Here is a 57,671-nt window from a genome sequence, read left to right on the forward strand (position 1 = left end):
CAGGCTTGGTCATATAACAAAATGCGGGAACAGAAACTTACGCTCTCTCCTTATACTGGCGGCATGGTCACATGTAAGGTCAAAAGGAAGCGGAGCATTAAGGGAAAAATATCTATATATGACGCAGGTTCAAAGCAAAGGAAAAAAAATTGCAATTGTGGCTGTAGCAAGAAAACTTGCAGAGTTGATGTACACGTTGCTGAAGACAGGAACATCATATGAAAACAGACCTTCAACTTCAATATCACAACTTGCAGTTGAAGCTTTATCAAAAGCATCGTAAAATTATGGAATCAGGAGTTCCTTGCTATTGACAAATATCATAGGAGAATAATTCCTTTCATACAACCAGCAAGTTTTCCTTCTTCAATTGTGTCGTCTTCTATCCATTCTTCAAAATCGATTTTAAAATGTGCCTGATAGTAATTATCACCCTGCTGAGGTCTAATACGGCTTGTGTTTCCTCGAAGCCTCATTCCAATGTCTTCTGCCTGCCAGGTATACTCGCCTTTTGTCATTTTAAAATCTGCGTGAATACAGTCTTCATTCTTTGGATTTGTATCGTAATTTTCAAGAAGCGTATTCCATTCAGAACGGTCAATTGTAAGCGTAATTTCTGCAACTGCGTCAGTTCCAAAAATCAAGTCAAGGTTTTGTGTTCTTGTTGCAAACGGAACAGGCTCAATTACATCCATTAATTTGCTTGATTTTGTAATACCGTTGGTTTTATTTCCGCTTGTATCAACTGCTTTAATCGTAAATGAATATTCTTTTCCGGTTTCTACTTCAAATTCATATTTCTGAGTTCCAGGACTTACAAAAACAGTATTTTCCGCCATCGATGTAAATAAAGAACGGGAAGCATATTCAATTTTCTTACCGTCATAGGTAATTTCATAACCGAATACATCTTCAGAAACAGAATCCGTCCATGTAAGTTTTGCAATTCCGTCGGCAACTTTCAATTTTAAGTTTGTAACTTCTTCCGGCGGCGTTTTATCGCTTGAATCAACAGGAGAAACATTCTCTGATGAAACACCGGCAGAAACATTTGTTGATTTATCAATCGTTTTTAAAGTAAACGTGTATGACGTGCCGTTAGTAAGTCCGGTTACAGTAATAGTATTTCCCTTTACAACAACAGGTTCTTTTAGCGTTCCTTCAGCAGGTACTGCACTTACTTCAACGCCGTAAAAATCCTTGTCTGCCGGATTAGTCCACGTCAAAAAAACAGAACTGTCATTTGGTACTGCATTAAGACCGATTATCTCAGCAGGCGGAGTCCTGTCCGCATCATCAGAATCACTGTCTGAAGAACAGCCTGTAAACAACATTCCCCAAAGAAACAGAATGCCTGTAAATAATAATAAAAACTTCTTTTTCATACATTCTCCCATAAAAAGTCAAGAAAACTGTTTCAACATCCGATTTGACTTTTTATGCCGCTTTTTAAAGAAATTAAAAGCGTCGGTTTGATAAGGAAATTCGCAACGCGAACTTGTGAAAAAAACTTTGACGCCATTTCAGGCAAAGTTCTTCTTACACTCTCCATAAGAAAAAGTAACAAAAAGAAGTATACCCCCCCCCCTAAAAATTTGTCAAGTAATTTTTTGTTATAAAAACGCATTGAGGGAGTCCGCATAAAAAAGTATAATCCGATTATGGCGACTTCAAAAGAGTACATTGACTTTATCCTTGACCAGCTTTCTTCTCTTGAAGGAATTACGTTCCGCAAGATGATGGGCGAATACATTATTTATCTTAATGAAAAAATTGCGGCTTATGTCTGCGATCACAGGCTGCTTGTAAAAATTACTCCGACGGCACAGAAAATGCTTCCCGGTGCGCCGCCGGCTGAGCCGCCGTATGCCGGAGCAAAAGATATGATTCTTGTTGAAAACGTTGACGACCGGGAATTTCTTGCAAATCTGTTTACCGCACTTGAACCGGAAATGACACTTCCGAAAAAGAAAAAGCCACGCAAATAAAAACACGAGGCGGAATGTAAAAGCATGCCTCACTTGCGTTTTTTTTACGGCTGATATACATTTTTCTCTATGGATTTTATGAAAGAAGCGCTTTCCGAAGCGTATAACGGCATTGAAAACCGGCACGGCGGTCCGTTCGGCACTGTAATCGTAAAGGACGGAAAAATCGTTGGCAAAGGACACAACAAGGTACTTTTAAAGCGCGACCCGACCTGTCACGGAGAAATGGAAGCTATCCGCGATGCCTGTAAAAATCTTGATACGTTTGACCTTTCAGGCTGTGAACTTTACACAACGGCAGAACCGTGTCCGATGTGCCTTGGCGCAATTTTATGGGCGAACATTAAAAAAGTCTATTTCGGCTGTACGCAGAAAGATACGGCTGAAATCGGATTCAGGGACGAACAGTTTTACGACTATCTGCACGGAAAGGCGGACATTCTTACGCTCAGCGAATGTGAGCGCGCCGAATGCCTTAAGCTTTTTTCCGATTATTCTGAAAAAAACATTCAGCGTTACTGACGTATTATGCACACCGACTAGCTTTTTGAACTTGTCTATATTCTTCTTGAAAAAAAGAAAGTTACTGCCGGCGAAATGGCGCGTCATTTTGGTGTTTCCGCGCGAACTGTTTACCGCTGGGTGGAAGCGCTCAGTATGGCGGACGTTCCTGTTTACGCAGAAAAAGGAAAGGGCGGCGGAATAAGAATTTCGGAGAATTACGCGATTGACAAAGCCGTTCTTACGGAGCGGGAAAAACTTGACGTTCTTGCAGGAATAAGAACGCTGAGTACGATTTCTTTGGAAAATGCTTCCGGTTCAGGCGGAAAGAATGACGGAACGGAAAAAAAGCAGCATTCAGTCAGCAATCACAAAAATTCAGTCACTGTTCCGCACAAGCGCAGGAAAATGCGGAACGCGTACTGTCCAGCCGCAGAAACTTATCTTCCGCGGACAGGCGTGGTACTTGTACGGTATGTACAGTCAGAATGAACCGGAAAATCCTGCGGATAAAGAAAAGTCTTTGGCGGATAAAAAAAAACAGGATGCGTTTTTTCAAGCTGAACAGAATGAGAAACATTACTGTCCTGAACGTACCGGTTCTTCCTGACGCATTCGAAGGTCTTTCTGATGAAACTGCCGGAACTTACGATGAAACAGGGGAAATTCAGTTTGTCCGCCTTACGCTTGAAGTTTCAAAATCGGCAGTCTACAGGATTATGGACGAATACTGCGTTGAATCCATAGAAGATACGGAAGACGGCACAAAAATCATAACGCTTTCACTGCCCGAAATATACTGGCTTACATATTATCTTATAAATTTTGGCACGGAACTTGAAGTTCTTGCGCCGCAAAAAATACGCAATAATATCGCTGAAGAAATCAGGCGGATAAACGAACTGTATGAAAACAAAATATGACACTATGCAGTCAGTTTTTGTGTGATATAATTATTCCATGCATTTTACAGAAGTAAAATCTATCCTTTCTGCACAGAACGGAATGAACATTTACCGAGGGTGTACGCACGGCTGCATTTACTGCGATTCGCGTTCGGACTGCTACCACACACCCAAGCCTTTTGAAGATATTGAAGTAAAGCAGAATGCGCCTGCCCTTTTGGAAAAGGCGCTGCGCTCAAAACGCCGTAAATGTATGATTGGCACAGGTGCAATGTGCGACCCGTACATGCACTGCGAAAAAGACCTGCTTCTTACGCGGCAATGCCTTGAAATTATAGAACGGTACGGCTTTGGACTTGCAATTCAGACAAAGTCGGACAGAATTTTGCGAGACATTGATCTTTTAAAATCAATCAACAGAAAAGCAAAATGCGTTGTACAGATGACGCTTACAACTATGGACGACAGTTTGTGCCGCATAATAGAACCGAACGTTTGCGCAACAAGCCGGCGCATTGAAGTGCTGAACATTATGCGCGACTGTGGAATTCCGACGGTTGTGTGGCTTGACCCGTTTTTGCCGCATATAAACGACACGATGGAAAATTTTTCTTTCCTTATGAAAAGCTGCATTCAGGCAAACGTGCGCGGAATTATCTGCTTTGGAATCGGGCTTACGCTAAGGAACGGAAACCGCGAATATTTTTACGATGCACTGGATGCGCACTTTCCGGGACTTTCTGAAAAGTACAGGCAGGAGTTTAAAAACAATTACGTTGTTACAAGCAGGAACAACAGAAAAATAATGGATTTTTTCTATACTACCTGCCGTGCGCACAACATACTCTGCACCCCGGACGAATGTTTTTCATACTTGCACCATTTTCCAGAAGAAGAACCTTTGCAGCCGGAGTTGTTTTAAAAGAACATCAGGGCAATTGCTTGCCCTGCATGAATTTTCCTCTAAAACATCATTTTACGAAAATAAATTACGAAAAATTATTACTCCCACTTAAAGAATTTTACCGTAATGATGCTGCACACAAGCATAATCAAAATCATTATAATTACTGGAACGATGACATTGCCGGATGCAAGGCCAAGGCTTGCGTTTTTTAGGATTTTTATTCCCTGCGTTAAAGGCATGATGTCAGCGATTTTTTGAAGCGTTGAAGGCATTACTTCATACGGTAAAGTTGCGCCGGAAAAAATCAGCATCGGAAAATACAAAAGGCTTGCAATAATTCCTGCTGTCTTTGAATCTTTTGAAACGCCACCTGCCATCATTCCTATGCTGAACATAGTAAACATCACCAGAAAATATTCTGCAAAAAACACCGCAAAGTTTCCTTTCATTCTGAAACCGAAAAAGCAAAATGATACTGTAAACAGGCTGATTAAAGATGCAAGCGCATAAAAAGCATACATTGAAACTTCTGTCATAAGGACAAGGGCTGGTTTTACGGGCGTTACCTGATAGCGTTTTAAAATATGCTTTGCTCGGTAATCCGAAATTACAAGCGGAAGTCCCATAACACCGCCTGCGCAGATTGAAATAGTGCACAGCGCGCCGAACGACTGCTCAAGAAAAGTATACGGCGCACCTTCAAACGCAGGCTTTTGTCCAAAAACAAGTCCTAAAATTACAAGAACTACAAGCGGCATTATTACTGCAAAAATCAGCATGTCCATTCCGCGAAAGCTCATCTTCAATTCGTTTTTAAGTAAAGTTCTGAATGTTTTGAATGTGTTAAAAGTCATTTTTTCTCCCATAATAATCTGTTAAAAATCTGTTATTTCTCTGTGAACCAAAAGTATGCGTCTTCAAACTTTTCTTTTCCGCTTTCCTGTTTTGCCTGAGCGACTGTTCCTGAAAATACGGTTTTTCCTTTTTTCAAAATCAGGATTTCATCGCAGAGCGCTTCAACTTCGTCCATAAAATGAGAAGTCAGAAGAATTGAAAGCCCGCGTTTTTTCAAAGATTCCAGAATTTTCCAGACGTCACGCCTTGAGCGCGCATCAAGACCTGTAGTAAGTTCATCTAAAAACACGACTTCAGGATTTGGGAGCAGGGCAAGAACTATAAAAAGCCTTTGCCTTTCTCCGCCTGACAAATCTTTTACAAAGCTGTTTACCTTGTCTGCAATTCCAAAGTCAGAAAGCAGTTTTTTGTAATCATTCGGATTTTTGTAAACGCAGGAAGTGTTTTCGCACAGTTCAGAAACTTTTATAAGTTCCTGATATTTTGCTTCCTGAAACTGAACGCCTGTTTTTTCAAAAACACTCGTCCTGCTTTTTACGGGATTTTTACCAAGAATAAAAACTTCGCCAGAGTCCATTTTTTTTGTTCCCAAAATGCACTCAAGGCTCGTGCTTTTGCCCGCGCCGTTTGCGCCAAGCAGTCCGAACACGCTTCCCTTGAGAACAGTAAAACTCAAGCTGTCGACTGCAACGTGTTCGCCGTACGTTTTGCTAAGATTCTTTACAGTGATTGCATTCATTTTTTCACCTCGCTTTTATGCAGGAATCTTAGCGCATGCAAAAACTCTGGTGTGCAAGTGGAGGGTTTTAAAATTTGATTTTTTTTACGATTTTCCGTTTTCAGTCATCTGCTTTATTTTGTTCAGAATGTTGATTACTTCGCGGGCATTTTCTTCTGCCTTTTCAAGTGAAAAGACAAGTCTGTCACACACAGAAACAATGTCTTCGTTTTCTTCGGGTGTATTCAAGGCTTTAAGAATGTCTTTCTGGTTTTTGTTTATTCTGTATTCAAGGGCATTCAGCATGCGTAAAATTGCAGACAGCGAATAATTTGCGCACCTGAGCGAACGGATTATTTTAAGGCGGTTTATGTCATCTGCGTCATAAATCCTGTAGCCGTTTTTCTTTCGCTTTACTTTAAGAAGTCCGCTCATTTCCCAGTTTCGGATTGTATCTATCGTAAGGTTTAATTCAGCAGCTGTTTCGGAACGTTTTAAAAATGGTTTTTCAGTTTTTGATGTTCCGAAGTCTTTGCAAGTTCCGCCGGAATTTTCACCGCGCTTTTTTTGTTCGCATTATTTTGAAAATCGTTTTTGTAAAGTTCTTCGCAGATTTCTGCTGCTTCTTTTGCGTTCTGTTTTTCGCGCCCTGCAATCAAAATGTATTCCTGTGCAAGCTGAACTGCCTCGTCAAACCGGCATTGCGCGGAAAGTTTTACGACATTTACGATGCGGCTTCTTAACCCTGCCTGCATAACTTCTATTTGAAATGCTTTTCTGAGGAGCGCAATCTGCTTTAAATGAATGTCAGTAAAAATGCGGTAGCCGTTTGGTTTTCGCAAAGGCTTTTGAATAAGTCCCCATTCTTCGTATTTTCTTACTGTGTTTGGGTGGACTCCTGCGTTTTTTGCAATTTGGCTTGTGGTGTATGTTCCGGTCATTTTGTGTTATTTTTTAAGCACCATTCCAGAAGTTCTGAACAGAACAGTGTAAGAAACGCAAAAACAAGAAGCCAGAACGGATATAATGAAATTGAAACATTCTGGGCAACAAGTCCGAAAAGCGGAGGCATAAACGTACTTCCTGTGTAGGCACTTGCCATTTGAATTCCTACAACCGCCTGAGAATTTTCCTTTCCAAAACGGGCAGGCGTTGCGTGGATTATTGATGGATAGACAGGCGCACAGCCTATACCAGCTGTAATGAGTCCTGCAAGTGCCGGTACATCAGAAGAAAAAGGCAGAATAATCAGGATAATTCCAAGAATTGCAACAGTGCAGCCGATGCGAATAAGGGATGAGTCGCCAGCCTTTTCTGCAATAAAACCGTTCAAAAACCTTCCTGACATAATACCTATATAGAAAAACGATGCAAAGCGGGCAGCTGTTTCTGCGGCAATTCCGCGGAACTGAACAAGATAACTTGCCGCCCACAGTCCTGCCGTAGATTCAAGTGCGCAGTAGCCGAAGAACGAAACAAGCACAAGCGGAACGCCTTTTATTCTAAAGACTGAAAAAATTGTATGTTTTACTGTCTTTCTTCCATTGCTGATGACAGCCTGTTCCTTGTCAGAAACAGTTTTTTCCGAAACACTTTTCCACAGTGGAAGAGCTGCAAAAAGTACGGCAGAAAGCATAAGCTGAATGTACGAAACGGCGCGGTATCCTCCGTGCCAGCCAGACGGGCGCGTAAGAAATAAGCCCATTATGTACGGACTTACAGACACGCCTATTCCCCAGAAACAGTGAAGCCAGCTCATATGCCGCGCCTTAAAATGAAGCGCAACGTAATTGTTCAGGGCGGCATCAACCGCGCCGGCTCCAAGTCCATACGGAACAGCCCACAGACAGATTACAAAAAATGACGGTGCCGTAGAAAAACCGAAAAGCGCTGCTGCCGTCATAAAAACAGAAACTGCCGTAACAAAACCGGCACTTGTTTTCCGCGTCATCCTGTCGCTCAAAAGGCTTGAAAGAATAGTTCCGCCAGAAATAATCATACTTACAATTCCGGCATAGGAAAGCGGCACTCCCAGTTCCATTCTTATGACAGGCCAGGCCGAACCAAGAAGAGAATCCGGAAGTCCAAGACTGATAAAGGCGGCATAAATGACAGGCAATAAAAGAGAAATCATAATAACTTTCACCTGTGCATTACGTTATTACAAACTGCACTAAAATCATATAGCACACCGTTCCGCCTGCAATCGAAAGAAGCATCTGACGCCGCCACAAGTGAAGAAGAACAGTTACGGCAATCGAAACGAATTCCGCAAGTCCGTGCATTCCGTGAAAAACGTCAACGTTTTTGAGGCAATACACAACAAGCATACCGAAAACGGCGGAAGGAAGCGCTTTTCCCAGATACATAATGAAACGCGGAGTAGGACGCTTTTCCGAAAAAATAAAAAACGGGAGAAAGCGCGTAATCATCGTAGCAAGCGCGCACGCGGCAATAATTACAATCTGCTGAAAATGCGTCATTTTTCAGCCTCCACATCAAAATCTGCTTCCAGCGGTTTTCTAAAAATGCTTAAAAGCGCAAGAATTGCAATCATTGAAGGAATCATAAACCGTCCGCTTCCAAAGAAAAAAAGACACAGCGCAGAACAGCCAAGACCGATTAGCGCCGTCCAGTGAGATTTTTCCTTGAGCCACTGTTCCATAAAAATAACGACGAACATCGCCGTCATTACAAAATCAAGACCTTTTGTATTGAACGTAATCAGCGAACCTAAAATTCCGCCGAGCGTTGCGCCGGAAACCCAGTACAGATAGTCCAGAAGCGTAACGAAAAAGTAGAACCAGCCCCTGTCAATTCCGTCCGGGATTTTTGCAGTATAATTGATTGAAAAAGTTTCGTCGCACATACCGAAAATCAAAAAAGTCTTTTTTATGCCCATAGACTTGTATTTATCGAGCATTGAAATTCCGTAGAAAAGATGGCGCGCCTGAATAAGAAGCGCCATAATGAATGACTGAACAGGCGCAAACGGCGAAAGCAGCATAGAAACCGCGACAAATTCAAGCGAACCGCCGAAAATAATTGCACTCATACACATCGGGTAGACAAAACTGAATCCCGAAACGTTCATATAAATACCGTAGGCAAAACTCAAAAACCAAAATCCGGCAAAAATCGGAATAGTAAACGGAAACGCCGCCTTAAGCGCAGCAAGCAGAACAGATTTCTTTTTCATAGTTATGATTTTAGAGCGTATACCAAAACAGCGTTTTATGCAAACATTGCGTAAAAACAGGCGTTTTTTGTGCAGACTGACAATGTCTTTTTCAAAAAATTCTGTTAGTATTGGCGTATGTTCAGACAGATGAGAAGATTTAAACAGCAGCTTGCAGACGAAGACTGTAAGAAACTGCTCAGGGAAGAGCCGCGCGGTATTCTTTCGCTTCTTGGCGACGATGATTATCCATACGGAATTCCGATGAATTTCTATTACGATGAGGAAGAAAGCGTAATCTACTTCCACGGCGCAAAAGAAGGACACAAAGTTGACGCGATTAAAAAGCACGACAAAGTATCGTTCTGCGTATATGACAAAGGATTTAAAAAGCCGGGCGAATGGGCGCTGAACATCAAGAGCGTCATCGTGTTCGGTAGGATGAGTTTTATTCAGGACGAGGCGCTTTCCGTGGAAAAATGCCGCATTCTGGGACAAAAATACAATCCTAGCGCAGAAGCCGTAGAAGAAGAACTGAAAAATGCACTTCCGCGCCTTCAGATGTTTGCGCTTCACATCGAACACATCTCTGGAAAAATCGTAAACGAATCGTAAGATTTTTCTCAGGCTCGGCAGATTTACCTTGCACAAAGCGGATTATCTTTGTATATTGAATTCAGCGATAATCCGTGAGGGATTAGCAAGCATATTTGGAAAAAATGCCTTTTATGTAACAAGTCAACAGCACGGTCTTTCTGACCTGGCTTGTTTTAAATTGCGAGACTCATGCGTAACCGTATGGCTATGCGTGCGTCTTTTTGTTTTTTAAACTGAACGACCCGGTACGTCATATTCATACGGCGCACCGGGTTATTTATTTTAACCGTTTTTATGGAGCGTAAGGTAAAAACTGCCGGAACAGCCAGGTTTTTACCTGCCCCAAAAAGTTTGCGTTGCAGACTTGATAATCTATTGCTGTTTCCGCAGAAATTTGCGCATCAGTTTATTCATTGCGGAACAGCGTAAAAAGTCAGCCGATTGCAAAAAAATCTTCCCGGCTTTTTACAGGAGTTCTGACTTTATGGAACAAATGAAATGGATTGTGCTTTCCGTTGCCGTCATTATGTATGTACTTGTCATCGTCTTTCAAAAAAAGAAAGTTTGGTTCACCACAGGAGCAGCCGTGCTCATCGTGATTACGGGCTGTATCTTTCCGGGAGCGATATTCTCCCTGCCGGAAACGTCATCTTCATCAAAATTATTTTTGCACACCTACGCGCTCACCCATACGGCGCTTGAAATCATCAACTGGAACGTCATTCTCATTTATCTTGGAAGTATGATTATCGCCGCGCTTTTTATCTATTCAAAAGTACCGGCGCGCATTGCGGACGCGATTGTTGCCTCGTTCAAAAATACAGGTCTTGCAATGACAGCAATTCTGGTTATGACGGGAATAATCTCTATGTTCGTAGAAAACGTGGCGACAGTTCTTGTTATGGCACCGGTTGCGCTTGCGATGTGCAGAAAACTCGAAATCAATCCTGCAACTTTTATGATTGGTCTTGCCGTTATGTCAAACCTTGAGGGAACTGCGACTCTTGTAGGCGATCCGCCGTCAATGATTTTTGCAAGTTACGCCGGCTACACTTTCATAGATTTCTTCTTTCATCAGGGAAAATTCTCTATTTTCTGGATTGTGCAGGCAGGACTTTTAACAGGGTGCATTTATTTTTTCATCCGTTTTTCCAGCTGTGGAAAAAACAGTCTACGCCCGGAAAAAATGCAGGTCGTTTCATACGTTCCGCTCTGGCTGCTGCTTGCAATGATTTTCGGACTGGCAGCCCTTTCGTTCATACCGAACTGCCCGCCGTTTTCAGGAGGAATATTTGTTCTTGCAACAGGACTTTTCGGTCTTGTTTGGTACTGTTTCCGCAAAAAAGACGCAGACGCGTCCGCCATTTCGCTTGTAAAAGAACTTGACTGGGAAACGATTTTCTTTCTTCCCGGAATTTTTACGGTCATCGGTGCAATTCAGGAAACAGGACTTTTAAACGATTTTGCGCAAGTGCTTTCAGGCATAACGGGCGGCTCAAAACTTGCAGGATTTATTATGATTATCGCCGTTTCGGTGATTATAAGCGGATTTGTAGACAATGTGCCGTACATAATGGCAATGCTTCCGGTAGTGCGCGAAATGGTTTTGTCAATGAACGCAAGTCCTGAACTTTTTATGTTTGCGCTTCTTACAGGAAGCTGCCTTGGCGGAAACCTTACACCGTTCGGGGCCAGCGCAAATATTGTTGCAATGGGAATTGTGCGGAAGCAGGGATATGAAATGAAATTCTCAAAATGGCTTACGACCGGAGTTCCGTTTACGATTCTTACGACAGCGGCAGCGGCAGCAGTCCTGTGGCTTATCTGGGCATAAAGCCGCCTGTGTACGAAAATGTGTATGCGCAGGGTGCGTTACTTTTTTATGCAGCGCGCCACCGTTTCGTACATTTTAAGCGGCTCTATCGGTTTTGAAAGATGCGCGGTCATTCCGGCAGAAAAACATTCCTCCTTGTCTGACTCGTAGGAATTTGCCGTCATTGCAATTACTGGAACTGTTTTTGCATCAGGGCGGTCAAGATTTCTTATGGCGCGCGTTGCTTCAAGTCCGTTCATCACCGGCATACGCACGTCCATAAGGATAACGTCATACGCGCCCGGTGCAGAGGCAGAAAACGCATCTAAGCACTTCTTTCCGTCCTTAACGGCAGTAACGATGCACCCTGCATTTTCCAGAAGCCTGCACAAAATCTGACTGTTCAGTTCAACGTCCTCGCACACAAGAACGCGCGCACCCTTTATGCGTTCATTCACCGCCCCGGAATATTCTGCGTCACTTTCCAATGCCGTCTTTTTTTCCTGAACTTCATCCGCAAAAGTAAAATCAAGGCAGACAGTAAAAACAGTTCCTTCGCCGGGCGTACTCTGAACGTCAATAGAACCGTTCATCAGTTCGATTATGTTTTTTGAAATTGAAAGACCAAGCCCCGAACCAGAGGAACGTTCCGTATCATCATTAAGTTCCTGCGAATATGGCGTAAAAAGACTGTTCTGAATAAATTTCCGGCTCATTCCGATTCCCGTGTCACGGAACTGTATTTTTACGCGCTCGGTTTTATCGTTTGCGGAAACAGTTTCAAACGAAAGGACGACAGAACCGTTCTCCGGTGTAAATTTTACCGCATTCGACAGAATGTTCATAAACACCTGCTTAAGCCTGAGTTCGTCTTCCAGAATGAAACGGTCAGGATTGAATTTTTCAAACTCAACGGAAAAACGTATGTTCTTTTTCCGCGCGGCAGGCTTTATCATATCCGAAACATTTTCTATAAAATCTTTTATGCAGAAAATATGCCTGTCAAACTTAAGTTTTCCGTGTTCAAGTTTCTGCATATCAAGAATGTCATTTATAAGGCTGAGCATATAACGGCAGGAACTTCGCGCCGTTTTCATATTTTCGCGGATTTCGTCAACAGTCTCAGACTGTCCGGCAAGTTCAAGCATTCCTACAATTCCGTTCATCGGAGTACGAAGGTCGTGGCTTATTCGCGCAAAAAAGTCGGAGCGTTCCTCGTTCCGTTCAATCATCCGGTTTCGGTCACGCTTCATCATAACTGCATAAATTGCAAGAAAACTTATCCAGAGAACCATACACACGCAAAGAACAAGGAGCACTATAAAAGAAGAAAAATGCTGCTGCACGAAAAAACGCACGTTGATTTTTGGAAAAATGTTCCGCGTATGCTTCATCATTGCATTGTCTATTACAGAAACGTCAAGCAGATGAAGCCCTTTGTTTACTATACTGCAAAGTGTCTGCGCATCTTCACCGTAAAATTGAATTCCAAAACCAAGCGGAACGTCCGTCATCGGAACGGCAGATATTCTTCCAAGACTTTCAGCTATTATGACGTTTTCCGCACTGTATAAATCAATGAACACAAGGTCAATTTTTCCACCGTACAGGCGGCGCATACACTCCTGCGGAGAACCGTATTCTACAATCGTGTAGTCGGGGTATTTTTCCTGAATGTACTCGCGCACGCCGTCACGGTTACGCACAACGCCTACTGTATACGCCCTGCCGGTTTCGTACACCGAGCCGATACGGTGATACAGGCGAAATGGCAGCGTAATGACAGAATCGCTTATACAGGAGGAAGAACCGTACACCTGGCAGAAAGAACATATAGTACGGAACATAGCGTCGCTTTCAAGGGAATGGTCAGCTTCGTCGTCAGGTACATACGTAAAATCAAGGGAAGTAATTTTTGCAAGTTCCCGGCATATATCAACAAGAACGCCCTCCATCTTTCCTTCACTTCTGTTGAACCAGGCAAGCGGTTTTGCATCAGGAGCAAGATAAACCGTAAGGTGCTTGTTTTTTGAAATGCAGTCAACTTCACTTTTATTAAAAGGAGAAGAAACCATCACCGGGAACCATTTTCTGAAAAGCCTGTCGTCCCTGTCCGGCTGATGAAGGTTTATCTGAATGATTGCTTCGCTTATCTGCGCAGCAAGTTTTTCGTTCCCTTTCCAGGACGCAAAATAGAACGGCGCATACGCAAATTTTTCTATAAGCCGCCAGTCAGAATGAATTGCGTGTGAATTGGCAGCAACTAAATCAATTTCACCAGTTTCAAGTGCACGGTCAAGTTCATTCTGCGTTCTGTATCTGCGGATGGTAAAATGCAGGTTCTTTGATTTCATGAGTTCTTCAAGCTGCTGTTCGATTACATAACCGTCCATAAGTCCTACAACAGCATTCTGAATCGCATCGTAATCCTCATAGATAAAATCAGTATCTGCACGGGCGGCAAGTTCTGCAATGGTGTAGCCGTAACTTGCATCGCACATTGCATAACGATCCTTGCGCTCTGCCGTACGCTGCATTGTTCCCACCAAATCAATTTCGTGCGCCTCAAGCATTTTAAGCGCATTGTCCCAGGTGCCGCAGTCAACAAATTCAAATGAAAGCGGCGCATAGTCCGACACCGCAGAAAGATAGCTTGTATCAAAACTGCTTACAGAACCGTCTGGCTGTTTCTGGTAATAATTTCCTAAATCAAAATACGCAACTTTTACAGTCCGCCTTTCTAAAGACTGCATTTCTGCCGGAAGAAAAAATGCGGCACAAAGAAAAACAGCCGCACAGACAGCAATTTTTTTTATCCTGCACAAAACAATTCTTTTCACCTCTCCTCCTTCCGCCCATCATTCAGGGATTTTTACAAAAGACTTTCAAGTTCCTGCTTTTTTTCCATAAGATTTTCATACAGCAGCAAAAGTTCTTCGCCGTCCTCTTTTTTTCGGAGAAGCGCAGTGATTTTTTCAAGCAGGACATAAAGCGGCGTAAGTCCGCAGTTTGCGGCAGAGCCTTTTAGCGAATGTGCCAGTTCAAAAGCATTTTCCGTCTGTTTTTTTTCAAGACTGTCGCCAAGACTCTTCCAGGCATCGTCTTTCAGCATAGTTTTTAACGCACTTATATAGAAAGAAAAATCATTGAGAAAGCGCTGCTTTGTCATCTCACTGTTCTCACAATGAAACTGCCTTAGAATGTCATCTATATCCATCTTTCAGCTCTTAGTTACTGCATAAATTACATTCAGTTTAAGTCCAGATACGTTAAAAATCAAGAAGATTTAGCCCGGCGACAAGAAGGCTTTGCGTAAATTTTACAGAACGCTTCTGTATATTTCTTCAACCTGAGCGGCAGAAAGCGGAACGTAGTTGTTCGCCATAAGACGCTGCTGTTTTGTCATTGTATTTTCGGTAAAGACTGCAATGTCCGCTTCTTTTGTACCGTATGCGCTCATCGGCTTTAAGGGCAGAATAATCTCCAGAAGCGAAGAAAGTGCGTCAAACGCCTTGTCCTCATAACAGTCAAGAAACGGCGACATAACTTTGCGAAGAAGGGCAATATCTCCTGACGGATTAAGTTTCTGGTAAGCGCGGAACACGGCAGAATAAAGAACGTAATTTGCTTCTCCGTGCGGAACGTGATACGCCGCTCCGAACGAATAGCTCATTGCGTGAACTGCACCTGTTCCTGCATTCCCGAACGCAATTCCCGCGTACGCAGACGCAAGCAGAAAATCACCGTAAAGTTTTTCCCGCGCGTCCGCTCCTTCGTCCTTTATCCTGCGGTATCCCCCAAGAATAAGCTCCGCCGCACGAATACTGAATTCCCGGCTGAAAGGAGTTGCCTTCGGTGAAAGGAAACTTTCAGTTGCGTGAACAAGCGCGTCTATGGAACTTGTCGCAAAAAACTGGTACGGAAGACCGTTTAAAAGCTCCGGAACAAGAACGGCTGAATTTGCAAAAAGCGCATCGTCAGAAAGTCCCATTTTTGTATGACGGGCGGTAAGTTCCAGAATGGAAATGTTCGTAACTTCGCTTCCAGTTCCGCAGGTAGTCGGCACAATGACAAGCTCTTTCGTCCGTTCCAAAGGAATTTTCCTGTCATACAGGTCAAGCACGGGTGTATATGTTTTCAGCGCAAGAAGTTTTGCTACATCAATAATCGTTCCGCCACCAACGGCAATAACTCTTTTATACGGAACGTCCTTTGTATCCTCATAAATTTTTTCTACAAGAACGTCCGTCGGCTCGCCGCTTCCATAATCATTTCGGAAAATAACGTGCGCGCCGTTTACAAGACCGTCAAAATATTTCCAGGACGAACGTCCGATAAAAACAAGATCGTCCGCGCCTATACAGAATGCCTTGCAGAATTCCTCTGCCGTATCGCAAAGATAGATGTCCGGTACTATCCTGAACTTTTTCATATTCACCACCATAAAAACCTTTGCAGTACAGGACTGCAAAGGTAAAAAGATAAAAACGGCGCTATTTTGAACAGTGCGCTATTGCCTCTTCATAAATATTCAATCCTGCCTCAAGCTGTGCATCGGTCATTACAAGCGGCGCAAGGAAGCGGATTACGTTATTGTACGTTCCGGCGTTTTCCATCAAAAGTCCGCGGGATGCGGCATACTGAATGATACTGCTTACAAGCTGCGGAGCAGGTTCTTTAGAAGCCTTGCTTTTTACAAACTCAATGCCAATCATTGCACCAAGACCGCGGACATCGCCTACGCACTCGTATTTTTCTTTCCATTTAGAAAAACGACTGAGGCATTTTGCACCGATTTCGTTAGCGCGGTCAAGCAGCTTTTCTTCATCAATTACGTCAAGCACCTTAAGTCCTGCGGCACACGCAAGGGCGTTTCCACCGTAAGTTCCGCCTATAACTCCGCCCGGAACGGAATCCATAATTTCATCGCGGGCAATTACCGCACTCAACGGAACTCCGCCTGCAATCGATTTTGCAGAAGCAATAATATCAGGCGCGCATCCGGCATCTTTCCAGTATTCAGAAGCAAAAAGCCTTCCGCTTCTTCCATAGCCGCACTGAACTTCATCTGCAACAAGAAGAATTCCGTTTTCATCGCAGATTTTCCGTATTGCCTGAACATACTCAATCGGTGCTGGAATAAATCCGCCTTCACCCTGCACAGGCTCTATTACGACGGCGGCAATTGAAGAAGCCTCAGCACATTCTTCAAAAACGTCAGTAATTTTTTTCACATAATAAGGAATTGCGCCTGCTTCAGACATTCCTTCCGGTCTGCGGTACAAATACGGAAACTCCGCCCGGAAAATGCCGCCCGGAAGCTGCCCCTGCCCTTTTGCATACGCTTTTTTTGAAGTCATTGCCATCGTAAGAAGCGTACGTCCGTGAAATGCCCCTGACATTACGATTATATTTGAACGTCCGGTGAACGCCTTTGCAATTTTCACGGCGTTTTCATCCGCCTCCGCGCCGCTGTTTGCAAACATTACTTTGTTATGCTCTCCGCGGACAGGAACGCGCGCGCCAAGTTTTTCTGCAAGAGAAACGTATCCTTCGTGCGTGACGATATTGAACATTCCGTGAAAATATTTTTCCGCCTGCTCCTGAACTGCCTTCACAAGTGCAGGATGAGAATGTCCTACGTTCAGAACGCCTACGCCGCCTACCCAGTCAAGAAATCTGTTTCCGTCAGGATCTTCAATAATTGCACCCTGCGCCTTTTCTATAACACACGGATAAATGCAGCGTATTGCATCCGGCACGGAAGCCGCACGCCTTTTTATAACCTGTGCCGCCTTAGGCCCCGGAAGTTCCTTTGTTATGATACAAGGTAATTCATCTTTCAGCATTTTCTGCCTCCAATAAAAAGTAAAATCGGAAATTGCAATTTCCAAGCAGATAAAATCCACGGCATTCAAGCGGCTTTATCCTGCATTCCTGTCGTCAAGAATATCACCAAAAACAAAGAGTGTTATGACGTATGCGGCATAAATAATAAAGAATGATTTGTACAAATTGCACAAATCATTATGAAACGCTATTATTCTGCTATGTCAGTTTCAATGCAGTCGCTCTACAGCGCAACAAAAGATATTTACCGCATAAAAGTCATCGCCGGAAAAGACGGAATGAACAGAAACGTAAGCTGGATGTATTATACGGAAGACGAATCTACAATCGCTTTTCTCCGCGGCGGTGAACTTGCCGTAACAACAGGACTAAGCCTTGAACGGCGCGTTCAGAACGAAAGTGCCCTGCACGGTGGAACGCCGGAAAGCATTGCAAACGCAGAAATAGAATACCTTGCGCATTTTATAACGAAACTTTCGGAACGCAACATTTCCGGCCTTATACTGAACGTCGGAAAATACATTACTTCCGTGCCGGAAGAAATCTGCGCACTGTGCGACAGGCTTTCTTTTCCACTTCTTACAATGCCCTGGGAAATCCACCTGATTGACGTTATGCAGGACTACGGAAACAGAATTGTAAGCGACAGGCAGAAAGTAATGACGACGGAAAAAGCCCTGTCAAATGCGCTTTTCTTCCCGGAACAGTTTGATTCTGCGCAGCTTGACGGAACTCGTTTTGCAGGGGCAGAAAAGTACAGCGTAATTCTTATGCAGATTCCGGAAGAATTTTTTAACGGCGAAGAAGAAAAAATCCGCCGGTACATGGACTTTTCGTTCAACGGAAAACTCAGGATTATGCCGTCAGAATTTGCATGCATTCTTCACGAAAGTTACATCGTATACGTATTCCACAGCGACGCGCGGAACGTTGCGCAGACACTCTGTACCGTAGCATCTCACGACCGTTACTTTAAGGGAATGAAAATTGCCGTTTCCGCAGTATGCAGGACTCCGGAGGAACTTTCAAACGAATACAGGCACGCAAAACTTGCACTTTCGTTCTGTGCGCCGGAAGAAACGCTCTGCGATTACAATTCGCTTGGAATTTACAGGCTTCTTGCAGAAGTTCAGGACAGGCGTATTCTTGAAGCATTTTATGAAGAAACGCTCGGAAAACTGGCATTTTTTTCAGAAGACAAGCGCAACGACTATCTGAACACGCTTTCGCTTTACCTTGAATCAAGCGGAAAAATCCAGAAAACTGCCGAAGAAAACGCAACTCACAGAAATACGGTAAATTACCGCATCCATAAAATCGCAGAAATGCTCGGAATAGACATTCAGGACGGACAGACGCGCTACAAAATCCAGACGGCGCTTTACATCCGCAAACTTCTTAAACGTACGGAATGTACTCAGGAGCAAAGACTGTAACTATATCATTAAAACAAAAACGTTTTCTTCCTGCTATGTGCACGGCGCACAAATTTATTTTATTTTTATGTGCACGCATATAATTGTTCACACCCTACGTTCATCTTATAGTCGCACTGTCAGCAAAAAAAAGAAGTTTTGCTGACAGAATTCTATTAAACCTATTGACATAATAGGTAAATAGATTTATAAATATGCTCAATTCCGGGAAACACCGGAAAAAAAACAAAAGGAGGCGTGGTAAAAATTACATCCCTGCAATTTTTACCACTCAAGTTTATTACGTGCGTTGCATTTCATAAACTTGAATTCGGCGCTTCCATACGCCGCTGCTAACGCGGTTCTAAAGGAGTTTGCTATGAAAAAAACACTTGGTATTGCAGCTGCTGCACTTGTTGCAGGCGCATCGCTTTTTGCAGAGGGACTTTCCGTAAACGGATTTATCCGCTCTGGTATTTCAATCGATCCTAAGGGTGAAACAGTAAAAACAGACACCTGGCTTCCTGGAGACTATTTTGGCGGCGGTTCGCGCCTTCGCCTGAACATAAACTATGACGGCGTAAACGGAGGAGCAACATTCCGCTATCAGAAAGACAAGTCATTTGCAACCAATAACTGGTTTGACAATGGCAACATCAAATGGGCAATGGGTTATGCAAAATTCCTTGACGGAAAAATCATTGCAGAAGCAGGAAAACTTGTTGACACCTATACTTCAACAGGCGGATGGGAAGACGGTACATTCGGTGACAATGCTGGTGCAGGAATCGGTGCACGCGTTGTAGTTTCTCCTGTAGAAGGACTTTTCATCACAGCTTCTGCAAGCGACATCTATCTTGAAAACTACGAAGCTGATGATGATAAAGTAAAAGACGGCGATGCAAGAGAAGGCGACCTTAAATTCAATGAAAAGCTTTTCGGCTTTACTGCAAAATATGCAACAGATGCATTCTTTGTAACAGGCGGCGTTCACCTTGCAAAATCATACTATGCATCATTCGGTCTTACAGCAGTAGACAACCTTACGCTTGTAGTAGAAGCGTTCATAAATGACACTGCAGATGAAGATGATCCTGTAACTACACTTTATCCGTGGGTTGAGTACACAGGAATCGAAAACCTTACGCTTGCAGCCCTTGGTGCAATCACAATTGTAGATGACTCAACTACAATTACAATCACACCGGCTGTATCTTACGCACTTACAGACGTTATCTCACTTGCAGCAGAAAGCACAATCACTATTCCTGACGCAGATGATGCAGACGATACGTATGCAGTAATCACACCGTCAGTAACGTTTGCAGCAAGTAAAAAGGCTTCTGCAACAGTATTTGCTTCTCTCAGCACAGATACAGACAGTGCAAAACATTCATTCGGTGCAGGCGTAAAATACGCATTCTAAGGAAACAAGGGTTTGTTTCACCCCACCCCTTAATGCAGCTAAACCGTAATTTTAAGTGCAGGCCTTCTTTAAAAAGAACAGCCTGCACTTTTTTTTATCTTTTCCTGAAAACACTGCGCTGAACGCAAACTTTCTGTCAGTTGTAAAAACCGCCTCTTTCCGCTATATTTTCCGTATCTTAAATCACATTTTATTCTAGGATTTTTTATGAAAACACTCAGCTTAAAAGATGAACTGCAGAACAACCCATACCCGGGACGCGGAATTATTGCAGGAAAATCTGCGGACGGCAAATACGCCGTGTCTGCATACTGGACAATGGGACGCAGCGCAGGAAGCAGAAACCGCGTATTCGTTACTGACGGCGAAGGAATACGCACACAGGCATTTGATCCGACGCTTATTGCAGGAGACCCAAGCCTTATTATCTATGCGGCAGTCCGCGTTCTTGGAAAAAAACTTATCGTAACAAACGGCGACCAGACTGACACGATTTTTGACGGACTTAAAAACGGACTTACCTTCGAACAGTCACTCCGCAGCAGAAAATACGAACACGATGCACCAAACTATACTCCGCGCATCTCAAGCATTCTTACAACAGAAAACGGCACCCTGCACTATGCCCTTTCGCTCCTCAAAAGCGACTCCGGAAACCCGGACTGCACGGAACGCTTCACCTACACGTATGAAAATCCGAAGAACGGCGACGGAAGATTTATTCACACTTACACCGGCGATGGAAATCCGCTTCCGAGCTTTGAAGGAGAACCAAAACTAATCCGCATAGAAGGCGACATTGACACATTTGCAAACAACATCTGGTCCTGGCTGAACGAAGAAAACAAGGTTTCGCTTTTCGTACGCTTTATAGACATCGAAACAGGCAAATACGAAACAAGAATTATTAACAAAAACAAATAATCCTTGCCATTCTATTTGTCATTCTCCGATAACCGATAATTAACATCGCGGAAAAAAAACTGCCGGTTCGTTCATCTTGTAAAAGAGTTCGAACTGGCAGTTTTTTTAGGAAATGCTGTATTTTCCCGTATTATTTTTTCCCTGTTTTTTCACTCGGTTTTTTCTTTGCGTCGGCAACCATCTGCTTCATACGCTCTTTTGCCGCAGCAACATTATTTACCATAAGAACCGGCTGTCCTGTTGCATCAAGCGTATCGCGCCATAATGCACCTTCCGGATCAACTACATTGCGGTGTGCAGTTGCCATTGAAATCGGAATATGAACGAACTTATCGTGAACAAGACCGATTACAATCTTTGTCTTTCCTGCCATTGCTGCGTGAACGGCATTGTTTCCAAGACGTTCGCAGTATACCGAATCAGAAGCCGTAGTTACAGACGCACGAATCTGATATGAAGGATCGATGTATTTTAAGTTGATGTGGAAATTCTTTGCCTTGAAGTATGCGTTTATTTCATCGCGAAGATATGTTCCTATATCAGCAAGCTTTATGTTTCCTGAAGCATCAGTCTGATTTGTCTTTGTAAGAAGATCCTGACCGGCACCTTCTGCAACGATAATAACAGCGTGATGATGTTCAACAAGACGTTTTTCAAGAGTTGCAAGAAAACCGTTCTCGCCGCCCAAATCGAACGGAACTTCTGGAATAAGGCAGAAATTCGCCTCGTGGCTTGCAAGAGCGGCGGCTGTAGCAATAAAGCCTGACTCGCGGCCCATAAGCTTTATAAGACCGATTCCGTTAATCTGGGAACTTGCTTCCATGTGACCGGCAGCAATTGCTTCTTTTGCCCGCTGAACAGCAGTTTCAAAACCGAACGAGCGGTCAATGAACTGAAGGTCATTATCAACAGTCTTAGGTACGCCTACAACAGCGCACTTAAGTCCGCGTCTTTCTACTTCATTTGCAATATCAAGAGAACCACGCTGCGTACCGTCGCCGCCGATGATGAACATCATATTTATTCCAAGGCGCTGAATGGAATCTACAATGTCAGTTACGCGCTGTCCGCCGCCACGGCTAGTTCCAAGGAAAGAACCGCCGATTTTATGAATTTCGTCAACATTCTGCGGATTTAATTCAATAGGAGCGTATCCTTCTTCTTCAAAAAATCCCTTGTAGCCGTACTGAATTCCAAGAATTTTGCGGACGCCGTAACGGTTCCAAAGACAGCGCACGATAGCACGGATTACGTCGTTCAGACCAGGGCAAAGACCACCGCACGTACATATTCCGGCGCAAACGTCTTTTGGCTCAAAGAAAATATATTCCCTAGGTCCAGCTTTCTGCATAAGATTTGAAGAGTCAAGGACATCAGGTTTTGTAGTATCAAAAACATTTACCGTATTGCGCACAAATGAATCATCAGTTACATAATTTGCGCGGCAGTCACCAACAACGGTCGACAGTTCAATCGGAGATTTAATTTTACAAACTCCCAGCGTTTCTGTTGTAAAATCAAACGTTTCTTTATTATCTGACATAGAAAAAACTCCTGAAAAAAAAAAGCCTGCTTTCAATTTTAAAAGACTTTTCTATAAGATATACATTATATTCAAAATTTTCAATCATTTTTCGATTTTTTTTACTGTACTAAGTGTATAATTATTCAGTATTTTGATTATAATAGACTGAATATCAGAGGTAAACACAAATGAAAACAAAAACAAGAAATCTGTTAATCGGCATTGCAATCGCCGTATTCGTCATTTTCAGCGCATATTCATGCGTAAGCGGAAGCTACAACAAGATGATTGACCTTGAAGAACAGGTAAGTGCACAGTGGGCACAGGTTGAAAATCAATACCAGCGCAGATACGACCTTATTCCTAACCTTGTTTCCACAGTAAAAGGATACGCAAAACAGGAAAGCGAAGTCTACACGCAGGTTGCAGAAGCGCGTTCAAAGGCTGGAGGAGTCATTACTATTGACGAAAGCATTTTAGAAGACGAGCAGAAAATGCAGCAGTTCCAGAGAGCTCAGGATTCTTTAGGCGGCGCCCTTCAGAGGCTTCTTTCCGTTACTGAAAACTATCCGGAACTTAAGTCAAACCAGAACTTCCTTGCACTTCAAGACCAGCTTGAAGGTACGGAAAACAGAATTTCTGTAGAACGCAAAAAATATAATGATATTGCAAGAAATTACAATACTACGATACGAAGATTTCCGAATGCAATGATTGCAGGAATGTTCGGATTCAAGTCAAAAGTCTATTTCCAGGCTTCTTCTGATGCACAATCTGCGCCGAAGGTTGAATTCTAATGAATACAAGACAGCTTCTAAAAAAAATAAAGCTTTCCGATTCCGACATGGCAGAAATAAAAGCTGCCGTAAAGAAAGTAGAAGACAAAACAACCGGAGAAATTGCACTGGCTCTGACCGCTGAAAGCAGTTCCTATTCTTTTTGGGAGCTGCTGGCTTCAATATACATAGCGGCATTTATATTCATAATTATGCTTCCGCTTGCGCCGGCAATAAACTCATTCTATGAACGGTTGCGCTGGGCTCAGCCAGTATGGTTTCTTCCTGCATTCTACGGAATTGCCTGCCTTGCAACAATCGTCATCAGTTTCTGCGTAATGAACGTTCCTATCATCGACCGTTTTATAATTCCTCGCGACATACGGCGCAAGGAAGTTACGCACAGGGCATTCCGTTATTTTACGGAATCCGGTATATACGACACGAACGAACATTCAGGAATACTGATTTTCGTTTCATATATGGAACGTCAGGTACGGATTGTAGCAGATTCTGGAATTGCAAAAAAAATTCCGCAAGATTTATGGAACATTATTGCAGATGAACTTGCTGCCGGAATAAAAACAGGTCACACAAAAGAAGGATTTACAGGTGCCATTGAAAAATGCGGCGAACTTCTTGCAGAACATTTTCCGGCACATTCAGAAAATCCGAACGAACTGCCAGACGGACTTGTCATACTGACGGAGGACTGATTATGAAAAAGTTTATTTCCGTAATAGGTGTACTTATTACATCTGCCTGCATTTTTGCGCTGGACATTCCTGTTCTTTCAGCACACGTAAACGATTATGCAGGCGTTATGAAAAACGCAGACAAACGAAAGGCTGAAGAATATCTTTCTGCACTTGAAAACACTACAGGAATTCAGATTGCCGTTCTTACAATCCCTTCGCTGGAAGGAGAAAGCCTAGAATCGTACTCGTATAATGTTGCAGAAAAATGGCAGCTTGGTCAGAACGGAAAGGATAACGGCGCGCTTCTTCTTGTAGCAATGAAGGAAAAAAAGGTTCGTATAGAAAACGGTTACGGTCTGGAAGATACGCTTACGGACACAAAAAGCGGACTGATTATCAGAAACGTCATTCTACCGGAATTCAGAAACGGTAATTATTCGGAAGGAATTTTACGCGGCGTTCAGAATATGGGCGGAATTGCAAGCGGAAACGCAGAACTTGTTTCAAAAAGCGTTTCCGAACCAGAAAACACTTCAAGCGGTGCAGAAAGCGTACTGTTTGGATTTTTGTTTGTATTCGGATGGTTCATATTGTTTTCATGCCTTGCAAGCGGAAGGCAGAACCACTGGCTTCCGTGGATAATTTTCAGCAGCGCATTCCGTCATCAGCACCACACGCACGGTGCAGGATTTTCTTCCAGCGGAATACGGAACAGCGGCTTCGGCTCTTCAGGCGGCTTTCACGGTGGCGGAGGTCACTTCGGCGGCGGAGGAGCATCTGGAGGATGGTAGGGGCATAGGCAGAACGTTTTGTTCATTCTATAACGTGTTTTCCTACGCATGGCAGTTTTACTTTGTAAAACTGGGTTCTACAGTTTTGGACGCACAAAATCGGCCCATACGTGGTCGGCTTTTGCTATGTGAACTAAAATCCAATTAACCATAAACTTATAAAAAGCAAGTCCTGCATTCCTGTTATCAAGCGCAAGATTTTTTACCTGCCTGTTCACCTCGGCAATAAAGCCGTCGTGAGCAAGTTTGTGAGCATCAGCCCCTACATAACCGTATTTCCGCATGAATTTTTCTTCAAAAGAAAAATGATATACAGTATAATCCGTAAGTCCTTTCAGAACTTTAGACATCTCAACTTTATATGTATCAGCTTCATTTGAAAGTACTTCATATAAATCATTTGCAATTTTCAGCAGTTTTTTATGCTGATTGTCAATCTCCGGAATTTCAAGCAGATATGAGTCATTCCATTCAATCCTATCCATAATTTAAGCCCCTAAAAAAATGATAATCGCCTTAAACTGATAAACAGATTCCTGACTTCGCAAAAATCCCTGAAATGATTTCAACTACAGCTCAATATATAATGAAACATATGAAAAAGCAATCAATCTTCACCCCAACCTATAACATTTTTTTATTTTTACTACAAAAAAGGACTGATACTGCACAAACAGTATCAGTCCACTTTGTCAAAAAAGCAAAAAAGTTCTAGTTAGCCTTTCCGACCAGACACATCCATTCAGCTTCTGCGCAGAGCGTTTCACCGACGTATGCTTTTCCAGCCTGCTTAATCATTTTCGGACTTACGCGGAGATTGGTAATTTCCATACGCACTTTGTCGCCAGGGCGAACCTGATTGCGGAATTTTACCTTATCAAGAGTAGCAAAGAAGAAAAGGCTTCCGTCCTCAAAATGTTTCTGATAGTTCAGTGCAGCACCGCCAGCCTGCGCCATCGTTTCGCACAGAATTACTCCCGGAACAACCGGATATTCCGGAAAGTGACCTTTGAAGAAAAATTCGTTTTCCGTAAACGTATGCTCGCTTACGCTTCCGTTTTCATCGCAGGAAATGATTTCATCAACGAACAAAAACGGTTCGCGATGCGGAAGCAGTGATTTTATGTCTTTTGTAACGCTCATCTGCTAGTCCTTGAATTTCTTTATGATAATTGCGCCGTTATGACCGCCAAAACCGAATGTAGCACTCATTGCAGCATCAATATTGCCTTCAACACCTTTGTTCGGAACGTAATCAAGATCACATCCGCCTTCTACATCCTGCTCGTCAAGATTGATTGTTGCAGGGAAGAAACTGTCATTTATTGCCTTTACACAAATCATCGCTTCGATTGCACCTGTTGCACCAAGACAGTGTCCGTGCATTGATTTTGTAGAAGAAATCTTAAGTTTCTTTGCATTCTCTTCGCCAAAAGCAAGTTTTACCATACGAGTTTCGCTAGGATCATTGATGTGAGTAGAAGTTCCGTGCGCATTGTAATACTGAATTTCAGAAGGATCCATTCCTGCATCTTTCAGAGCGCGTGTCATACACTGAGAACCAACTACTCCGTCCGGATTTGGTGAAGTAAGGTGATAACCGTCACAGGAAGCACCGTACCCCATCACCTCACCGTAGATTTTTGCACCGCGTGCCTTAGCGTGTTCGTATTCTTCAAGAACAAGAATTGCACTTCCTTCGCCCATTACAAAGCCGTTTCTTTTCTTGTCGAACGGACGGCTTGCTTTTGCAGGATCTTCAAAACCGCTTGACAGCGCGTGAAGAACCTCAAATGCAACTACTGCATAACCGTTGATTGTAGATTCAGCACCACCGGCAAGACAAACGTCCATTCTTCCGTTGCGAACCATATCAAAAGCCGTTCCCAGAGCGTCAGTTCCGCTTGAGCAGGCTGTAGATACGGCAAACGTCGGTCCGTGAAGGTGGAACTGCATACAGATGTTTCCTCCGGCTTCGTTCGGGATAAGTTCCGGAATCGTCATCGGAGGAGTTTTTGAGCAGCCTGATTTATAATAAGAAATACAGCCGGACTCAGTTATTTCAAATCCGCCGATTCCAACACCAAGAATACAGCCTGTTTCATCAAGAACTTTCTGATTTCCCATAAGATTTGAATCATCAAGTGCCATTTTTGCCGCTGCAACAGCGTATTGCGTAAAGCGTGCCATTTTGCGTGCAGCAGAAGCGTCCATATACTGCGCAGGGTCAAAATTCTTTACTTCTGCGGCATATTTTACTTTATTAGGAGTACAGTCAAAATGAGTTATCGGACCAACTCCAGATTTTCCAGCCTTTACGGCAGCCCAGGTTTCATCAACAGAATTTCCAAGCGGAGTTACTGCACCCATTCCTGTAATAACAACACGTCTTTTTTCCATAATTCAATTCCTTATCTAAATAAAATAACCGCTCTCCAGTCAGTTTGTTTGTTCTGTAAAATTATGCGCCCATTCCGCCGTCAACACCAAGTACCTGCGCGGTAATATACGTTGACATATCGGAAGCAAGGAACAATGCTGCATTTGCAATGTCCTCAGGCTGTCCTGCACGCTTTAGCGGAATCATCTGAAGCCAGCCTTCACGCGCCTTTTCGTTCACGGCTTTTGTCATATCAGTTTCAACATAACCTGGTGCAATGGCATTAACACGTACACCGCGCGCAGCAACTTCCTTTGCAAGAGATTTTGTGTAGCCAATAAGACCTGCTTTACTTGCAGAATAGTTTACCTGACCTGCACCGCCGTGAAGTCCGACGATACTTGTCATATTGATGATTGAACCGCTTTTTCTGTGAATCATATCGTTTGAAACAATCTGGCTTACTACAAAAACAGCAGTCAGATTGATATCAAGAACTTTCTGCCAGTCTTCAAGTTTCATACGGAATGAAAGACCGTCTTTTGTAATACCGGCATTGTTTACAAGCACGTCAAAACCACCAGATTCGGAAAGAGCTGCCTTCACTGTTTCGGAAAGTGCAGCTGCATCCGCACAGTCAGCACAGATTTCGTGGAATGCAGTTCCTTTTTCTGCAGCAAGTGCTTCCAGTTCCCCGCGTGCATCAGACGGACGGGAACAAAGTCCCCAGACTTCCGCACCGTTTGCAATGAAAAGCTCTACAATTTTGCGGCCGATACCGCGGCTTGAGCCTGTTACAAGGGCTTTTTTATTTTTTAACATATTCAGTTTACTCCGTTGATTGTATCTACTGTATTTATTGACGAGCAGTTCCATTTTTCGCCGAATTCAGTCTGTTTCCACAAACCGCCAAGGACGCGTCCAGGACCTACTTCAAGAACCTGCCATTCATCAGAAGATTCTGACGTCATAAGCGCACCAAGAACAGCCTCTTCGTCCGTCCAGCGAACCGGATTTGTAAGATGAAGAACTGCATTTTTCTTGATTTCAGCGCCGCTTACAGCTTTTTCTCCCGTAACGTTGCTGAACAAAGCAATTTTCGGGTCATTGAACTGAACGCCGGCAATAGCCTTTTCAAATTCGTCTGCGGCTTTCTGCATAAGCGGACAATGGAACGGACCTGCAACGGCAAGGCGTACACAGCGGCGCGCACCGGCCTCGGTAAATGCTTTTTCAGCAGCGGCAAGACCGTCAAAAGTTCCGCTGATTACAGTCTGTTTTACGCTGTTTAGATTTGCCGCATAAACATCATCTATTCCATTTGCAATCTCAATGACTTTTTCCGGAGGAAGACCAAGAATTGCGCTCATTCCAGGAGCGTGACCTTCATTTTCTGCGGCAATTTCTTCGCACACAGACTGCATAATCTTTCCGCGCTGGCAGACAACTTTTATAACGTCTTCAAAAGAAAGAACGCCGGCGGCATACAAAGCCGGAAATTCACCAAGACTGAAACCCATTGCAGAAGCCGGAACAATACCCTTTTCCTCAAGAACAGACATCGTCGCAACAGAAGCAGCAGTAATCGCAAGCTGGCTGTTGTCGCTGCGGCTTAAAAATGCAGCATCAGATTTCCACAAAAGATCAGGCACATTGATGCCTGCTATTTCTGATATTTTATCAAGAATTTTACGTGCAGTCGGAAATGCATCACAAATATCTTTCATCATGCCAGGTTCCTGAGCGCCTTGTCCAGGAAATAAAAAAGCAAATTTCTTTGACATACAAAACCTCGTTCTTTTTATTTAAATGACAATATCTTTATTTTTGTCATTAACATCTATTTACAGTCTAACAAATTGAGATATTTTGTCAAGAGTTACGCAACTCCACACTTCACCATCATAAAAAAAACGCCGGTTCTGAAATAAATCAGAACCGGCATTTCAATTTGTTCTAAGCCTTAAAATTCATCAGCAATGAATGCATAACGTCAATGTTTTCTTTTGTCTTTAACGAAAGGTCAGAAACATTCTGAGCCGCAGCATTTATCTGCTGGGAACCGGCTGCCATTTCGTCCATGCTTCCAAGAATAACGTCCGTAATCTGCGAAACTGTTTCCATATTCCCGGAAACAGCCTTTATTCCAACCGTAAGTTCGTTTGACTTTTCATTTACCTGCACGGACTGGTTTTTCATATCACCAAGTGCCTCTAGAATCTGGTTTGAAGCACTTTCCTGCTCGGTCATCGCGTTGTCAATCTGCCTAATGATGGTATCAGTAGAACCAAGCTGCGTTACGATATTGTTAAACGCAGTCTGAGAAGCATTTGAAAGCGAAACAACATCGTTTATAGAAGATGAAATACTGCGCAGTTCCTCATCAATATTCTTAGACTGACTGCTTGACGTTTCTGCAAGCTTGCGGATTTCATCTGCAACGACGGAGAAACCTTTTCCGGCATCACCTGCATGAGCTGCCTCAATTGCGGCGTTCATTGCAAGAAGGTTTGTCTGTGCCGCAACCTGAGAAATCATTTCATTTGCCTGCAAAAGCATATTTGACTGTTCAGCCATCTGCGAAACTTTTTCCGTAACATTCGTAATTTTTTTGTTTCCGTCATCAATTGTAGAAGCTAGAGCAGAGAAACTTTCTGCCATTTTGCGGACGCTTTCTGAAACGGAAGAAATGTTACCGAGCATTTCCTCAATCGCCGCAGAAGATTCTGTAATTCCTGCTGCCTGATCATTGATAAGGCTTCCGAGATTTTCAATATGCTCTTCAGATTTTCTAAGAACATCAGCCGTATTCGTTACTGCATTAGCCTGATTCTGAGACTGCTTGCGCACGCTTTCAATGTTAGCCATAATCTCTGCCGTTGCGCTTGCAGACTGCTGGGAGTTTGCTCCAAGATTTTCACCGATAGACACAAGAGATTCCTGTGCGTTGTTCATTTTTGAAATAAGATCACGCAGAATTGAAATAAATGTATTGATGTCCTTGCAGATTGAAGCAAATTCATCATTTCCTTTTTCCGGAAGACTTATAGTAAGGTCTGCATCGCCAGAAGCAAGATTTTCAACAGTTTTTCCAACACTATTAAGAGGTCTTATAATTTTCTGCGTAATCAGAAGAACCATAGAAGTAAGCAGTATTATAGAAAGAATAAGTGCAGCGCCAACAAGAGGTGTAAATACTTTTAACACAACATACTGAATCAAAGACATTTCTTTTCCTATAAATAGGACTGTCAGCACTTCTCCGTTATTATCCTGAAGTGCAAAATAGTCTGTCAAAAATACCTTGTCATCGATTTTTGCCTTAACGATAAGCTGGCCTGTCTTTCGTGCATTTTCCAGAAGCGACTTGTCCGCAATTTCAGTTCCTTTCATACCGTCAATGCTTGTATAAAAACGACGTGCACCGGCAAAAACGGTAAATTCCATGTGCAGCTGCTTGCTCATCTGAGATACAAATTCATCAGAGAAAAGTTTTCTTTTTGCTATAACAGCACCAGACACGCCACTTCCACCTTGAGCAAGAATCGGACAAGCACTGACAACATACAATTCATCACCTATTTTTTCCACATCAGAAGAAGAATTGCCGTTCAACGCTTTTTTCAGAAGCGCATTATTTCCCTTCTCTCCCTGCGGATAAGAAGCGATGACAGAAGCACTTCTGTCATAATACGCTATGGAAGAAACACTGAAAAAACCGACAGCTTCTTTTGTAACAGCATCAAGTTTTGCAGCCTGGACGTATCCTCCAGCATCAATAATGCGGTTATTTTCTATATTCTTTTCTATCCACAGAACAGCTCCGTCAAGCTGCCTCTGAACTTTATTAATTTCAAGCAGCGTATCATCCTGCATCTGTACCAGTTCGTCCTTAAAATAATTTTCCAGACTTTTCTGCAACTGGAAATGGATTACCCAAAACAAAAGTCCGCTGTAAATAACAATTCCTGCAATCAACGTTATCAATACCTGTTTTGAAATTGATTTTGTTTTTGACTTTTCTTTCATTATGCCTCCAATAAAAAGCCGATATTCGCAACAAGCTGCGAGTGTGCAAGTGTAAAAAAGTTGTGCAATTCAAAGTTTAGGCAGATAAAATATGAGCTGACATATCAGCCTTACCTTACATCCGAATTATTGCTTTGCAGAATTTAATTATAGCATAGATAAATGAAAACGCTAGTTATTTATAAAAAATTAAGTCAAAAAAAAGGAAATCAAAATGGAAACCGAATAAAAAAGACCGACGGCCTAAAGGAGAGAGAAAAAAAGCCGACGGTCTGGAGAATGAAAATTTAATTTACATTTTTAAATAACAGGAGTATGTATTTTCGCTTTCACTAAAAACAACAGATAAAATGATACAAGGTTACAAAAAAACATTGTTTTTGGGAAAATTATTATGCACCGTTCAGTTTAAGGCAGAATCTGCCAAATCTTCTATATATTGTGCTTCTGCCGCAGTTTGAACGGTAGTTCCGGCGGTCTTAAGAGACTGCATCTGTTTTTCCTGTATTTTTTTACGTCTTTCAGAAAGAGTTTTTGCCGCAAGAATTATGCCTGCCGCCTCGTCGGAGCGAATGCTAAGACACTGCGAAACGGCGGACACTTCCGCATTGCACAGGTTTTCTACAGTCATAAATTTTTTCGTAAGAAGCCGGGCGCGCTTTTCGCCGACGTTCGGAATTTCCAGAAAAACAGAAACAATATTTTCTTTTGTACGAAGTGCCTGATTGCGACTTGTGGCAAAACGGTGCGTTTCGTCACGAACACGCTGTAAAAGCCGTAAAGCATCACTGCGTTTAGGAAGGCACACAGGAGAAAAAGCGCCCGGAAGCCAGATTTCCTCATCGCGCTTGGCAAGACCGGCAACCGGTATATCAAGATTAAGCGCCTTAAGAACGCCCTGAACGGCATTCACCTGCCCGATACCGCCGTCTATCAGAATAAGATCCGGTAAATCGGCCTGTTCATTTAAAAGACGCGTATAGCGGCGACTTGCGGCCTCCCGCATTGACTGAAAATCGTCTATATAGCCATCAGTAGTTTTCAGGCGGAAATAGCGGTAATTTTTCTTGTCCGGATTGCCGTTGTAAAAACTGATAAGGCTCGCCACCGGAAATTTTCCGCCGATATGGGCAATGTCAAAACCTTCAATGCGGACAGGAAGATGCGGAAGATGAAGAATGTCGCGCAGTTCTTCCAGTGCAGGCATATCACCGCGCTCACGCATCCGGCGTATAATATCTTCTTTTGCATTATGAAATGCCATATTCATTGCGGCAGTATGACGCGCGGCATTCTGGATATTATCCGAAACAAGAACTATCTGCGCATCTGCCTTAAGTTTTTCCGTAATCCATTTCTGAAGGTAGGAAAGACCTTCTTTTGTAGGAACAAAAACAGTCGGCGGAACTTCTTCTTTTGAAGTGTAGTACGCACTCATAAATTCGCCGGAAAGTTCATCGTCTTCATTAAGGCTTGTAACACGGTAATTATCCCTGCCAAGAAGTTTTCCGCCGCGTACTTTAAGAACCGTAAAGCTTACAAGTTCGCCTTCGCGGCTGTATGCAATGTAATCACGGTCTTCATTGTCAAAACTTTCCACAACATTCTGATTTTGCATAATCATCAGGGCGCGAAGTCCGTCCCTAAGCCGGGCGGCTTTTTCAAAATTAAGTGCGGCGGCAGCTTCCTTCATTGCAGCCTCTATGCGCGCCGTCGTTTCAATTCCTTTTCCCTCAAGTAGTGCAGAAATTTCTCCGAAATATTCATTGTAGGAGTCTTTGGAAATTTTACCGCAGCACGGAGCCTTGCACTGCCCCATATGATAGTACAGGCACGGAGCATCGCGTTTTTTGAAAGTCCTGCAATGACGAAGCGGATAGATTTGATACAGCGCATCTATAAACGTATCAAGCGCCGCCGCATCGGGATACGGTCCGAAATATACAGAGCCGTCGTGAAGAACATTCCGCGTTTTGAAAAGGCGCGGAAATTCCTCGCGGGTTATGCGCAAAACAGGATACGATTTTCCGTCCTTAAGGTCGATGTTGTATTTTGGCGTATATTTCTTAATCAGATTGTTTTCCAGCAGGAACGCCTCGTATTCGTTCGCAGTGGTAATGTATTCTATGGAAGAGGCATTGGAAATCAAAAGACGAGTCTTGATGTCTTTTTTCCCTGAAAAATAGGAAGAAAGGCGGTTCTTGAGGTTCTTTGCTTTTCCTACATAAATAACGTCGTTCTTTTTGTTGCGCCAAAAATAAACGCCGCTTGAGGAAGGAGCTTTTAATGCAGTCTGGTGGAGCTGTTCTCGCACCGGATTATTGTTTGACATAGGAATACAGATATGAATTATATCAGAAAAATCAGTTTTTATCTTTTTTTTATAAGTCTTTTTGCTTTTACGGAACAATTTTATGCAGAAACATACCTTCTCGGCGGAAAAAAAGGCTGGTCTGACGTAAACGTACGTAATGGAATTACAACAGGAACAGGACGATACGGAAACGAAAGTCTTGTGCTTGATACGACTTCCAGAAAGAAAAATCCTTACACCGACCTTCTGCTCGATTTTGAAAACGGCGGCTTTTCCGACACGACAGGAAATTATACAATAGTAGAAAACACCCTGTTTTCATCAAAAAAAGCCGTTATGGGAAAAGGTGCAGCGCTTAGCCGCGGAAAATCCGGCGGTCTTGTACTTTCCGGTACACCGGGAAGCTTTTTCAGCACGGAAGGGCCGGCAGGTTCGTTTATGATAGATTTTTGGCTCTGCCCCTCAATCGTTGAAAACGGCGAAATTATTTTCAGCTGGCGCTCTTCGCGCAACATCGCAGGAAAAATCGTATATCAACTCATAACAGCCTCGTTCTACCAGGACAAGATTATGTGCGTCTTTTCAAACATTTTTGACGGCTACACGGAAGATTCCGGAGACGTTTACCTTATCGGCTCGCGAAAACTTATCCCTGAAAAATGGTCGCACCATTCAATCTGCTTTACGGAAGACGATGGAATGCTTCTTTACAAAGTTGACGGCGAGGTAGAAGACATACAGTTTATGACGGAAACAGGACACGAAGGCTCTTCAATTTTTCCGGCATACATAGGAACTTCGGCGTATGTTTCAATCTGCCCTAAATATACAGGACTCATAGACGATTTTTCCGTAACAAGAAGCTACGTAAACATTGATGCAGAAGTCGACGCCGAAATCGCAGAAGCGCTTAATCCAAAACGATACGGTTCTTCCGGCGGACATTTTGAGTCAGTTCCCATTCTTACAAAGCCCGGAACGATTATGAACTCCTTGAAAGCAGAAACGGACATTCCGCCGCAGACAGAAATTCATTTTTACATCCGCGGCGGCGACAACTACTTTAACTGGACGCAAGACTACCCGGAGTGGATTCCCGTAAAAAACGGAGAAAAAATCACCGGGCTTACAGGACTGTATTTTCAGGTGGCGGCGGATCTGTTCCCCGACGGAACAGGGAGCGTAACGCCTTCCGTTTCGGAAATTCAGCTTGACTACACCGTACTCCCTGAGCCACAGCCGCCGTACAAGGTCAGCGCACAGAAGGGCGACGGCTCAGTTACGCTTTCCTGGAGCTATTCTACGGACGATACGGCAGGCGGCTACTACATTTATTACGGTACGCGCCCCGGCGAATACCTTGGAAGATACGCCGCAGAAGGTAATTCGCCTATTGACGTAGGGAATACTACTTCGTATACAATAACAGGACTTAAAAACGGAACAATTTATTATTTTGCAATTGCCGCCTGGTCTAAGGTGGACAGCAGGATTCGCGGACCGCTTTCAAAAGAAGTGTATGCGCGTCCGGGAGTAAAATAGATTTATGAAGAGAACTGTCAGCGATTTTACACAGGAGAAGAAAAATGGAAGATAAGGAACTTGTTGTTTCCCGCGCACGGAATGCCGTCATTTCACGAGATTTTGAGATGGCAGCACGGCTGTACAATTCACTGCTGAGGGAAGAACCGGCGAACGAAAAATATCTTGAGGCACTCGGAAACATCTACATCAAGACAGGAAACGACGAAAAAGCAATTCCTTATTTTGAGTCTATTCTTGAAAAATCTCCGCGCAATTTTAATGCACTGAACAGCATAGGCGGAATTTACCGCCGCCTTAAAATCTACGATGAAGCAATTATCGTGCTGAAAAAAGCGCTTGAAATCGACAAAAATAATCCGGAAATCAACTACAATCTTGGATTTACCTATAAATCAATGGGAAAGACAGACGAAGCAATCGAAAGTTTTGAAACAGTCATCGACTACAATCCGTCTGACGTACTTGCGTACAATCATCTTGCTTCAATCTATGCAGAAAAGCATAACTACACAAAAGCAATTGCCACATACAAAAAAGGACTTCAAATTGACCCGAACCATCCGATTTTGCAATACAACCTTGCAAAAGCGTATCAGGCAATCCACGACGATGCAGGTGCAGTAGCCGCATTCGAAACGGCGCTCCGGGCAAAACCGGGCTGGACTGACGCCGTAAAAGACTACTCCGAAGTACTGCTTTCTCACCGAAAAACGCGCGCCGCCGCAGACCTTGTCCGCAATGCAATCGAACTTCATCCGAAAAACGCAGAACTGTACACCCTTCAGGGAAAAATCTATCTCCGCCAGTACTACTTCGACGGCGCAATACAGGCTCTGGAAAACGCAGACAAACTTTCCCCAAAGAACAGCACCGTCCTTTCGCTTCTTGCCGAAGCATACTGCCGGCGCGGTAAAAAAGCGGATGCCGTAAATACAATCCTTGAAGCAGAAAGCGCTGACAATTTTCCGAATGCGTCCGTTCAGAAAAAAACAATCTCAATCCTGCTTACCGCCGGAAAATACGAACAGGCACTTTCCTGCCTTAAAAAAGTTTCCGCAGAAAACAAAAACGACGCAGAACTCCTTGACCTTGCCGGTCAGTATTACATCACCCAGAAAAAAGACGACAGCGTAAATCTGTGCTGTGAAAAAATAAAAAAATCAGCCCCGGACTACGAACTTTACCTTCTGCACTGGGCAAAAAGATACAACGAAGCCGGCGACAACGAAAAAAGCCGCTCTATGTATATGAAATATCTTGAGTCAAACAACAAGGATGCATGCGCCTGGGTAGACCTTGCCTGTCTTGACGAAGAAATGGGAAATAACGCAGAGGCAGAGGACGAATATTCTACAGCACTTGCCTTTGACCCGGCAAATTACGCCGCAAAACTCCTTCTTAAAAAACTTTGCGAAAAACGCCGGGAACAGCAGGAACTTCAGGAAGAAGAGCCGAATGACTTTGACCTTGGCAACTACATCGAACAGTCGGAACAGGAAAACGACGAACTTGCCGAAACACTGCTGAACGACACGCCGGAAATGGAGGACGTAAACATTCTTGAATTCGACGATTCTGTAACGCCGGAAGAAAAACCGGAAGAGGAGTCGGAAGAAGAAAATACAGAAGAACAGGAAGAAGCTGAAGAGCCGGCAGAACAGCTTGTTGACAACGACATTCCGGTTGAAAGTATGCTTGACTATCCGGACGATGCGCTTTCCCTTACCGACGAACTTGTGGACGAAAAAGACGACACGAACGAAGAACCGGCTGACGATGAAGAAACGGAAACCAAGGAAAAGGAACAGCCGGAGCAGGAAAAACAGGAAGAAGAACCGCAATATCCTGTTTTTGAAAATACAGCGCAAAGACCGCCGGAACAGTCACAAGAGCCGCTTCCGTTTATGCAGGAAGACAAAGACACAGAGGACACAGACTCGGAAGATAAAATCTTGGAAAACAAAACTGATTTTCCGGCAGATGATATTTTCTCCGGCGATGACGCCACTTTGGAAGAAACGCCTGTCGTGCAGGACAGCGCAGATTACGACGAACCGGCAGAAATCCCGGAAGAAGAGCGCATTCCGGAAAAAACTTCTTCACCTTACGAAATGCCTGAACCTGTAAAAACGCAGGAGCCGCCGAAGCAAAATCCGGCAGAAGCTTTCGAGAACAGCAGGATTGCGGCAGAAGCAGCCGTAAACGCAGCAAAAGCGGTACAAGCAGCAACAAGCATCGCAAGTACGATTTCATCGGCGGAAGAATACATAAAAACAGTTGCGGACAAAGCAGCAAGAACGGCGGCGGAAAAAGCAGCAGAAGAAGCGGCAGTTCGTACAGAAGAAACAGCCGGTGCAGCAGCAGAAAAACTCACCAAAATCGCCGACGACATTCAGGAACGGGCCGCTTCGCTTCAAAATCATATAGATTCGCTCAAGCAAAACCAAATCGACTCTGTAGCAGAAGAACTTGAACAGAAATTCGAAAATTCCGTAAAGCCAGAATTCGAACCGGATGAAGACCCGGCTGTAGAAAAATACAACAGCCTTATGCAGCAGGTAGGAAACATCCTTCCTGTCATAAGCAGAATGCTTGAAAATAAGGAACTTGCGCAGAAATTCAACAAGGAAGTGCTTTTGTTCAAGCAGCTTCGCGAAATGGGCGACAGCCTTCCCGACGAAAACAAACGCCAGTTCCTTTTAAGCAAGACGCGGCTTCTTCTGGACTTCTTAATTGCGCGCCTTTCCGGAAAACCAGGACTTCTGAAAACGTCAAAATCCCTGCGCAAAACCGGAATAATTGATGACCTAATAGAAGAAACGAAAGAAGAAGACGACATTCCTGTAACGGAACTGACAGAAAAAGTCCTTGTAAAAATGCAGGAACTTGCAAAAAACCTTCCTGACCAGACAATGGCACAGGGACTTCTGAACCTTTCTGACGAAGTAATTGAAAAACTGTAGCCGCAAACGGTAAACGTAAAATTCAATGCAGCTGCCGCAAAAGCACGCTGCATTTTATTTGCAATAAAAAATGCGTTGTGCTATAACCTTGTTATGATTCAGCCGCGCACAGACACAGTTTCAATAACAGAAGGACCTATCTGGAAAGGACTCCTTGCATTTTTCTTCCCGATTTTGCTCGGAACATTTTTCCAGCAGCTTTACAATACAGTTGATGCCGTCGTCGTAGGAAATTTCATAGGAAAAGAAGCGCTTGCGGCTGCAGGCGGCGGAACGGCAATCTACATAAACCTTCTCGTAGGATTTTTCACAGGACTTTCCGCAGGCTCAACGATTATAATATCGCAGTTTTTCGGAGCAGGGAGAAAACGCGAACTTGCAGCAGCCGTACGGACGGCAATATGGATTTCCGTAGTGCTCGGAATTTTTATGACGGCGGCAGGACTTATTCTTTCACGACCGGCACTTCTTGTCATTGAAACGCCTCAGCCAGTTTTTGACGATTCGCTTTTATACCTGAGAATTTACTTCATCGGAATTCTGCCTATGTTCATCTATAATATGGGAGCAGGAGTCCTTCGCGCAGCAGGGGATTCAAAAAGTCCGTTCACAGTACTTGTAGCCGGCTGTTTCATAAACATCGTCCTTGACCTGCTATTCGTTCCCGTACTCAAACTTGGAATTGCCGGCGCAGCCTGGGCAACAGTCATCTCGCAGACATTCTGTATGGCAGTCATCATAAAAAAACTGCACAGGAACAGCAGCTTTGATTTTCGCATAACAAACATAAAACCGGAAACAAACCTTCTGAATAAAATGATGAGGCTTGGACTTCCCACAGGAATTCAGTCATCGCTCTACACAATCTCAAACCTTATAATTCAGTCGAACGTCAATTCATTTGGAACGGATATGATTGCGGCAGTTGCGGCATACGGACGGATTGATGCGTTTTTCTGGATGACGATAAGCTCTTTTGGAACGGCAATAACGACGTTTGCAGGGCAGAATTACGGCGCTCATCTTATTTCACGCATAAAAAAGGGAACGGCAGAAGGACTTTTGATGATGGGCGCAATATCAGTTTTTTACACCGTACTGTTTTATTCTACAGGAAAATACATTTTCAGGCTGTTCACGGCTGACGCGGCAGTCATCGAAGAAGGTATGAACATCCTGCGCTTTCTTTCGCCGTTCTTCATAGTCTATATGCCGATTGAAGTACTTTCGGGAACGATTCACGGTGCAGGCGATACGTTCAGACCGATGATTATTACGATGCTGGGAGTATGCGTCCTGCGCATAGTATGGCTTTTTGCAGCAGTACCCCTTCACCGCACAATAAACACAGTTCTTGCCTGCTACCCGGTTACATGGATTGCAACATCAATCGCCTTTTTCATATACTACGCAAGCAACGCCTGGCTTAAGGAAACGGACGCCATAAAATAAGAAAAATATCTTTTTCATTTTACATCATCATTTCTAAAAAAACGATTAGGAATATCAAAGTAAATGCCCCCCTACAAAAAAAATTACAGGGTAATCAAAAGCATTACAAAAAATATACAGATTACCGCAAGCGCAGCTAGTATCGACATTAACGAACTTAATACGAACTGGAATAATTTTTGATGCTTTATGTTTTCATTAACGGCTATGACTGTTTTTAAAAGTTCAATTTCTTCTTTCATTGAAAGTTTTTTTTCTTCCTGCATAGACTTCTGCATAGACTCGATCATACAGGATTTGAGGCTGTCTTCATCAGTTTTTTTTATCAGTTCGTTTCTGTTTGAAAGTATGCACACTGTAAACAGGACGGCATAAATTATTAAGTATAAGCCCAAGGCACTGATTAAACCTACAAGTATGATACGAAAATTATTCATATAAAATCGCTGACCTTATCGCTTATGCACCTTTATTCGTTTTTCGTAGAACCAGGTTCCTGCAAGCAGGATTATTCCGCCTACAATCATAATGAAGCACAGTACCTGACCGGTAGAAAAATTCAGGAGCGAAGTATTTGTATAAATCGGTGCGCCGGAATCTTTTGCAATCCTGTAGCCGATGTCTGCGTCCGGTTCGCGGAAATATTCTATAAAAAAGCGGAACAATCCGTAGCCGCTCATATAAATTCCGCTGAGCATTCCGTCCCATTTCTTATGGTTCCGCAGTAAGTAGATTATGAGCCAAAGTAGTATTCCTTCAAAAAATGCTTCGTACAGTTGGCTCGGGTGGCGCGGAAGGTTTATGAGTGCTGCGTTTTCCGAAACCGTCATTCCGGCTTTCTGCGCAAACTCGCGTACCCAACCGAGTGACAGTGAAAAGCGTTCTGCATCAGGAAATACGACTCCCCACGGTTTTGTCGTAATTCTTCCATATAATTCACCGTTCATAAAGTTCCCTATTCTACCGAACGTATAGCCCAGTGGAATTGCAGTTACCATTGCATCAACCCATTTGAAAAGCGGCTGTTTTCTTTTCCAGCACCAGAAAATCATTCCGATTAGTCCACCTATAAATCCTCCGTGATATGACATCCCGGAAAGTCCTGTAAATCTTCCCCTGCTGTCGAACGGCCAGAAAATGAGCCACGGTTTCTGCCTGTATAAGCCGCTTGTATCATATACAAGGGCAGAAAAAACGCGTGCTCCTATGAGCAGAAAAATTATTCCGGTTGTTATGAAACTGAAAAGGTCATCTTCAGTAGCGGTGTACGTTTTTGTATTTAGCATTCCTTCCTTTGAAATTTTTTTCAGAATGAAAAACGCCGTTCCGAATGCAAATATGTACATAAGTCCGTACCAACGCAGAAGTCCCAGAACAGGAACTCCTGGAAAAATTTCCGGATGAATCCAGGAAGGGTATTGTATAAATAACGGTAATGTCATTTTATTTCTCCAAAAAAAGTCAATGAGGAAATTCGCAACGCGAACTTGTGAATCACCATACCTCGCAGCTTACGGCGAAGTATGGTGATTACACTCTCCTGACAAAGCTGTATTTTGCGTTACAGCGGAAATCCCATTTTTGCTGCCTTTACAAGTTTTGACTTAAGCAGAAGGTTTTCTTTCCGGAGCTGAGTAAGCTCGTATGACTGCGTTTTTATCATTTCTATAAGTTCTCCGTTTGAAAGCTGGCCGCTTCCTACAAGGTCATCAATTCCCGACAGCTTGAGTGCGTAGTCTTCATTTGCTTCTTCTTCAGCCTGCGAGAATGATGCGGCAGAGTCAATTTCGTTTGTAAATTCTGCATCAAATTCACGCGGTTCTGCAGCAATTACTTTTTCTGCGATGCGCTGGATTGCCTGCGAAAGAACGCAGTGCGGCTTGTATACGGTAACAGGCAGACGTGAAGAAAGCGCCTTGTCCTGAAGCTGGTCACGGTACATAAGTCCAAGATATTCAAGCTCTATGCCAAGATACTGTGCACAGGAATTCCGTATGCGTTGTGCACGGTCAGCATCCTTAGGGTCGTCAATCATATTCATTACAAGCCGAGGCCGGAACTGCTTCATCCGTGACAGGAACAGTTCCGTTGACTGCGGATCTACCTGCCGCAGGGCTTCTGCAAGCCGCGGAATGTAGAGAGTTTTCATTTTGTCTGAATCTTTTTTAAGGCTGTCAAGAAGTGCCCTTCCCGGAGTTCCTTTTTTGAACGTCGTATACATAAGGCGGAAGGCGCAGTTTTTGATGAAAAGGTAGCCGTCCAACGTAGCTGTAACCGTAGGTGAAGTTACAAGAATTCCCTGCGGAGACTGAAGGAACATATCAAGGATAATCTGGTGCGTTCCTGCTCCAAGGTCAAGGATAAGAAAATCTGCGTCAATGTTGTGGAAATTACGCACAAGTTTTGCTTTTTGTGCCGCCTTCAGCGAAGTAAGTCCCGGAATCTGACTGTCTCCTGCAATGAAACTGACATTTTCATATTCAGTAGGTTCTATAATGCTTTGAAAAGATGTTTTTTCCGTAAGGTAAGTTCCGATGCTGCTGTTCTTTACGTTATGCCCGATTGCCAGATGAAGGTTCGAGGCACCCAGGTCAAGGTCTGCAAGGACGACTTTTTTACCTGCCTGACCGAGTGTTATTGCGAGATTTGCAGAAAGAAGGCTTTTGCCTACGCCGCCTTTACCGCTTGCGATAGGAATTATTTGCATACAAAAAGTATATCATACTTGAATGTGTTTCAAAAGTGCAAAAATGCCCGGCGGCGGTAAAAACACCAATCCGCCGTGCATATATTGAAAATTTTGCCTCTATAACTTAAAATATGTATATGAAAAAACTATCGTTTAAGCAGACTGTGCATTTTTTTTCAAGAGCCGCTGTATTTTTTGCCGTATCTGTTTTTGCTTCGCAGTGCTTTGCCCAGTCATCCGTTTCTGATGAAAAAGTTTCCAATTTTTATTATCTGAAAAAACTGAATTCGGTTTTTGATTTAGTCCAGCAGTATTATGTTGATGAAGTTGACCCTAAAGTGCTGTATGAAGGCGCAATGAAAGGTCTGATGAACGCTTTTAATGATCCGTACACTTCCTATCTTGATGCCGATACTATCCGCGATTTGTCTGACACAACTAAAGGCAAGTTCGGCGGAGTTGGACTTTCGATTTCAAAAGCCGTTGAGTCTACTCCTGAAAAACCTGCGTATGTCGAGGTTGTTTCTCCTATAGAAGATTCTCCCGGCGAGCGTGCTGGAATTCTTGCCGGCGACTATCTGATTGAAATTGCCGGAAAACCGACGCCGGAAATGACGATGCAGGAAGTTCTTAATGAACTTCGCGGTGAAGAGGGAACGCCGGTTACCGTTACCGTTCTTCGCGGAAAGAACATCTCTTTTTCGGTAGAACTTGTCCGCGAAATGATAGAAGTTCCTACCGTAAAATATGGCATGATACAGAACACCGGCTACCTGAGAATTATTCAATTTACTCCGGAAACGCCTGCCCGCGTTCAGGAAGCGATTGATTTTTTCAAAAAAAGCAGTTATGCAAATATGATAATTGATCTGCGCGACAATCCTGGCGGACTGATTACAAGCGTCGTTGAAATTGCGGACAAATTCATTGACGAAGGTCCGATTGTGTCTACAAAGAGCCGCATTGCCTTTGAAAATTCCGTGTTCAATGCAAAAAAAGAAAACACTGTCGTCCGCGACATTCCGATTGTCGTACTTATAAACCGCGGTTCTGCAAGTGCGTCAGAAATTCTTTCCGGTGCGCTCAAGGACAATCACCTTGCCTATCTTGTAGGAAAACGGACTTACGGAAAAGGTTCTGTACAGCAGGTGATTCCGCTTACGGAAACCGAAGAAATCAAGCTGACGATGGCGCGCTATTATACGCCGAGCGATACTAATATAGATAAAATCGGAATTCCGCCGGATCTTGAAGCCGGTTATCCTGATTTTACAGAAGATGACGAAAAAGCGTATCTTGAACTTATCAAGTCTAATGCGGTGGAAGAATACGTTGAGGCACATCCGGGAATGGGAGAGCCGGAAATTGCAGCCTGTGCAGCAGAACTTAAAAAGACATATAATCTTGACGAACGCCTTTTGCGCCGTCTTATAAGGATTAAGGCAGTGCGAACGCAGTCAAACCGGCTTTATGATCTGGATTATGATATCCAGCTGAACAAGGCGCTTGAAGTTTTGAATACGACTGCTGATTTTAATAAACTCGTCGCTTCTACAAAAACACTGCACGAACTTCAGGAAGAAGCCGAACTGGCTGCATCCGGCGAAAAAAAGGCAGTTTCTTCAAAGTAGTATGCGTCAGTTCATTTCTTCTGCACAGCCGGATAAAGACGGACTTTTATATGTTTCCGGAAAAGAATTCCGCTATCTGCGTCAGGTTCTCCGGCTGAAATGCGGCGATATGCTAAGCGTCCGTCTTCCTGACGGCGAATTATGCAGTACGACGGTCTGCCGTATTGATGAAGGGAAGAAATCTGCCGTGCTTCAGGTGTGTGCAGACGGCGGCTCTTTTGAAGAAAGCCAGAATGTTACACGCGGCGTAAAAGCCTGCGAAATTGAAAATGCTTTTTCTTACGTGGACTATTATCTTTTTCAGTATATAGCAAAGCCCGTAAAGATGGAGCAGATTATCAGGCAGGCAGTTGAATGCGGCGTAAAATATATTGTTCCGGTAACCGGCGCTTTTTCACAAAAGGCGTGCATTGCGGCAATGAAGGGCACAAAAACCGAACGTTTTGAACGGATTATACGCGAAGCCCGGCAGCAGAGTGGCTCTCCTGTGGAAACGACTGTCCTTGCGCCCGTTACTACGGAACAGGCAGCTGCGTTTTGGGAAGAACAGTGCGCCGGTGAAAAAGACACCGCCGCCGTCATTCTTTGGGAACGGAGCGAAAATACAGTGCCGCTGAAAACGGTTCTTGAAGGGAAGAAGATTCGGAAAGCGGCGGTGGCTGTCGGTTGTGAGGGCGGAATAAGCGCCGGTGAAGTACAGGTTTTGCAGAAGGGCGGATTTGTTCCTGTTCATTTTGCAACGAATATACTGAGGTGCGAAACGGCGGCACTCTACGGAATTGCCGCAGTTCAGTCAATGATTTTAGAGCTTGTGGAAAAATCAACAGCATCGCCGCAAACAGCAAGGTATGCTGATTTTTAAATGGGAGAATGGTATGAGTGTACAGAGAATTTCTTTAATAGGTGTGCCGGTAGATGTTGTTCCGCCGGAAGATTTAGAAATGACTGTCCTTGAGTTACTGGCCCGTCCGGGAACTAAGCAGATTGTCTTTCTTTCCGTGTGGGATTTGCTTCGTGCGCGCCATAAGGGGGAATTTCAAAACTGCGTGCGCAATGCAGATTTAGTCATTCCTGTATCAAAAAGCATTCTCAGCGGTGCATCATTCCTGAAAAAAAGCGTTCCTGTAAGGTATAATCCGTTCGATGCCGTAATACACACTATGTCTGTTCTTGATGCGCATTTTAAGTCGCTTTATCTTCTTGGTTCAAGAAGCCAGGCTCTGCATTCTGCCGCCAGAAACGTAGCAGCAACATTCCCGAACCTGCGCATTGTGGGTAAATATGCCGGATATTACCAGAAGTCTGTTGAGGGCGATGTCATCAAGGCAATTTACAAGGCGTGTCCATCACTTGTTCTTGTAAGCGACGGAATAAAGGACAAAGTCTGCTGGGCTTACAAACGGCGCAATCAGTTTTCTTCTAGTATTTTCATCTATTATAAAGAAGTGATGGGGATTTTTTCCAAACGGGTAAAGCGCATTGATGAAAAAACGTTTGAACGCGGCCATGAAATCTACCACGAAATAATACGCAATCCTCTGAAAATATTTTTGATTTTTCCATATATATGGTATATACTTGTATTGGTCTGGTACAGGCTTTTAAAAAAGTGATTATTTCATAGTTAAAGAATAACTCATTGAATATCCGAACCCCAATAGTGCAAGAGAGAGTATGCTTGTGTCTGGTAATGAGTCTTCAAGAGTTCTGCTGGTTTCAAACAGAAACGACATATTTCATTTTTGCCGGAATGCACTAGAAGGATTATATTCCGTTGATTTTTTTTCGTTCAGAAAGCAGCAGCCTGCATTACTGTTGAGTTTTGCGGCGACGGTAGGAACGCATTTTATTGTTGATTCATCACTGTTTTTTTCAGAGAAAGATGCCGCGCGCTTTATTGCCGCGATTTCTGGTGTGGAACTGAACGCACTTTTTTTATGTCCGTATGAAGTGAAAAAAAATGTCGTTGAGTTTCTGCGGCATACAAAGGCATCTCTTGTTCACATTCCCTGCGAGAAAGATTTTTTCAGAGGCATAATGAAACGCAAATTTTATTTTGCTGATGACGGCGCGGCTTTTCACGGCGAAAACGAAAGTTTTTTAAAACTTCATAAATTCATAGGACATTCAAGTGCAATTCAAAAAGTAAAGTCGGAGGTGGCGGCCGCCGCAGGTTCTGACTGTTCTGTACTTTTTGAAGGGGAAACCGGTACGGGAAAGTCATTTCTGGCGCGTATTCTCCACGAAGTTTCAAACCGCGCCGCAAAGCAGTTCGTACAGGTAAATTCTGCGGATTTGAAAGAAACGCTTGCAGTAAGTAATTTATACGGAACGATAAACGGCGCATTTACAGGTGCGGTTTCCCGTCCGGGGCATTTTTCCGTAGCAAACGGCGGTGCTATTTTTTTTGACGAAATAGGAACGATGCATATTTCCGTTCAGGAAAGTCTTTTGACAGTTCTTGATTCAGGAGTATTTTATAAAGTCGGTTCTGTAGTCGAACAGAAGGTAGACGTCCGTTTTCTTTCTGCAACAAATGCAGACCTCAAGGAAATGCTTTTCCGCGGAGATTTCCGCCGGGATTTATACAACAGGATTTCTGACTGCGTTATCCGCATTCCTGCATTGCGGGAACGCCCGGAGGACGTTCTTGAAATTCTGGAACATTATCTGCATGCATATAATTGCCGCGACATAACTTTTTCTACAGGCGCAGTAGATTTTCTTTTGAATTTTTACTGGCCCGGAAATACACGCGACGTTATCCGCTGCTCAAAATATCTTGTAAGCCGATATGCCGGTAAAAAAGTCTGCGCAGAAGACATTGCTTCTTGGACGGAAAAACACTGCTTTGTGTAAAATCTGCTGAATAATCGCTTCAAGTGTTAATCAGCACTTCCCTAGTTCTTTTTTGATACCATTCCAGCTGCTTTTGAAAATATTTTTTCTATATATTGAGCCTCGCTTTCAGAAAGAGCGGCGCGCGACAGAAGGCTTCTCCAGAAAGATTCCATATCGTTTCTTCCCGTAATGCTGAAAAATCCTATTTTCTGAAGATTGTCTGCAATTGCTTCTACCGTCTTGTCTATTCTGGAAAGCGGAAGAGGAGTGTAACCGGTAAGATAGTCGTTTTTCTTTCTGAACAGATGATAGCAGATTATCTGCACTGCGTGCGAAAGGTTCAGCGAGGCAAAATCTTCGCTTGAAGGAATTGTTACGCCTTCAGTGCATTGCGCAAGCTGTTCGTCAGTAAGCCCAGTCCGTTCGTTCCCGAATACTACTGCTACGTTTGCGCCGTCGCCGTCCTTTGCACCAGAAACGATGTCTGCCGTCTGCGCAAATTCTTCAGGAAGGTATAATTTTCCTTTCCTTTTTTTTCCGCGCCGCCGAGTCGTTCCTGCCGCAACTGCACAGTCTTTTGTGGCATCCTTTATGGAATTAAAAAATTCTGCGCTGTCATAAATTGATGATGCGTGAATTGCAAGTATATGTACTTTTTCAGTATCGTAATCTTCTTTTTTTCCTACAATGCGCAGATGCGTTATTCCGTTGTTTGCCATTGCCCTGCACGCCGCGCCGATATTCCTGCATTCGTCCGGATGGTCAAGGACTATGTAAATTCTTTCTAAATTCATACAGGATGAAGTATAACAAAACGGTGTAAAATGTAAATAAAGCGTAATATAAAGTTTCATTTTCATAGAAATGAGATTTGACTAACTCATAAAATAATAGTAAACTTCGTATGAATTATTTTATAAAGATATGAAAGTATCATCGGAGTAAAAAATGATTTCAAACGCTAATAACAATAATATTATTGCCGGGTTTGATGACGAAAGGGATGACAGCCTTAAGATTATTTTGGAAAAAGCAGAGTCTATCAATAAGGGAATTTTTATTTATCTAAACGGATATATTGACACTTATAATTCTAATTTCTTTCAGAAAAAAGTATCAAAAATTGTAGAAGCCGGTTTTATAAATCTTGTGTTTAACTGTTCTTCCTTAAGTTACGTTTCTTCTACGGGAATCGGCGCGTTTACCGCTTTTCTGAAAATGCTCAAGCCAAAGGGCGGAGATGTTGTTCTTCTTGAAATCCAGCCGAAAGTCTACGAAGTTTTCCAGCTCCTCGGATTTTCGCAGTTCTTCAACATTAAAGATTCTTCTGAAGACGCAATTAGTTTCTTTGCGAACGGTTCAGGACCTGTAGAAAGCATATTCCCTAAGATATTTACATGCCCTGTATGCAACAAGCGGCTCAGGGCAATCCGTTCCGGAAGGTTCAGATGTTCTGAATGCAAGTCGATTATTGCGATTGACGAAAAAGCTCAGGTTTCACTGGGATAGCAGATTTTATGCGTAAAAAAACTGTCCGTGGCGGACAGTTTTTTTTATGCCCGGTAACTTTTTTGAGGGAAAAACAGCGCGTGAGAAACATTTTTTTGTTTCACATTTGTACGCAGAATAACTGCACGAAATCCACTGTCTTAAGGCGTTTTTACACAAGTTATCCACACTGTACACAAGTTATCCACATTTTTATACACTTTATTCGTGCGTCTGCCGCCCTTCTGCTCCCCTTCTCTGTTTGTTGTGCAGACAGTCAAAATTCAGTATTATGTACTCATTATGGTAATTTCTTCTATTGATTTAAAAGACGGACACGTTGTTCAGCTTAAAAACGGCAGGGAACTTGTACTCCAGCGTGATGACGCGGACAGCCTTATTCGTAAATTTGATACATACGGCGAGGTAGCCGTCATAGATTTGGACGCAGCCCTCGGAAACACTAATCCTAAGGGCGATACTGTAAATACTCCGCTATTAAAAAGCCTTTTGCGGCGCGGAAATGTACGCACCGGCGGCGGAGTGCGCTCTGTAAAAAGGGCGAAGGAACTAATTTCGCTCGGCGCAGAAAAAGTAATCATCGGGTCAAGCGCCTGGAAAAAAGACATAAAGCCGGGCGAACCTGTTATGAACACCGAATTTCTTGAGGAACTTGTAAAGGCAATCGGCAGGCAGAGGATTATTATTTCGGTGGATGCGATAAACGGAAAAATCGCTGTAAAAGGGTGGACGGAAACGATAGACGTACCTTTGGTGGAAGGCGCACGTCAGGCAGAAAAATACTGTTCGGAACTTTTGTTTACCTGCGTTGAAAAAGAAGGCTGTATGCAGGGAACGAATATGGAGATGGCGGAAGAACTGCGAAAGGCAGTAAAATGCCGAGTTGTCGTTGCAGGAGGCATTTCCTCTGAAGACGAAATCGAACAGCTTGAAAAAAAAGGCTGCGACGTTCAGCTTGGAATGGCGCTTTATACCGGCAAAGTTTCGCTTAAAAATTCGTTTATCCGCTGCCTGAACTGGCAGAAAACCACCATGATTCCGGTAATTGCGCAGAGCGTAAGCGGTCAAGTCCTTATGATGGGTTATGCGAACCGCGAGGCGTTTGAAAAAACGTTTGACAGCGGAAAACTTACATTTTTCAGCCGCACCCGCAATGTCCTTTGGACAAAGGGCGAAACGAGCGGACATTATTTAGAGGTGATAAAACTGCGTGCCGACTGCGATCGTGACACCGTTCTTGCAACTGTCATTCCGCACGGCGGCGTATGCCATACCGGAAGCTGGACTTGTTTTGGAAGCGACCCGGACGAAAAAAGTTCTATGGAGCGCCTGTACGCAACAATCGCCGAACGTTTTGCAAATCCAAAGCCCGGTTCCTACACGGCAACACTGGACGCAAAACGCGTGCGCGAAAAAGTTGAGGAAGAAGCAGAAGAACTCTGCGAGGCAGACGGAAAGGATGAAGTCATCTGGGAAGCGGCAGACTTACTGTATTTTGTAAGCGTCCTTATGTACAAAGAGGGCGTTTCCTGGAAAGATGTGTATGACGAACTTGACAGGCGTCATAAGGAAAAATAAAGCGGAAAGTTCCGCAGGTTGTATATGATACAAATAGTAAAATCAAGTGAACTTGAAAAAGACTGGTTCAGCGGACGCACTTTTACCGGTACGAATGAAGTTGTCCAGTCAGTTATAGAAGATGTCATTCAGAACGGTGACAAGGCTCTCCATCTGTACGGCGAAAAATTCGACGTTTCTTCTCCGAAAGATTTTTTAATTCCGGAAAGCGAACTTAAAGCGGCGGCTGAAAACCTTAAAAAACACAGTCCCGACGTTTACGATGCCATCTGCTATTCACACGAGCTTGCCTATAAATTTGCATTGAAGCAGAAAGACTCTTTTGATGATTTTGAAGTAGAGCTGACGCCCGGAATGTTTACAGGGCAGAAGACTATTCCTGTAGAAAAAGCCGGCGTGTATGTTCCGGCAGGGCGGTTTCCGCTCGTTTCTACTGTAGTTATGACGGTAACTCCGGCAGTTGCAGCCGGCGTAAAGGAAATTGTTTTGTGTACTCCGCCGCGCGTTCACCCGGAAGATAAGGCAGCCGCCGAAAAAGCAGGCACGGGAATTCCAGGAAAGCCTTTTACCGGCGGAAAACCGTATGCGGATGAAGGAATTATGGCTGCCGCGTATATCTGCGGCGTGAAAAAATGCTATGCCTGCGGCGGTTCTCAGGCAGTTGCCGCAATGGCATACGGAACAGAAAGCATACCGGCAGTTGACGTTATCGTAGGACCGGGAAATAAATTCGTTGCCGCCGCAAAAAAAATGGTATTCGGAAAAGTCGGAATTGATATGGTTGCTGGTCCGACAGAAGTTTTCATTATTGCCGACAGTTCTGCCGACCCTGCCTGGGTAGCGGCGGATTTGCTTGCACAGGCGGAACACGACGTTGTTGCCCAGCCGGTTATGGCAACGGACGACGAATTGTTTGCAAGAAAAGTAAGCGATGAAATTGAAAAACAGCTTGTCCTTCTTTCTACAGCACAGACGGCACGTGCCAGCATAGATTCCTGCGGAAAAATCATAGTATGCAATTCCCTTAAAGAAGCCGCCGAAATTGCAAATAAAAAAGCGCCGGAACACCTTGAACTTGCAATGAAGGAAGGTTCTGAACGCGATGACATTCAGAATATCGTATGCAATTACGGTTCGCTTTTTATCGGACATTACGCAGCAGAAGTATTCGGAGATTATGCAGCCGGACTGAACCACACGCTTCCTACGTCAGGCGCTGCCAGATATACAGGAGGACTGAGCGTGCGCATGTTCCTTAAAACCGTAACAACGCTGCGGGCTCAGAACGGCAGTGAAGGAATGAAAAAAAGTGCCGCCGCTGCCGGCTTCCTTGGCGATGCAGAAGGCCTTGCCGCACACGCAAACGCCGCGCGGATAAGACTGTAAGGATATATAAAAAAAACTTGCCAAAATAATCTGCTGGAATTAAAATAAACCACAGTTTATTTTCTGCTTTGTTCTGCTTTATTATATTGAATAAATTAAGTCTGCTATACGGCGGACAGAAAAGGAGTATTTTACTATGAAAAAGATTAGTTTTATCTTTGTATTAATGACATTATTTTTGGGACTTTTTAATTCATGTGAACTTGATGATGATGATTTTATTGGTCCAAAAAATAAATGGTGCTACAAAGAATTTCAGTATACAGATGAAGAAGAAAAAACTTCGTCCGTAGACTGTTATTTCTTGTATTCAGACGGTACTTATTCTCCTGCATCAACTCTTGTTGATAATACTAATTTTGATTTTACGGTAGAAGGACTTACTGTTGTTGCTATTCCCAGACTTGCTTCTCCTTTGTATTCAAAATTAGGCGGTAATAAATATTATGTTGTAAAAACTTTTAGAGCTGGAAAAAAATATACTGATGAAGGAGTCGAAACTGATTCTGGAAAATTCTCTATGCATTCTACCCTTTGGACTGCAATTTGCGTTTTGAATCCAAGTTTAGTTTCAACTGCATCAAAAGATGTTCCGCAACATCTGAAAGTCAATTCAGGATACACACCGTTGACTAATTTTAAAGAGACAGATTTTTCATGGAAAAAAATTACAGCACAATTTCTTGTTGACAAGCTTCTTTCAGAATAATCCCGCTGGTCTTTTTTGCCGGGGCTGTTGTTACACAGCCCCATATTTTTTACAAAAACAGTTTTACCTATCCCATCAAAAAAAGCTAATTAGATTTCAAAGTATATTTTCAGCAAGCTGCCTTTTTGCATTCAGGGGAGTTTTTGCTTTTGTTACCTGCACTGAATGTCCGGTTTCCGTTTTTAGCCAGAAATTTGTCATTCCGCGCAAACGACCACAGTCCTTTCCTATATCATTTAGGGCGAAACCGAGAAATCGATTTAATCAGAGATTTCTCCATTCAGCCACCCCTCCAGTTGACAGTGCATTTTTCAAAACCCGAAATCAGGACTGTCATACAGTCCTGCTGGCCAAATAAAAACTGCTTTTCGATGCGTTTTTTGTATTTTCCGCATCTTCTTTCTGCAAAAATAAAAATTCATTGTTTTTTATGCCATTCTATGTTATTATATAATAAAGAATTATATTTCACTTTTTGCAAAAAATCCGTAAACAGTCTGTTTACAGGCTGTAAATAGACTGTTTACAACATGAAATCAGCCTGTTTACGGATTGTAAACAGGCTTTTTACCGAATATTTGTTCAAGATAAAGATAATTTTTGATCAAGATGAAAATAAATTTTGTACTTGATAAAATATTTTTTTGTCCGCGAATTTTATTATGAAGAAAGCCTGAAAACTGATACTCAGCATTTACTTGGAACTCATGCCTGCCATACCATCTGGATAAAGTTTCTGACGTACAATTTTTTTTACAATACGAATGTTTACACCATTGAATAACTGTAAATATTTCTGTATTATGATAGAACTCAATTAGTATATTATTTTAAAGAGGTAACAATATGGCTTTTGATATTTCAAAAATGAGAAATATCGGTATCAGTGCTCACATTGACTCAGGTAAAACAACAACTTCTGAGCGCATTTTGTTCTATTGTAACAAAATTCACGCAATTCACGAAGTTCGTGGTAAAGACGGTGTTGGTGCTGTAATGGACAACATGGAACTGGAACGCGAACGCGGAATCACAATTCAGTCCGCAGCAACTCAGGTTCAGTGGAAAGATACAATAATCAATCTTATCGATACTCCAGGTCACGTAGACTTCACTGTAGAAGTTGAACGTTCCCTTCGCGTTCTTGACGGTGCAATCATGATTTTGTGTGCCGTTGCAGGCGTTCAGTCTCAGTCAATTACTGTAGACCGCCAGCTCAAACGCTATCATGTACCGCGCGTTGCATTCGTAAACAAATGTGACCGCCAGGGTGCAAATCCAATCCGCGTATGCAATCAGGTTCGTGAAAAACTCGGACTTAACGCTCATATGATGGAACTTCCAATCGGTCTTGAAGACAAACTTGAAGGTGTTGTTGACCTTGTAGGAATGAAGGCTATTTATTTCGACGGTCCAAACGGCGAAAACCTCCGCATTGCAGAAATTCCTGCAAACATGAAGGCTGACGCAGACAAGTATCGTGAAGAACTTCTTGATGCAGCTTCAATGTTCGATGATTCTTTAATGGAAGAAATCATGGAAAAAGGCTACGAAGGAGTCGAAGAAGCAAAAGTCATCGCAGCAATCCGCAAAGGAACTCTGGCAGAACAGTTTGTAGGCGTATTCTGCGGTTCTGCTCATGTAAATAAAGGTATTCAGCCGCTTCTTGATGCAGTCGTACGCTATCTTCCTGCTCCAAACGAAGTAAAAAATATTGCCCTTGACCTTGACAACAACGAAGCAGAAGTTACGCTCGTATCTGACGATACAAAGCCTTGCGTTGCCCTTGCATTCAAACTTGATGACGGTCAGTACGGCCAGCTTACATATACACGCGTATATCAGGGTAAAATCAGAAAAGGTGAAGAACTTTACAACACCCGTACAAAGAAAAGATTTAAAGTCGGACGCCTTGTACGTATGAATTCTGCCCAGATGGAAGATATTAACGAAGGCTGTGCAGGTGATATCGTTGCACTTTTCGGCGTTGACTGTGCTTCCGGCGATACGTTCACAAACGGCGGACTTAATGTTTCAATGGCTTCTATGTTCGTTCCGGAGCCTGTAATTTCCCTTTCAATTACACCAAAAGACAAACAGGCTGCTATGCAGATGTCCAAGGCATTGAACCGCTTTACAAAAGAAGACCCTACATTCCAGACATACACAGACCCTGAATCAAACGAAACTATCATCAAGGGAATGGGTGAACTTCACCTTGCAGTTTACGTTGAGCGTATGAAACGCGAATACAACTGTGAAGTTACGACTGGTGCTCCACAGGTTGCTTATCGTGAGTCAATTACAACACGCGGCGACTTCAACTACACCCACAAAAAGCAGACTGGTGGTTCCGGTCAGTACGGTCGCGTTGCCGGATTTATGGAACCGATTACAGACAAAGACTATGAGTTTGTAGATGCAATCAAGGGAGGTGCAATTCCTAACGAATACATTCCTTCCTGCGACAAAGGCTTCAAGAAAGCAATGAAGAACGGTTCTCTTATCGGAGCACCAATTGTCGGCGTAAAAATAACAATCAACGATGGTCAGTACCACCCTGTTGACTCAAACGACAACGCATTCCAGATTGCAGCAATCGGAGCATTCCGCGAAGGTTACGAAAAAGCAAAGCCTGTAATCCTTGAACCAATCATGAAAGTTCAGATTGCAGCTCCGTCTGAATTCCAGGGAAATATCTTCGGCCTTATAAACCAGCGCCGCGGTATCATTGTTGACTCTAGTGATGAAAACAATACGTCTACCGTAAACGCTGAAGTTCCGCTTAGCGAAATGTTCGGATTCTCTACAATTCTCCGCTCTTCAACTCAGGGTAAAGGCGAATTTACGATGGAATTCGAAAAATACGGAAAAGTTCCTAATGCTGTAGCTGATGAACTTATCAAGAAGTATCAGGAAGAAAGAAAGGCTGCACAGAAATAATACGCATCTTTCTAAAAAATAATGTAGACTTTTACAACAAGTGGGCTTATTATTAAATAAGCCCACTTTGTTTTTACAGGAGGAATTATTATGGTAAAACAGGATTTAATAAACTTGAGTCCGGTCCGCTTCTTTGACGACATAGCAGACGGCGGCTTAAAGGCAGGACAGCTTGGACTTATTACAGCAAAAAAAGGACTTGGAAAAACATCAGTTCTTGTTCAGTTAGGAATTGATGCATTAATTCAGGATAAACAGCTTGTTCATGTTTCTTTTGACCAGCATTCATCAAATGTCATTTCATGGTATAACAGCATACTTGCAGAAATCGGAAAAAAGAAAAATTTAGGCGACACGTCAGAATTGAACGACAGCATCGTGCGTGAAAGAACTATCTTGAATTTCAATCAGGAAACATTCTCCATGCCGAAAGTCGTAAATACAATTAAGGCACTGAAAGAAGGAGGAATCACTGTTTCTGCACTCATCATTGACGGCGCAGATATGTCAAAAATCAGTGCTGCTGATTTGAAAACTGTTTCAGATTTTGTACAGGCAGAAAAAATCACCGCCTGGTTCAGCGATACAAACGAAAGCAGCAGCCTTTCTGAAACGCTTACAAAAGAAACGCTCCCGCTTTTTGCAACGGTAGCACACCTTGAGTCAAACGGTAACAGCGTTGTACTCAAAGTCCTTAAGGCAAACGGAAAAGAAGCTGACGGAGAAAGCATAAAACTTGATTCAAAAACGCTTTTGATGACAAAATAGTTTCCTGCAATTATAAAAAGCGCTCTTAAAAAACACATAAAAAAAAGCTGTATGCAACGCATACAGCTTTTTTTTGTTTCGCAATATGACATTTCATGGTAAAATAGTATGTCCGAGGTATATAATGAAATTAAACGCAAAATTCTCCATTGTTTCTGCCGTCGCTTCTTGTATGATGGCAACCCTCGTAGTGAGTACTATTATCAGCATAAAACGCATTCAGAACGTAAAAGACTACCAGTACCTTCAGCAGTCTGTTCAGCTACGACTTACTGATCTTACTAACTTTTTGAACACGACTGTATCATGGGCACTGGAACCTACGACGCTTCATACTGAATGGCAGAACAAAATCGTAACGATCAATAAAAAATTTCACGAACTGGAAGACTCTCCTACAGTATCCTACTTTCCGGAAGAATTTTCCGAATACATAACGGAAGCCGGAAACGTTTGGACTAAGCTTATCGGAAAAATAAATCCGTTCAACAGCCTGTACAAAACGATGCAGGGCGTTCCGCTTTCCGAGCGCGAACTTGACTTTATACGCAGAAACGGCATAAAAGCCGCAAGCGACAATTTTCCTGATTCAGAAAACATAAAACTTCTTTACAGCCAGCAGCTGCTTATCCATACTCAGATGCGAGACATTATGAAAGACTGCGCGATGCTTCAAACAACGTTTACCAATATGAACGAAATGCTTATAGAGCGCGTAAATTCTTACACAAAGTCATGCTACATATTCATCATCGTATTGGGCATTGTATTCTGCGCCATCCTGTTCATCTATATTCTGAACAGCACGTTCTCGCTTACGCATAAAATAAAATACCTTCAGAAATTTTCAATGTCACTGGCAAAAAAAGATTTCCGAAATATACTTGAACCACACGGAACTTCTGAGCTTGAAGAGCTCATGATTAACATCAACGGAATGGTAAAGGAAATCAACGACTTTTTTGTCATCGTAAAGAAAACGGCCTCAAAGGCAATTTCATCCGGCTATTCAATCAATGATTCAGCAACGAGTACCGCAGCTGCAACAACGCAGATAAACTCAAACATTGAGTCAATTACGCGGGAATTCGAACAGATAAACGATTCCGTAACGACAGTTGTAGAAGCAATTGAAAAAATAAACGAACAGGTAAAAACGCTTGTAAGCGACAATGCAGAACAAACATCGGCAATAGATGAAAGTACAGTTGCTATCTCGACAATGGCAAACACACTTGAAGAAATACGCACAAATGCGCAGGAGCGCACAAAAAATGCAGAAGAAATGCGCGTTCTTGTTTCTGACGGAGACGGTAAAATTTCTGCAACAAACGCAATTCTAAATGAAGTTATGTCACAGCTTGACGAAATTGGCGAAGTCATTACGATTATCAATTCGGTTTCTGCAAAGACAAACCTTCTTTCCATGAATGCAGCAATTGAGTCTGCCCACGCCGGAGAATATGGAAAAGGGTTTGCCGTTGTTGCAGAGGAAATACGTTCCCTCGCCGTTTCTACAGCAAAAAACGCGCAGAAAATCAACGAGTCTATATCAAACGTCATTGAAAAAGTGACGCAGGCGAACCATTCCAGCCGTTCCGCCGCAGAAGCTTTTGCAAAAGTAAGCACTCATTCTGCCGCAGTCATAGACTCCTTTACGGAAATCACAAAAGGAATTGAAAATCTTGACGTTCAGACAAAACAGATTACGCAGAAAACAGACGTTACAGCCTCTACTGCAGACAAAATCAACAACTACTGCACGAATCTTGCTGCTCAGCAGGAAACAATTGCGTCAGAAATAAATGCAATAAGTGATTTCTTTACTGAAGCAGTCGGCGGAATAAAAGAAATAAAACTCGGAACAGCTGATATTGTAAAGAGAATGGCTGCAGTAGGTGACTTAAGCAAGCAGAGCTACAAGAATATGACTGATTTGGAGAATGTTCTTGAAGAGTTCAAGACAGCCGGCGACGACTCAGAAAGCGAAAAGCAGGATGCAGACTCAAACGTAATCACGAACATTATTTCTCCTGAACTTCAGGCACAGCTTGAGCAGGATTTTTC

Annotated in this window: 50 protein-coding genes and 3 pseudogenes (1 of these 53 running past the window's edge); 29 read left to right on the forward strand and 24 right to left on the reverse strand. The window is 43.2% G+C overall.

All coding sequences use genetic code 11. From position 1 onward, the window contains the following. A pseudogene (locus B5D55_RS10010) lies at positions 1-283 on the forward strand (hypothetical protein); the annotation flags it as partial. A gap of 37 nt (positions 284-320) precedes the next feature. On the opposite strand, the gene B5D55_RS10015 reads toward B5D55_RS10010, so the two are convergent. Further along, a complete protein-coding gene (locus tag B5D55_RS10015) occupies positions 321-1,385 on the reverse strand; it encodes a fibronectin type III domain-containing protein (protein WP_159446207.1) in 1,065 nt (354 codons plus the stop codon). A gap of 276 nt (positions 1,386-1,661) precedes the next feature. Here B5D55_RS10015 and B5D55_RS10025 point away from each other — a divergent pair, with 276 nt between their 5' ends. From B5D55_RS10025 to B5D55_RS10045, 6 genes and pseudogenes are all read left to right on the forward strand, one after another. Then, a complete protein-coding gene (locus B5D55_RS10025) occupies positions 1,662-1,988 on the forward strand; it encodes a TfoX/Sxy family protein (protein ID WP_078933882.1) in 327 nt (108 codons plus the stop codon). A gap of 69 nt (positions 1,989-2,057) precedes the next feature. Continuing rightward, positions 2,058-2,510 carry a nucleoside deaminase gene (locus B5D55_RS10030; protein WP_200805317.1) on the forward strand — a complete coding sequence of 151 codons (453 nt, stop codon included), beginning with the start codon at positions 2,058-2,060 and terminating at the stop codon, positions 2,508-2,510. A 36-nt stretch (positions 2,511-2,546) separates the two neighbouring features. Further along, positions 2,547-2,981 (forward strand): annotated as a pseudogene (locus tag B5D55_RS10035) (helix-turn-helix transcriptional regulator); the annotation flags it as partial. Beyond that, positions 2,875-3,099, forward strand: a complete 225-nt coding sequence (locus tag B5D55_RS12115; RefSeq protein WP_456154919.1) for a WYL domain-containing protein — start codon at positions 2,875-2,877, stop codon at positions 3,097-3,099. The pseudogene B5D55_RS10035 and the gene B5D55_RS12115, both read left to right, overlap by 107 nt. Then, positions 3,059-3,412, forward strand: coding sequence for a helix-turn-helix transcriptional regulator (locus B5D55_RS10040; protein WP_159446208.1), 354 nt, complete (start codon positions 3,059-3,061; stop codon positions 3,410-3,412). Before B5D55_RS12115 ends, B5D55_RS10040 begins: the two co-directional genes overlap by 41 nt. Positions 3,413-3,449: 37 nt before the next feature. Then, positions 3,450-4,316 (forward strand): SPL family radical SAM protein, encoded by an 867-nt coding sequence (locus B5D55_RS10045; protein ID WP_078933885.1) that lies wholly within the window; start codon positions 3,450-3,452, stop codon positions 4,314-4,316. An 80-nt stretch (positions 4,317-4,396) separates the two neighbouring features. Here B5D55_RS10045 and B5D55_RS10050 read toward each other — a convergent pair whose 3' ends face one another. The 7 genes and pseudogenes from B5D55_RS10050 to B5D55_RS10075 all read right to left on the reverse strand — a co-directional run bounded on the left by B5D55_RS10050 (position 4,397) and on the right by B5D55_RS10075 (position 9,073). Next, a complete protein-coding gene (locus tag B5D55_RS10050) occupies positions 4,397-5,155 on the reverse strand; it encodes an ABC transporter permease (protein ID WP_078933938.1) in 759 nt (252 codons plus the stop codon). A gap of 32 nt (positions 5,156-5,187) precedes the next feature. Further along, entirely contained in the window at positions 5,188-5,895 is a 708-nt protein-coding gene (locus B5D55_RS10055; RefSeq protein ID WP_078933886.1) for an ABC transporter ATP-binding protein, read from the reverse strand. 84 nt (positions 5,896-5,979) lie between these two features. Next, positions 5,980-6,351, reverse strand: a pseudogene (locus B5D55_RS11765) (MerR family transcriptional regulator); the annotation flags it as partial. A 17-nt stretch (positions 6,352-6,368) separates the two neighbouring features. Beyond that, the gene (locus B5D55_RS11770) at positions 6,369-6,815 is read right to left on the reverse strand and encodes a MerR family DNA-binding transcriptional regulator (RefSeq protein WP_200805318.1); all 447 of its coding nucleotides are present in this window, start codon (positions 6,813-6,815) and stop codon (positions 6,369-6,371) included. After that, on the reverse strand, positions 6,812-8,008 hold the full coding sequence (locus tag B5D55_RS10065) for an MFS transporter (protein ID WP_078933887.1): 1,197 nt from the start codon (positions 8,006-8,008) through the stop codon (positions 6,812-6,814). Before B5D55_RS10065 ends, B5D55_RS11770 begins: the two co-directional genes overlap by 4 nt. 19 nt (positions 8,009-8,027) lie before the next feature. Further along, complete coding sequence (locus B5D55_RS10070; RefSeq protein ID WP_078933888.1) at positions 8,028-8,357, reverse strand: branched-chain amino acid transporter permease; 330 nt, start codon at positions 8,355-8,357, stop codon at positions 8,028-8,030. Further along, a complete protein-coding gene (locus tag B5D55_RS10075; protein WP_078933889.1) occupies positions 8,354-9,073 on the reverse strand; it encodes an AzlC family ABC transporter permease in 720 nt (239 codons plus the stop codon). Before B5D55_RS10075 ends, B5D55_RS10070 begins: the two co-directional genes overlap by 4 nt. A gap of 129 nt (positions 9,074-9,202) precedes the next feature. Between B5D55_RS10075 and B5D55_RS10080 the strand changes: the two genes are divergently transcribed. Beyond that, positions 9,203-9,667, forward strand: coding sequence for a pyridoxamine 5'-phosphate oxidase family protein (locus B5D55_RS10080; protein WP_234975423.1), 465 nt, complete (start codon positions 9,203-9,205; stop codon positions 9,665-9,667). A 466-nt stretch (positions 9,668-10,133) separates the two neighbouring features. Then, positions 10,134-11,483, forward strand: coding sequence for an ArsB/NhaD family transporter (locus tag B5D55_RS10085; protein ID WP_078933939.1), 1,350 nt, complete (start codon positions 10,134-10,136; stop codon positions 11,481-11,483). A gap of 38 nt (positions 11,484-11,521) precedes the next feature. Here B5D55_RS10085 and B5D55_RS10090 read toward each other — a convergent pair whose 3' ends face one another. The 4 genes from B5D55_RS10090 to B5D55_RS10105 all read right to left on the reverse strand — a co-directional run bounded on the left by B5D55_RS10090 (position 11,522) and on the right by B5D55_RS10105 (position 17,311). After that, on the reverse strand, positions 11,522-14,302 hold the full coding sequence (locus B5D55_RS10090; protein WP_078933891.1) for an ATP-binding protein: 2,781 nt from the start codon (positions 14,300-14,302) through the stop codon (positions 11,522-11,524). Between the two features lie 32 nt (positions 14,303-14,334). After that, positions 14,335-14,679 (reverse strand): Hpt domain-containing protein, encoded by a 345-nt coding sequence (locus B5D55_RS10095; protein ID WP_078933892.1) that lies wholly within the window; start codon positions 14,677-14,679, stop codon positions 14,335-14,337. 102 nt (positions 14,680-14,781) lie between these two features. Then, entirely contained in the window at positions 14,782-15,894 is a 1,113-nt protein-coding gene (locus B5D55_RS10100; protein ID WP_078933893.1) for a 4-hydroxybutyrate dehydrogenase, read from the reverse strand. Positions 15,895-15,955: 61 nt separating this feature from the next. Then, positions 15,956-17,311, reverse strand: a complete 1,356-nt coding sequence (locus B5D55_RS10105) for an aspartate aminotransferase family protein (protein ID WP_078933940.1) — start codon at positions 17,309-17,311, stop codon at positions 15,956-15,958. A 201-nt stretch (positions 17,312-17,512) separates the two neighbouring features. On the opposite strand from B5D55_RS10105, the gene B5D55_RS10110 reads away from it, so the two are divergent. The 3 genes from B5D55_RS10110 to B5D55_RS10120 all read left to right on the forward strand — a co-directional run bounded on the left by B5D55_RS10110 (position 17,513) and on the right by B5D55_RS10120 (position 21,077). Continuing rightward, entirely contained in the window at positions 17,513-18,748 is a 1,236-nt protein-coding gene (locus B5D55_RS10110) for a PucR family transcriptional regulator (protein ID WP_159446209.1), read from the forward strand. A gap of 358 nt (positions 18,749-19,106) precedes the next feature. Next, positions 19,107-20,153 carry a hypothetical protein gene (locus B5D55_RS10115; protein WP_078933895.1) on the forward strand — a complete coding sequence of 349 codons (1,047 nt, stop codon included), beginning with the start codon at positions 19,107-19,109 and terminating at the stop codon, positions 20,151-20,153. A gap of 207 nt (positions 20,154-20,360) precedes the next feature. Then, the gene (locus tag B5D55_RS10120; protein WP_078933896.1) at positions 20,361-21,077 is read left to right on the forward strand and encodes an IMP cyclohydrolase; all 717 of its coding nucleotides are present in this window, start codon (positions 20,361-20,363) and stop codon (positions 21,075-21,077) included. Between the two features lie 130 nt (positions 21,078-21,207). Here the strand turns inward: B5D55_RS10120 and B5D55_RS10125 are convergent, their stop codons facing one another. Further along, the gene (locus tag B5D55_RS10125; RefSeq protein WP_078933897.1) at positions 21,208-22,620 is read right to left on the reverse strand and encodes an ATP-dependent 6-phosphofructokinase; all 1,413 of its coding nucleotides are present in this window, start codon (positions 22,618-22,620) and stop codon (positions 21,208-21,210) included. Positions 22,621-22,790: 170 nt separating this feature from the next. Between B5D55_RS10125 and B5D55_RS10130 the strand changes: the two genes are divergently transcribed. The 3 genes from B5D55_RS10130 to B5D55_RS10140 are packed head-to-tail and all read left to right on the forward strand — an operon-like array spanning position 22,791 to position 24,867. Continuing rightward, a complete protein-coding gene (locus B5D55_RS10130) occupies positions 22,791-23,399 on the forward strand; it encodes a LemA family protein (RefSeq protein WP_078933898.1) in 609 nt (202 codons plus the stop codon). Further along, a complete protein-coding gene (locus B5D55_RS10135) occupies positions 23,399-24,094 on the forward strand; it encodes a TPM domain-containing protein (RefSeq protein WP_078933941.1) in 696 nt (231 codons plus the stop codon). Before B5D55_RS10130 ends, B5D55_RS10135 begins: the two co-directional genes overlap by 1 nt. Before the next feature lie 2 nt (positions 24,095-24,096). Continuing rightward, the gene (locus B5D55_RS10140) at positions 24,097-24,867 is read left to right on the forward strand and encodes a TPM domain-containing protein (RefSeq protein ID WP_159446210.1); all 771 of its coding nucleotides are present in this window, start codon (positions 24,097-24,099) and stop codon (positions 24,865-24,867) included. A 77-nt stretch (positions 24,868-24,944) separates the two neighbouring features. Here B5D55_RS10140 and B5D55_RS10145 read toward each other — a convergent pair whose 3' ends face one another. The 7 genes from B5D55_RS10145 to uvrC form a co-directional block, all read right to left on the reverse strand. Next, positions 24,945-25,352 (reverse strand): bacteriohemerythrin, encoded by a 408-nt coding sequence (locus B5D55_RS10145; protein ID WP_234975424.1) that lies wholly within the window; start codon positions 25,350-25,352, stop codon positions 24,945-24,947. A 226-nt stretch (positions 25,353-25,578) separates the two neighbouring features. Next, entirely contained in the window at positions 25,579-26,010 is a 432-nt protein-coding gene (gene fabZ, locus B5D55_RS10150; RefSeq protein ID WP_078933901.1) for a 3-hydroxyacyl-ACP dehydratase FabZ, read from the reverse strand. A gap of 3 nt (positions 26,011-26,013) precedes the next feature. Then, positions 26,014-27,267: a beta-ketoacyl-ACP synthase II gene (fabF, locus tag B5D55_RS10155; protein WP_078933902.1), complete on the reverse strand. Its 1,254-nt coding sequence runs from the start codon at positions 27,265-27,267 to the stop codon at positions 26,014-26,016. A gap of 61 nt (positions 27,268-27,328) precedes the next feature. Next, positions 27,329-28,069 (reverse strand): 3-oxoacyl-[acyl-carrier-protein] reductase, encoded by a 741-nt coding sequence (fabG, locus tag B5D55_RS10160; protein WP_078933903.1) that lies wholly within the window; start codon positions 28,067-28,069, stop codon positions 27,329-27,331. A gap of 2 nt (positions 28,070-28,071) precedes the next feature. Beyond that, entirely contained in the window at positions 28,072-29,031 is a 960-nt protein-coding gene (locus B5D55_RS10165; RefSeq protein ID WP_078933904.1) for an ACP S-malonyltransferase, read from the reverse strand. A gap of 172 nt (positions 29,032-29,203) precedes the next feature. Next, the gene (locus B5D55_RS10170; RefSeq protein ID WP_078933905.1) at positions 29,204-31,276 is read right to left on the reverse strand and encodes a methyl-accepting chemotaxis protein; all 2,073 of its coding nucleotides are present in this window, start codon (positions 31,274-31,276) and stop codon (positions 29,204-29,206) included. Between the two features lie 403 nt (positions 31,277-31,679). Beyond that, on the reverse strand, positions 31,680-33,608 hold the full coding sequence (uvrC, locus tag B5D55_RS10175; RefSeq protein WP_078933942.1) for an excinuclease ABC subunit UvrC: 1,929 nt from the start codon (positions 33,606-33,608) through the stop codon (positions 31,680-31,682). A gap of 12 nt (positions 33,609-33,620) precedes the next feature. Here uvrC and B5D55_RS10180 point away from each other — a divergent pair, with 12 nt between their 5' ends. The 3 genes from B5D55_RS10180 to B5D55_RS10190 all read left to right on the forward strand — a co-directional run bounded on the left by B5D55_RS10180 (position 33,621) and on the right by B5D55_RS10190 (position 39,550). Continuing rightward, the gene (locus tag B5D55_RS10180; RefSeq protein WP_078933906.1) at positions 33,621-35,132 is read left to right on the forward strand and encodes a fibronectin type III domain-containing protein; all 1,512 of its coding nucleotides are present in this window, start codon (positions 33,621-33,623) and stop codon (positions 35,130-35,132) included. Positions 35,133-35,176: 44 nt separating this feature from the next. Continuing rightward, a complete protein-coding gene (locus B5D55_RS10185; RefSeq protein WP_078933907.1) occupies positions 35,177-38,098 on the forward strand; it encodes a tetratricopeptide repeat protein in 2,922 nt (973 codons plus the stop codon). 93 nt (positions 38,099-38,191) lie between these two features. After that, positions 38,192-39,550 (forward strand): MATE family efflux transporter, encoded by a 1,359-nt coding sequence (locus B5D55_RS10190; protein WP_078933908.1) that lies wholly within the window; start codon positions 38,192-38,194, stop codon positions 39,548-39,550. An 83-nt stretch (positions 39,551-39,633) separates the two neighbouring features. Here the strand turns inward: B5D55_RS10190 and B5D55_RS10195 are convergent, their stop codons facing one another. The 3 genes from B5D55_RS10195 to B5D55_RS10205 all read right to left on the reverse strand — a co-directional run bounded on the left by B5D55_RS10195 (position 39,634) and on the right by B5D55_RS10205 (position 42,257). Next, positions 39,634-39,840, reverse strand: coding sequence for a hypothetical protein (locus tag B5D55_RS10195; RefSeq protein ID WP_159446211.1), 207 nt, complete (start codon positions 39,838-39,840; stop codon positions 39,634-39,636). A 162-nt stretch (positions 39,841-40,002) separates the two neighbouring features. Beyond that, a complete protein-coding gene (gene lgt, locus B5D55_RS10200) occupies positions 40,003-40,992 on the reverse strand; it encodes a prolipoprotein diacylglyceryl transferase (RefSeq protein WP_078933910.1) in 990 nt (329 codons plus the stop codon). A gap of 119 nt (positions 40,993-41,111) precedes the next feature. Further along, the gene (locus tag B5D55_RS10205; RefSeq protein ID WP_078933911.1) at positions 41,112-42,257 is read right to left on the reverse strand and encodes a P-loop NTPase; all 1,146 of its coding nucleotides are present in this window, start codon (positions 42,255-42,257) and stop codon (positions 41,112-41,114) included. Between the two features lie 119 nt (positions 42,258-42,376). On the opposite strand from B5D55_RS10205, the gene B5D55_RS10210 reads away from it, so the two are divergent. The 4 genes from B5D55_RS10210 (at position 42,377) to B5D55_RS10225 (ending at position 46,729) form a co-directional block, all read left to right on the forward strand. Further along, complete coding sequence (locus B5D55_RS10210; RefSeq protein ID WP_078933943.1) at positions 42,377-43,870, forward strand: S41 family peptidase; 1,494 nt, start codon at positions 42,377-42,379, stop codon at positions 43,868-43,870. 1 nt (position 43,871) lies between these two features. After that, complete coding sequence (locus B5D55_RS10215) at positions 43,872-44,732, forward strand: RsmE family RNA methyltransferase (protein ID WP_078933912.1); 861 nt, start codon at positions 43,872-43,874, stop codon at positions 44,730-44,732. 13 nt (positions 44,733-44,745) lie between these two features. Beyond that, positions 44,746-45,483, forward strand: a complete 738-nt coding sequence (locus tag B5D55_RS10220) for a WecB/TagA/CpsF family glycosyltransferase (protein WP_078933913.1) — start codon at positions 44,746-44,748, stop codon at positions 45,481-45,483. A gap of 61 nt (positions 45,484-45,544) precedes the next feature. After that, positions 45,545-46,729, forward strand: coding sequence for a sigma-54-dependent transcriptional regulator (locus B5D55_RS10225; protein WP_078933914.1), 1,185 nt, complete (start codon positions 45,545-45,547; stop codon positions 46,727-46,729). A 41-nt stretch (positions 46,730-46,770) separates the two neighbouring features. Here B5D55_RS10225 and B5D55_RS10230 read toward each other — a convergent pair whose 3' ends face one another. Further along, positions 46,771-47,505, reverse strand: a complete 735-nt coding sequence (locus B5D55_RS10230; protein WP_078933944.1) for an RNA methyltransferase — start codon at positions 47,503-47,505, stop codon at positions 46,771-46,773. Between the two features lie 154 nt (positions 47,506-47,659). On the opposite strand from B5D55_RS10230, the gene B5D55_RS10235 reads away from it, so the two are divergent. From B5D55_RS10235 to B5D55_RS10265, 7 genes are all read left to right on the forward strand, one after another. Beyond that, positions 47,660-48,220 (forward strand): STAS domain-containing protein, encoded by a 561-nt coding sequence (locus B5D55_RS10235; RefSeq protein WP_078933915.1) that lies wholly within the window; start codon positions 47,660-47,662, stop codon positions 48,218-48,220. A gap of 282 nt (positions 48,221-48,502) precedes the next feature. Beyond that, entirely contained in the window at positions 48,503-49,798 is a 1,296-nt protein-coding gene (hisIE, locus tag B5D55_RS10240; RefSeq protein WP_078933916.1) for a bifunctional phosphoribosyl-AMP cyclohydrolase/phosphoribosyl-ATP diphosphatase HisIE, read from the forward strand. A gap of 24 nt (positions 49,799-49,822) precedes the next feature. Then, positions 49,823-51,184: a histidinol dehydrogenase gene (gene hisD, locus B5D55_RS10245; RefSeq protein ID WP_078933917.1), complete on the forward strand. Its 1,362-nt coding sequence runs from the start codon at positions 49,823-49,825 to the stop codon at positions 51,182-51,184. Positions 51,185-51,320: 136 nt separating this feature from the next. Further along, the gene (locus B5D55_RS10250) at positions 51,321-51,893 is read left to right on the forward strand and encodes a hypothetical protein (protein ID WP_078933918.1); all 573 of its coding nucleotides are present in this window, start codon (positions 51,321-51,323) and stop codon (positions 51,891-51,893) included. An 846-nt stretch (positions 51,894-52,739) separates the two neighbouring features. After that, the gene (fusA, locus tag B5D55_RS10255) at positions 52,740-54,836 is read left to right on the forward strand and encodes an elongation factor G (protein WP_078933919.1); all 2,097 of its coding nucleotides are present in this window, start codon (positions 52,740-52,742) and stop codon (positions 54,834-54,836) included. A gap of 90 nt (positions 54,837-54,926) precedes the next feature. Beyond that, the gene (locus tag B5D55_RS10260) at positions 54,927-55,604 is read left to right on the forward strand and encodes a hypothetical protein (protein WP_078933920.1); all 678 of its coding nucleotides are present in this window, start codon (positions 54,927-54,929) and stop codon (positions 55,602-55,604) included. A gap of 124 nt (positions 55,605-55,728) precedes the next feature. Next, positions 55,729-57,671, forward strand: partial view of a methyl-accepting chemotaxis protein gene (locus tag B5D55_RS10265; protein WP_159446212.1) — the 5' portion only. It continues 166 nt past the right edge of the window; 1,943 of the gene's 2,109 nt are visible here — the first part of the coding sequence; the start codon lies at positions 55,729-55,731; its stop codon lies off the right edge, out of view.

This window comes from Treponema porcinum (assembly GCF_900167145.1).
Taxonomy (GTDB): Bacteria; Spirochaetota; Spirochaetia; order Treponematales; family Treponemataceae; genus Treponema_D; species Treponema_D porcinum.

Bases quoted from the DNA above. Each gene is read 5' to 3' on its own strand.
- B5D55_RS10095 (WP_078933892.1), bottom strand. From the start codon at position 14,679: ATGGATATAGATGACATTCTAAGGCAGTTTCATTGTGAGAACAGTGAG.
- B5D55_RS10195 (WP_159446211.1), bottom strand. From the start codon at position 39,840: ATGATCGAGTCTATGCAGAAGTCTATGCAGGAAGAAAAAAAACTTTCA.
- B5D55_RS10135 (WP_078933941.1), top strand. From the start codon at position 23,399: ATGAATACAAGACAGCTTCTAAAAAAAATAAAGCTTTCCGATTCCGAC.
- fusA (WP_078933919.1), top strand. From the start codon at position 52,740: ATGGCTTTTGATATTTCAAAAATGAGAAATATCGGTATCAGTGCTCAC.
- B5D55_RS10015 (WP_159446207.1), bottom strand. From the start codon at position 1,385: ATGAAAAAGAAGTTTTTATTATTATTTACAGGCATTCTGTTTCTTTGG.
- B5D55_RS10105 (WP_078933940.1), bottom strand. From the start codon at position 17,311: ATGCTGAAAGATGAATTACCTTGTATCATAACAAAGGAACTTCCGGGG.
- B5D55_RS10040 (WP_159446208.1), top strand. From the start codon at position 3,059: ATGAGAAACATTACTGTCCTGAACGTACCGGTTCTTCCTGACGCATTC.
- fabZ (WP_078933901.1), bottom strand. From the start codon at position 26,010: ATGAGCGTTACAAAAGACATAAAATCACTGCTTCCGCATCGCGAACCG.
- B5D55_RS10110 (WP_159446209.1), top strand. From the start codon at position 17,513: ATGTCAGTTTCAATGCAGTCGCTCTACAGCGCAACAAAAGATATTTAC.
- B5D55_RS10210 (WP_078933943.1), top strand. From the start codon at position 42,377: ATGAAAAAACTATCGTTTAAGCAGACTGTGCATTTTTTTTCAAGAGCC.
- B5D55_RS10050 (WP_078933938.1), bottom strand. From the start codon at position 5,155: ATGACTTTTAACACATTCAAAACATTCAGAACTTTACTTAAAAACGAA.
- B5D55_RS10080 (WP_234975423.1), top strand. From the start codon at position 9,203: ATGAGAAGATTTAAACAGCAGCTTGCAGACGAAGACTGTAAGAAACTG.
- B5D55_RS10145 (WP_234975424.1), bottom strand. From the start codon at position 25,352: ATGGATAGGATTGAATGGAATGACTCATATCTGCTTGAAATTCCGGAG.
- hisIE (WP_078933916.1), top strand. From the start codon at position 48,503: ATGGTAATTTCTTCTATTGATTTAAAAGACGGACACGTTGTTCAGCTT.
- hisD (WP_078933917.1), top strand. From the start codon at position 49,823: ATGATACAAATAGTAAAATCAAGTGAACTTGAAAAAGACTGGTTCAGC.
- B5D55_RS10120 (WP_078933896.1), top strand. From the start codon at position 20,361: ATGAAAACACTCAGCTTAAAAGATGAACTGCAGAACAACCCATACCCG.
- B5D55_RS10115 (WP_078933895.1), top strand. From the start codon at position 19,107: ATGAAAAAAACACTTGGTATTGCAGCTGCTGCACTTGTTGCAGGCGCA.
- uvrC (WP_078933942.1), bottom strand. From the start codon at position 33,608: ATGTCAAACAATAATCCGGTGCGAGAACAGCTCCACCAGACTGCATTA.
- B5D55_RS10065 (WP_078933887.1), bottom strand. From the start codon at position 8,008: ATGATTTCTCTTTTATTGCCTGTCATTTATGCCGCCTTTATCAGTCTT.
- B5D55_RS10225 (WP_078933914.1), top strand. From the start codon at position 45,545: ATGCTTGTGTCTGGTAATGAGTCTTCAAGAGTTCTGCTGGTTTCAAAC.
- B5D55_RS10250 (WP_078933918.1), top strand. From the start codon at position 51,321: ATGAAAAAGATTAGTTTTATCTTTGTATTAATGACATTATTTTTGGGA.
- B5D55_RS10100 (WP_078933893.1), bottom strand. From the start codon at position 15,894: ATGAAAAAGTTCAGGATAGTACCGGACATCTATCTTTGCGATACGGCA.
- B5D55_RS10030 (WP_200805317.1), top strand. From the start codon at position 2,058: ATGGATTTTATGAAAGAAGCGCTTTCCGAAGCGTATAACGGCATTGAA.
- B5D55_RS10260 (WP_078933920.1), top strand. From the start codon at position 54,927: ATGGTAAAACAGGATTTAATAAACTTGAGTCCGGTCCGCTTCTTTGAC.
- B5D55_RS10190 (WP_078933908.1), top strand. From the start codon at position 38,192: ATGATTCAGCCGCGCACAGACACAGTTTCAATAACAGAAGGACCTATC.
- B5D55_RS10075 (WP_078933889.1), bottom strand. From the start codon at position 9,073: ATGAAAAAGAAATCTGTTCTGCTTGCTGCGCTTAAGGCGGCGTTTCCG.
- B5D55_RS10025 (WP_078933882.1), top strand. From the start codon at position 1,662: ATGGCGACTTCAAAAGAGTACATTGACTTTATCCTTGACCAGCTTTCT.
- B5D55_RS11770 (WP_200805318.1), bottom strand. From the start codon at position 6,815: ATGACCGGAACATACACCACAAGCCAAATTGCAAAAAACGCAGGAGTC.
- B5D55_RS10205 (WP_078933911.1), bottom strand. From the start codon at position 42,257: ATGCAAATAATTCCTATCGCAAGCGGTAAAGGCGGCGTAGGCAAAAGC.
- B5D55_RS10235 (WP_078933915.1), top strand. From the start codon at position 47,660: ATGATTTCAAACGCTAATAACAATAATATTATTGCCGGGTTTGATGAC.
- B5D55_RS10185 (WP_078933907.1), top strand. From the start codon at position 35,177: ATGGAAGATAAGGAACTTGTTGTTTCCCGCGCACGGAATGCCGTCATT.
- lgt (WP_078933910.1), bottom strand. From the start codon at position 40,992: ATGACATTACCGTTATTTATACAATACCCTTCCTGGATTCATCCGGAA.
- B5D55_RS10165 (WP_078933904.1), bottom strand. From the start codon at position 29,031: ATGTCAAAGAAATTTGCTTTTTTATTTCCTGGACAAGGCGCTCAGGAA.
- B5D55_RS10055 (WP_078933886.1), bottom strand. From the start codon at position 5,895: ATGAATGCAATCACTGTAAAGAATCTTAGCAAAACGTACGGCGAACAC.
- B5D55_RS10215 (WP_078933912.1), top strand. From the start codon at position 43,872: ATGCGTCAGTTCATTTCTTCTGCACAGCCGGATAAAGACGGACTTTTA.
- B5D55_RS10180 (WP_078933906.1), top strand. From the start codon at position 33,621: ATGAATTATATCAGAAAAATCAGTTTTTATCTTTTTTTTATAAGTCTT.
- B5D55_RS10045 (WP_078933885.1), top strand. From the start codon at position 3,450: ATGCATTTTACAGAAGTAAAATCTATCCTTTCTGCACAGAACGGAATG.
- B5D55_RS10130 (WP_078933898.1), top strand. From the start codon at position 22,791: ATGAAAACAAAAACAAGAAATCTGTTAATCGGCATTGCAATCGCCGTA.
- B5D55_RS10230 (WP_078933944.1), bottom strand. From the start codon at position 47,505: ATGAATTTAGAAAGAATTTACATAGTCCTTGACCATCCGGACGAATGC.
- B5D55_RS10220 (WP_078933913.1), top strand. From the start codon at position 44,746: ATGAGTGTACAGAGAATTTCTTTAATAGGTGTGCCGGTAGATGTTGTT.
- B5D55_RS10140 (WP_159446210.1), top strand. From the start codon at position 24,097: ATGAAAAAGTTTATTTCCGTAATAGGTGTACTTATTACATCTGCCTGC.
- B5D55_RS10085 (WP_078933939.1), top strand. From the start codon at position 10,134: ATGGAACAAATGAAATGGATTGTGCTTTCCGTTGCCGTCATTATGTAT.
- B5D55_RS10170 (WP_078933905.1), bottom strand. From the start codon at position 31,276: ATGAAAGAAAAGTCAAAAACAAAATCAATTTCAAAACAGGTATTGATA.
- fabF (WP_078933902.1), bottom strand. From the start codon at position 27,267: ATGGAAAAAAGACGTGTTGTTATTACAGGAATGGGTGCAGTAACTCCG.
- B5D55_RS10070 (WP_078933888.1), bottom strand. From the start codon at position 8,357: ATGACGCATTTTCAGCAGATTGTAATTATTGCCGCGTGCGCGCTTGCT.
- B5D55_RS10125 (WP_078933897.1), bottom strand. From the start codon at position 22,620: ATGTCAGATAATAAAGAAACGTTTGATTTTACAACAGAAACGCTGGGA.
- fabG (WP_078933903.1), bottom strand. From the start codon at position 28,069: ATGTTAAAAAATAAAAAAGCCCTTGTAACAGGCTCAAGCCGCGGTATC.